The sequence below is a fragment of the Methylobacterium sp. Leaf466 genome (assembly GCF_001425565.1).
GTDB lineage: Bacteria > Pseudomonadota > Alphaproteobacteria > Rhizobiales > Beijerinckiaceae > Methylobacterium.
Map to the genome: position 1 here is coordinate 111,928 of NZ_LMRC01000036.1, position 55,823 is coordinate 167,750.

Here is a 55,823-nt window from a genome sequence, read left to right on the forward strand (position 1 = left end):
GGCACCACGGCGCCGCAGGCCCGCATCAGGTGGCGGTAGGCGAGAAGGCAGCCGTCGTGGCTCCAGTGGCTGTCGGTGCGATAGTACAGCGGGACCGGTCCGTCGCGGGCGGCTCGCATCGGCCCGAGTAGGTCGACCAAGGCCGCCTCGCCCGCCAGGCGCCGGGCGAGGCGGCGGGCCGGCGACTTGCCCGGATCGAACACGAGGCCATCCGTGCGGTCGTCGTAGACGGACAGTTTCTCCGGGACGACGATGTGGGCATAACGGATGCCGAGCGACCTGGCCCTGGCCGACCTTTGCCGGATCAGCTTCGCCCAGCCGCGCAGCAACTGCCACCACCGCCACGTCGACCGATACTGGTCGAGGACCCCGTTGGTCCCCCCGATCAGGAAGAGCCACCCCTCCCGGCCGACATGGACGATCTCCCGCTTGTGACGCTGCATGCCGGCTCCTTAACCGGCCGGCGGGCGGCTGAACAGGTCATCCCGTCGACGGGATTCCCTCGGCCATACCTCGGCGATCCCTCTTTGATCCCTTGGCCCGGCACGGTGCGTTCCCCACCTTGGTCCCGGCATGAACGCAATCCCGGCATGAACCCGTCTCCTTCCACAGCGGACCCGCTGATCCTGACGCTGGCGTTCGATCCCGGAACGGGAGAGCGTTTCGACGGGTTGCGCCGTCGTCACTTTCCGGAGGCGCTCAACCGGATTCCGGCGCATGCCACCCTGTTCCATCACCTCGACGGGCTGCAGGAGGCCGAGGTCGCGCAGGCGATCCGCGAGGCGACCCGCGACGAACCGATGCCGGAGGTCGCGGTGACGGGCCTGCGCTTCACCGGGCGCGGCGTCGCCTACGTGCTCGAATCCCCGGCTCTCTCGGCCGTCCGCGCAAGGCTGGCGGACCGGTTCGATGCCATGCTGACCAACCAGGACCGCCAGGGCTGGCGCCCGCACGTCACCGTCCAGAACAAGGTGGCGCCGCAGGTCGCGCGAGCGCTACACGAGCGGTTGAACGGGGACTTCGCGCCGTTCCGCTTCATAGCGCCCGGCCTCATTCTCTGGCGCTACCTCGGCGGACCCTGGTCGCACCGTGCCTCGTTTCCGTTCGGACAGCATTTGCCACACAAGACCCGATCCGCACCATGAAGCACGTTCCAAAGTTCCTGGCCGTCGACGGACGCGACACCGTCGTTGTCGGCCGCGCCACCGCCTTGTGGCGCCGGCTGCGCCTCAACGAGATCGGCCCCCTCGTTTCGCTGATGGCGGTGAGCCTGCTCGGCTACGGGTTCTTCTTCCTCGCCGACGAGGTCGGCGAGGGCTCGACCGCCGCCCTCGACCGCAAGGTCCTGCTCGCCCTGCGCAACCCGCTCGATCCGTCCGATCCTCTCGGGCCGCGCTGGCTCGAGGAGACCATGCGCGACATCACGGGGCTCGGCAGCATCTTCACGATCGTCTTCGTGACGGTCTCGATCGTCGTCTATCTCGCGCTGACCGGACGCCGCCGGATCGCGGCCTTCCTGGTGGCGGCGATCGGCGGCGGCGAGATCGCCTCGACGGTTCTCAAGCTGTTCTACCAGCGGCCCCGGCCGGACCTCGTGCCGCATGGGATGGAGGTGTTCACGGCGAGCTTCCCCAGTGGCCACGCGATGATGTCGGCCATCGCCTATCTCACCCTGGCGGGCCTGCTCGCACGGGTCGAGACGCAGCGCTCGATCAAGGTCCTGATCCTGACGCTCGGCGTGACTATGACGCTCCTGGTGGGCTTCAGCCGGGTCTATCTCGGGGTCCACTGGCCGAGCGACGTGGTCGCGGGCTGGTGCATGGGCGCCGCCTGGGCCGCCCTGTGCTGGTTCCTCGCCCTCCTGCTCCAGCGCAAGGGCGAGGTCGAGGCGCCGGACCCGGTGGACCCCCTTCGGTAGGGTGCCCTCTCGGCACCGGTCACGGAAGGGCGGACGCGACACGCGCGCGCCCGACCAGGGCCAACGCGACATCCGCCAGCGCGTCGACGAGCCGGTCGGCGGACCGGTCGCGCCGCTGCGGCGGAACGTGCAGGAACACCACCGGGCACCCCGCGTGCAGCGCGCGAAAGTAGGTGGCGTTGCACAGGTAGCGGCCGGCGTTGCGCGAGGCGATCGCGGCGACGCCCCGCTCCCGCAGGCGGCGCAGGACGAAGGCGGCCACCGGGCTCGTGCGCGCTGCCGGCCCCATGGGCTCGAGGCAGAGCCGCGCCGAGACCCGGCCCGAGGCATCGGGAAACAGCCGGCTCGCCCGGTTGACGGCGCGGCTCTCGACCCTCACCCGGCGTGCGCGGGCGGCGACGCCGATCATCAGGATCGCGCAGGGGCGAGCGGCCAGGGCCGGTTCGAGATGCGTCGCGATCGCCGCGTAGGTGGTGGGAAGGATGAGCGCGTGGGGCGAAACAGCGAGCCGGCGCAGGCGCGGATGCGCTGCCAGCCGCCGCGCGAGGATCGCGCTGGGATTGACCGGCATGCCGGGGAACGGCCCGAAGCCCGTCACCAGCAGATGGCCGGTCACAGGCCGATCAGGGTCGCGATCGCCTCCGCTCCGGCAGCCGGGGAGCGCGTCCCCGAGGACACCGACGCCTCGGCCTCTGCGGTCTTCACGCGCACCTCCGCGGAGCCGACCAGACGCTGGTGCAGCCGTTCGTGGACGAGCGCCCACATCCACTTCACGTCCTGGGCTCGGCGCTTCTTCTCGATCTCGCCGGTGGCAGTGAGTTTCGCGCGGTGGTCGACCACCTTCGCCCACATCCCGTCGAGGCCCTTGTTGGTCAGCCCGGAGATCGTCACCACCGGCGGCGACCAGGTCGAACTCGGCGCGCTCAGGATGTGGAGCGCGGCCCGGTACTCGGAAGCCGCGGCGCTCGCCCGGCGCTCGCCCTCGCCGTCGTCGGCCTTGTTGACCGCGATCATGTCGGCGAGCTCGAGGATGCCCTTCTTGATGCCCTGCAGCTCGTCGCCGGCCCCCGGCAGCATCAGCACGAGGAAGAAGTCGGTGAGGTCCGCCACCGCCGTCTCGGACTGGCCGACGCCGACGGTCTCCACCAGGATCACGTCGAAGCCCGCCGCCTCGCACAGGAGCATGGTCTCGCGGGTCTTGGCGGCGACCCCGCCCAGCGTCCCCGAGGACGGCGAGGGCCGGATGAAGGCGTTGGGGTCGAGCGCCAGGCGCGCCATCCGGGTCTTGTCGCCGAGGATCGACCCGCCGGTGCGGCTGGAACTCGGGTCCACCGCCAGCACCGCGACCTTGTGGCCGGCGGCGGTCAGATTGGCGCCCAGCGCATCGATGGTGGTCGACTTGCCGACGCCGGGAACCCCGGTGATGCCGACGCGGATCGCGGACCCGGTCTGGGGCAGGACGGCGTCGATGAGGTCGCGGGCAGTGGCGCGATGGTCCGCCCGACGCGATTCCGCGAGGGTGATCGCCCTGGCCAGGGCCGCGCGGTCACCGGCCAGAAGTCGCTCGCGAAGGGCATCGATATCGAGGGGAGGAGGCGCCATGGCGTCCTTCATGCCGGGACGACGGGCGTTCGTCGAGGGGGCGGGACCGATCTGTGCCGCATCGGCCACAGCCGAGCGGGCGACCGGTCCGTCACGGCGGTTAAGCGGGGCCGTGCCCTGCCACGGTCACGATCTTGTCCGACATGGCGTGAGCCGACCGAAGCCGTTCCCGGCATGCGATCCCCAGGGCTGACGTCATCCCATGCATCCCGCCATGCAACCCGACCTCCGGCCGACCCGACGGTCCCTGATCCGGCTGGCCGCGATCGCGACCTTGGCGCCGGGCCTCGCCGCCTGCGTCGCCGATGGGCTCGCCACCGGCACGGCGGGGGGGCCGGAGAAGTCCTCGGCCCTGGACGTGAGCCCCGTGTTGCTGGTGGCGACCACCCGCAAGCCCGTCGGCAATCCGCCCAAGGCGCCGTACTTCAGTTCCGACCGGGGGCGCGGCCTGAGTTTCGCCGAGGTCCGGCTCGCCTCGCCCGACCGCTCGCTGATCGGCAAGGTCTCGGCGGTGGTCACCGGCGACTGGGCCGTCAGCGCCGTGCCGCAGGTCCAGACCGGGCTCGGGGCGGCGGCCGCCTTCGCGGAGGCGGCGTTGGGGCGCGATCTCCTGATCTACGTCCACGGCTATCGCGAGAGCTTCGAATCGGCCGCCGTCAGCGCGGCGCGGCTCTCCGACGGCATCCGGTTCCGCGGCGCCTCGGCCCTGTTCACCTGGCCCTCGGCCGCGGCCACCTTCGACTACGGCTACGACCGCGAGAGCGCCCTGTGGTCGCGCGACGGATTCGGTGATCTGCTCAAGGCGCTGGTCGCCTCGCCCAGCGGCGGGCGCATCAACATCGTCGCCCACTCCATGGGCACTCTCCTGACCCTGGAGACCCTGCGCATGCTGCGCGCCGAGGCCGGCGAGGCGGCGATGGCGCGCATCGGCGCGGTGATCCTCGCGGCGCCCGACATCGACATCGACCTGTTCACCGCCAGCGCCGAGCGCCTCGGCTCGGACGTCAACAAGATCACCGTGATCTCGGCCACCAACGACCGGGCGCTGGAGCTCTCGGGCGCCATCGCCGGCGGCGTCGTCCGGGCCGGTGCCGCCGACCGGGCCCGCCTCGAGGCCCTCGGGGTGCGGGTGGCGGACGCCTCCGACTACGGCGGCGGTCTCATCAACCACGACCTGTTCCTGTCGAACCCGGAGGTCCAGGGGGTCGTGAAGCGCGCCATCGGCCGCGGCGGCGGTGGCGGCGCTTGACGCCGGCGAAATCGTTCGCCCCCGCGGCATGCGTGGCTCGCGGGACACCCGGGCCGATCGCGGGAGTTATTGCGGGAGCGACCCTGATTCCGGTTGGCGCCGGCAGGGTTCGCCCCTAAACGAGCGGCGGCTCATAGCCTCAGATGAAGGAATCGCGATGTTCACACTCGAAATCGACGGCGTCGCCATTGCGGTCATCAACGGCAGCGAGGAGGTCGCCCGCGACCTCTTCACCTGCGACGGCTTCAAGGACGACATCCAGACCATGAAGAGCGACGGCCGCGTGCTCTGGAACGGCAAGTCGGAACTCAAGATCCGCGCCGCCAACGAGGAAGAGATCGAGATCTTCGAGGACGCGCTGGCGGAAGACGACTCCGAGGAGGACGAGCCCTTCGAGCCGGATGCGCGCCACGCCAAGGCGCCCCACCCGGATTCGTCGCACGCCCAGGCCTCGAACGACGACGAGGAAGACGACGAGGACGAGGACGACGCCGACATCGTGTTCCTCGTGGACATCGACGAGGACGAGGGTCTGGATTCCTGAGGCGACACCGACGCGCCCTGCCGGGGCGCGTCGAGCCCATTCCCCCCTCATCCCCTGTGCGCTGCGGGTGTCCGACGCGGTATTGCCTGCGATGGAGGCATTCCGGTCAAAGAAATTCCGGGGGCTGCCCCCCCGGAACCGGTCGTTCAGGTGTGAAGCCCGCCGCAGGTCGAGCGCGGCTTGCCGCTCGTCAGCAGCTCAGGCGGCGGCCTTCCCGGCGACCGAAGGTCCGATAGTGCGTGGCTCCGGATTCCATCTGGCCGCGATTGACCGCGCGACGGACGTCGGGGTTGCAGCGCAGGTACTCGCCCTCGTCGAAGCCGGAGCGGCGGCGGTCGTAGCCGCGGTCACGGTCTCCGTAGCCGCGGTCGCGGTCGCCATACCCACGGTCGCGCTCGCCGTAGCTGCGCTCGCCGTAGTCCCGGCCGCCGTAGGGCTGCGCCGATACGGAAACGGCCGAGCCCATGAGGCTCAGACCGACGATGGTCATGACACAGAACGCCTTCATGTCGTGTATTCTCCCCTTCCAGATTTCTTCGTCGTGCCGCGAAGTGGATCGCGGACCGCTGGGAAAAATCGATACCCCCACCGGGCGTCTCAGCAGTCTTCCGCAGGCTATGCCGCGAGGTCACGCGTAGGAACGCCGGCGGAGGATTTTCGTTCGATCGTCCTCTCGACAGGGATGCACGATCGCCGTGTGCAGAGAAAGCCGCGACACCGCTTTTACTGTTCGCGGCGGCCCACCTCCGCGGGCGGTCGGACTACGCACCGCTCCCTGTTTCCTCCACGATCGCCGCGTGGCCCCCGGCTTCTCCGAGGTCCGCGGGATCGGCCTTCGGCAATGCCCTGGCGGAGGCCTCGAGCGCGTCGAACAGGCGCGCCAGCTCGGGGCCGGCGAGGCAGTGAAATCCCAGCGTCCGGGACAGCATCAGTCCGAGGGCGGCGAAGGTCAGCATCGCCCCGTCGCCCGGACTGGCGGAGGTCGTCTCCATCCGCGCCAGCTGCTGCTTCAGGAACGCGTTGAAGCCGGCGAAGGCATCCGGGTCGTCGGCGGAGGCGAGCAGGAGGGCCCGGGGGAACCCGTCCTCCCGGCAGTAGACCTGGCGGGCATGGGCGATGAGGCCCAGGGGGATCGCACTCGGCCCCGGCGCCTGCGCCGCCTCGTGGCGGGCGACGTCCTCCTTGATCTCGGCGAGCTTGCGTTCCGCCAGGGCGGTGATGAGGGCGTCCTTCGAGGAGAAGTGGTGCAGGACCCCGCCCTTGCTCAGCTCCGCCTCCAGCGCCACCGCGTCGATGGTGAGGGTGCGCGTGCCGGACCGACGGATCAGCCGCTCGGCGGCGTCGAGGATGATCGCCGGTCGATCCTCCCGACGGGTGCGCGCCTTCGTCATCGTGTTTCCCGCTAAAGACCGTCTGGACGGTTTGTAGCGTAGACGATAGGAATCCCCGGCGATAGACGATGCGACGAGGCGCGAACGCTGTGGCTGGTCCGATCTCGAGCCCGATGCGCAGGCTCATGCCATTTCCGGTTGATCGCTTCGTGATGCGGACATGGGCTTCGCTCAGACGCCGCGCGGGCTCGGTGATACGGTTCCCGCTCGATCCCAGCGGAAACCGTATCAGGCGCCGTTTTCTGATGGCCTTCGCGGCCTGTTGCATCGCCGGCCCGGCGGCGGCCGACGACGGCAGTCGCCGGACGGCTCCCCTGGTCCTCGTGCGCACGGTCAAGGCCGAGCGCACCACCATCTCGGCCGCCCTGATCTTCACGGGCGACATCCAGACCCAGTCCCAGGTCAGCGTCTCCTTTCGGACCAACGGCAAGATCGTCCAGCGCCTCGTCGAGGTGGGAGACCACGTCACGGCGGACCGGGTGCTCGCCCGCCTCGACCCCCAGCAGCTCAAGGCCGACCTCAACAACGCGCAGGCGGCCCTGACCTCCGCCGAGGCGCTGCTCACCCAGGCCAAGGTCAGCTTCAAGCGGCAGGAATCCCTGCTGGCCGGGGGCTTCACGACCCGCCCGAGCTACGACGATGCCGAACAGCAGCTGAGGGTGTCCCAGGCCTCGGTCGATTCGGCAAAGGCGGCCGTCGGGACGGCCCAGGAACAGCTGTCCTACACGGAGTTGCGGGCGGGGGTGGACGGCATCGTCCTCAGCCGCACCTTCGAGGTCGGGCAGGTCGTCCAGACCGGCCAGACGGTGCTCGCCCTCGCCCAGGACGGCCCGCGCGACGCCGTGTTCAACGTGTTCGAGGCGGTGCTCGCCGCCCCGCCCGAGAGCCCGAGGGTCGACGTGGCGCTCCAGGCCGACCCCACCGTCAGGACGGTGGGGACCGTCCGCGAGATCTCCCCCAGCGTCGATACCGCCTCCGGCACCGTCCGCGTCAAGGTCGGCCTGAAGGAGACGCCCCCGGCCATGACGCTCGGCGCCATCGTCGTCGGCACCGGCACCTTCCGCGCCCGCCAGGCTGTGATCCTGCCGTGGTCGGCGCTCTACCGCTGGGAGGGCGGACCTGCCGTCTGGGTGCGCGATCCGGGCACCGGAACGGTGGCGCCCCGCGCGGTCACGATCGATCATTTCGGCACCCAGACCATCGTGCTGTCCGGGGGCGTCGAACCGGGCGAAGAGGTGGTGGTCGCCGGCATCCAGCTCCTGCGGCCCGGCCAGTCCGTGGCCGTCGCCGCGGTGGTGGAGCCGCTCCGGTGAGGCGCCGGTGGATCCGCCCCGCCGGCCTATTCCTGGCCGGCCTCGCCGTGAGCGGCTGCAAGCCGACCGAGGCCGAAAAGCCGCCGGTCCGCCCGGTCCTCTACACCGTCGCCAAGCCGGTGCGGACCGTCGTCTTCGGCCCGTTCGCAGGCTTCGTCGAGCCGCGCTACCAATCCGAGATCGGCTTCCAGATCCCGGGGCGCGTGATCGCCCGCGAGGTCACGGTGGGCGACGTGGTCAAGAAGGGTCAGCTCATCGCCGCCCTCGACCCCGTGGTTACCCGCTTCGCGCTGAGCCGTGCCGAAGCGGAATTGGCCGATGCCAGGGCCCAGGCCGAGAACGCCAGCGCCACCGAGATCAGGCGCCGGCGCCTGCTGTCGGGCGGCAACGTCACCCAGGCCCAGTTCGACAGCGCGGTGGCGGGCCGCGACACCGCCCAGGCCCGCCTTCTGCAGGCCGAGGCGAGCTTGCAGAAGGCGCGCGACCAGATGGGCTACACCGAGCTGCACGCCGATTTCGACGGCGTCGTCACGGTGCGCAGCGCCGAGATCGGCCAGGTCCTCAGCGCCGGCCAGGCCGTCGTGACCCTGGCCCGCCCGGAGGAACGCGAGGCCGTGGTCGACATCCCCGAGGATCTGGTGGGCGCGATGCCGAGGGACGAGCTGTTCAAGGTCGCCCTCCAGAGCGCGCCGGAGATCACGGCCACCGGTAGGATCCGCGAGATCGCCCCCTTCGCGGATCAGGTGACGCGGACTCGGCGCATCCGCATGAGGCTGATCGACCCCTCGGAGGCGTTCCGCCTGGGCACCACCATCACCGTCGCGCTGTCGCGGCCGACCGTGCCCTACGTTCCGCTGCCCGCCACGGCGGTGGTCGAGGCCGATGGGCGCGCCTCCGTCTGGCTGGTTTCGGGCACCGGCGATTCCGTCGCCCGCCGCGCCGTGACGGTCGGCCAGCGCCAGGGCGACCGCGTGACGGTGACGGTGGGGCTCGCGGCCGGCGACCGGGTGGTCGTGGCCGGCGCCGCCAGCCTCGAGGAGGGCCAGGCCGTGCGGATCTCCGATACCCCGCAATAGACCTTGCACCCCGCAGTAGACCTTGCCGACGCGCTGCCCACTCCCCGGATAGGCGAGACCAGAGACCCGTGAAGAACTTCAACCTGTCGGAATGGGCTCTCGAGCACCGCTCCTTCGTCTGGTTCCTGATGCTGGTCTCGGTGGTGGCGGGGTTCCTCGCCTACGAGAAGCTCGGCCGCGAGGAGGATCCGCCCTTCGCGATCAAGACCATGATCGTCCAGGCCCGCTGGCCCGGCGCCACCATCGGCGACACCCTCGACCAGGTCACCGAGCGGATCGAGAAGGAGCTCCAGCAGATCGACGCGGTCGATTTCAGCCGCAGCTACACCACGCCGGGCCAGACCACGGTGTTCGTGCAGTTGCGCGAGACCACGCCGCCCAAGACCATCGCGGCGACCTTCTACCAGGTCCGCAAGCGCATCGGCGACATCCAGAACACGTTTCCGCAGGGGGTTCAGGGACCGTTCTTCAACGACGAGTTCGGCGACGTCTTCGGCAACGTCTACGCCTTCACCGCCGATGGGGTCACCCAACGCCAGCTGCGCGACTACGTCGAGCGGATCCGCGCGGAACTAAAGAAGGTCCCGAACGCCGGCAAGATGCAGCTCCTCGGCGCCCAGGACGAAGTCATCTACCTCGATTTCTCCACCCGCAAGCTCGCCGGCCTCGGCCTGAACGTGAACGCCGTCGTCGGCACCCTGCAGTCCCAGAACGCCATCACGCCCTCGGGCGTGATCCAGGCCGGCCCTGAACGGGTCTCGGTGCGGGTGGGCGGCCAGTTCCTGTCGGAGGAGAGCCTGCGGGCGATCAACCTCAGGGTGAACGACCGCTTCTTCCGCCTGTCGGACGTGGCCGAGATCTCGCGCGGCTTCACCGATCCGCCCACCGCCCTGTTCCGCTACAACGGCCAGCCGGCGATCGGCCTCGCCATCGCCATGCAGGCGAGCGGTAACCTCCTCACCTTCGGCGAGAATCTGAAGGAGCGCATGCGCAAGCTCGAGGGCGAGCTGCCGGTGGGGGTGGGCATCCACCTCGTGTCGGACCAGCCCAAGATCGTCGAGGAAGCTGTCGGCGGCTTCACCAAGGCGCTCATCGAGGCGGTGGTGATCGTGCTCGCCGTCAGCTTCATCAGCCTCGGCTGGCGGGCCGGGCTCGTGGTCTCGCTCTCGATCCCCCTGGTGCTCGCCATCGTCTTCGTGGTGATGCAGGTGATGGGCGTCACGCTCCAGCGCATTTCGCTGGGTGCCCTCATCATCGCGCTCGGCCTCCTCGTCGACGACGCGATGATCACCGTCGAGATGATGGTCGCCCGGCTCGAGGTCGGCGACAGCCTCAAGAAGGCGGCGACCTTCGCCTACACCTCCACCGCCTTCCCGATGCTGACGGGCACCCTGGTGACGGTCGCCGGCTTCCTGCCCATCGGCTTCAACGGCTCCTCGGCGGGCGAATACACCTACTCGCTGTTCGTGGTCATCGCCGCCTCGCTCATCGTCTCCTGGGTGGTGGCGGTGCTGTTTGCGCCCCTCATCGGGGTCAAGCTGCTGCCGGCGGTGATCAAGCACAAGCACCACGACCGCCCGAGCCGGCTCAACCGGGTGTTTCGGGCCATGCTGCTCGGTGCCATGCGCGGGCGCTGGCTCACGGTGATCGTCACGGTGGGCCTGCTCGGGTTCTCGATCTTCTGCATGCAGTTCGTGCAGCAGCAGTTCTTCCCGGCCTCCGACCGTCCCGAGCTCCTGGTCGACATGACCCTGCCCCAGAACGCCAGCATCGGCGAGACCAAGGCGCAGATGGACCGGTTCGAGGCGAAGCTGAAGGGCGATCCCGACATCAAGCTCTGGACTTCCTACGTCGGCCAGGGCGCGGTGCGCTTCTACCTGCCCCTCGACCAGCAGCTCGGCAACGCTTTCTTCGGCCAGATCGTGATCGAGACCGTCTCGCTCGAGGCCCGCGACGCACTGAAGGTGAAGCTCGACGCCTTCGCCCGCGAGCAGTTCGTCGGCACCGACGTCTTCGTCCACACCCTCGACCTCGGCCCGCCGGTGGGGCGGCCGGTGCAATACCGCCTGGGCGGTCCCGACCTCCAGAAGCTGCGCGCGCTCGCCCTCGACCTGAGCAACATCGTCGGGGCCAACCCGCACCTCGACGTGCCCACCCTCGACTGGAACGAGCCCGGCAAAGTGCTCAAGGTCGAGATCATCCAGGACAAGGCGCGCCAGCTCGGCGTGACCTCGGAGGACATCGCGGGCGTCCTCAACGGCGTCGTCGGCGGCCGCACGATCACGCAGGTGCGCGATTCCATCTACCTCGTGGATGTGATCGGGCGCGCCCAGGCCTCCGAGCGCCGGTCCATCGAGACGCTGCAATCGCTCCAGGTCGCCCTCGCCAACGGCAGCGTCGTGCCGATCCTGGCCTTCGCCACCATCTCCTACGAGCTCGAACAGCCCATCGTCTGGCGGCGCGACCGCATCCCGACCATCACCATCCGCGCGGCGATCGGCGACGCCACCCAGCCGCCGACGGTGGTGGCGCAGCTCGAACCGGCGATCGCCGCCTTCAAGGCCAAGCTGCCCGACGGCTACACCCTCGATACCGGCGGTGCGGTCGAGGAAGCCGGCAAGGGCCAGGGCCCCATCGCGGCGGTGGCGCCGGTGATGCTGCTCACCATGGCCTTCCTGCTGATGGTGCAGCTCCAGAGCTTCCAGAAGCTGTTCCTGGTGGCGAGCGTCGCGCCGCTGGGCCTGATCGGCGTGGTGGCGGCGCTGCTTCCCTTCGGCAAGCCGCTCGGCTTCGTCGCCATCCTCGGCGTCCTGGCGCTGATCGGCATCATCATCCGCAACTCGGTGATCCTGGTGACCCAGATCGACGAATACGAGCGCGACGGCATGAAGCCCTGGGACGCCGTGGTGGAGGCGACCTGCCACCGCATGCGCCCGATCCTGCTCACGGCGGCGGCGGCGAGCCTGGGGCTGATCCCGATCGCCCGCGAGGTGTTCTGGGGGCCGATGGCCTACGCGATGATCGGCGGCATCATCGCGGCGACCTTCCTCACCCTGTTCTTCCTGCCGGCGCTCTACGTCGGCTGGTACCGGATCAAGCGACCGCGGCGCTCGGAGGCACAGGCGCCCGCCGCCGCCTGAGGTCGCCGCGAAGCGCGGGCTATCGCCCGGGCGCCGCGACCGGGCCGGTGCGCGTCCCGGCGCGGTCGACCGTCGCCTCGGGCCGGGCATCGGTGGAGGCGAAATACGGCTTGATGTCGATGAGCGGCGTCCCGTCGCGGCAATCGAGGCCGTGGACGACGAGGCGGTCGCCGTCCCGGCGCTTCAGTTCGACCACGGAGAGCGCCACCGGATTGGGGCGGGCCGGCGAGCGCAGGGAGAACGTGCCGCGGCTGCCGTCTGCATGGCGCGGCTGCTGCAGCACCAGATCGCGGGCCGCCGCGTCCATCCAATAGAGGACGATGAGGTGGCTCGCCCCCTCGACGTTCTGGAGGGCGGGGGCGAAGAGCGGATCGACCTCGATGGTGCAAAGCTCCTGCGTCTGCAGGCCGTTGCGCGGGCAGTCCCGCCGGTGCGGCCAGGGCGTGCGGATGCGGCCGATGAAGTGGAGGCCGGCATCGAACCCCTCGGGCAGGGTGATCCGGGTCTCGCCCGGCCGGTGATCCGCCCCGTCGTCCATGAACTTCTCCTGCGTGACCGTGCAATCCGATAGGGTCCGCTTTCGGTGACGTGCGACGCGGGCGCAAGCCGCGTCCGGCGGAGCGGCGGTCGCACCCAAGGCCCGCGATGTGTAGGAGAGGGGCGCGTCGGACGAGTGCGAGAGGTTCGGGATGATCGCCAGCGAATTGCGGCCGATGGAATCCGTGGCCGACCCGGAGGTGGCGGTCGATCGTCTCGCCGTCCTGAACGAGGCGGCGATCCACGCCCTCAAGACCGCCCTGGCGCGCTACCTCGACGGCGGGCCGCCCCCCGACGCGACCGAGCGGCTCCAGTTCCGCTACCCCGAACTGCGGGTCACCTACCACCCGACCGGCCCGATCCCGCGCCTCAACCGCGCCACCGCCAAGTTCCAGGCGGCCGGCACCTATTCGACCACCGTGACGCAGGCCCGGCATTTCCGCGCGTACCTGCTCGAACAGCTCAAACCCCTGGTGGCCGATTACGGCGCCACCCTGGAAGTGGGCCTGAGCGCACAGGAGATTCCCTATCCCTATGTGGTCGAGCCGGGGGCGAGCCCGTCGCGCGCCACCGTCTCCTCCCTCGACCTCGCCACCTATTTCCCGGTGCCGCTGCTGTCCGTCGTGGGCGACGAGATCGCCGACGGCCTGTGGCGCGAGATCCCCGGCGAACCGCGCCCGCTCGCCCTGTTCGACGCGGTGCGGGTCGATTATTCCCTGCGCCGCCTCGTCCATTACACCGGCTGCGACTGGCGCGACGTCCAGCCCTGGATCCTCCTGACCAACTACCACCGCTACGTCGACGGCTTCGTCCGCCACGGCCTCGAACGCCTTCAGGCCGAGGGAAGCGGCATCACCCGCATGATCCTGCCCGGCGGCATCGGCGTCGACCGGGCCGAGGCGGCCTCCGTCGATCCCGCCGCCCTGATCGCGGCTTCGCCCTGGCACAAGTTCCAGATGCCGGCCTACCACCTCGTCGGGCACGGGCCGGACGGCAGCCCGCAGGGCACGACGCTGGTGAACATCGGCGTCGGTCCCTCGAACGCCAAGACGATCACCGACCATCTCGCGGTGCTGCGCCCGCACTGCTGGCTGATGGTCGGGCACTGCGGCGGCCTGCGCCAGTCCCAGACCATCGGCGACTACGTGCTCGCGCACGGCTACCTGCGCCGCGACCGCATCCTCGACGAACTGGTGCCGCCGGACGTGCCGGTCCCGGCGCTCGCCGAAGTCCAGCTCGCGCTCCAGGCCGCTGCCGCAGGCGTGACGGGCGAGCACAGCGACGCGCTCAAGCGGCGGCTGCGCACCGGCACCGTGGTGACCTACGACGACCGTAACTGGGAACTGCGCTTCAGCCAGGAGCGCCGGCGCATCAACCTGTCGCGTGCCATCGCGGTGGACATGGAGAGCGGCACCATCGCCGCCCAGGGTTACCGCCTGCGCGTTCCCTACGGCACCCTGCTGTGCGTGTCCGACAAGCCGCTCCACGGCGAGATCAAGCTGCCGGGCGCGGCCAACACCTTCTACGACCGGGCGGTGGCCGAGCATCTCCTGATCGGGCTCGCGGCCCTCGACAACCTGCGCGCCGACCGCCACGGCCTGCATTCGCGCAAGCTGCGCGCCTTCGACGAGCCACCGTTCCGGTGAGGCTCCGGCCGCCGTCGCACGCGGAAGAGGGCAACGCGACCACCCCGCTCGCGGCGAGAGCGTCGCGAGCGGGTCGAAACCGCAGGTCGGCGGCCGACATGCGGGATAAGCGAGCTTTAACCGAATATTATTCCCGACCCGCCAGCCTAATTCCGCAGCGCGTTACATGATCGTCGATCCTTAGTCGCGACAAATCGGAATAAAAGGCTTCTCCGTTCCATGGTATCAAAAGTCGTCGACCTCAAGATTGCCGTGAAGATCGGGCTGTCGCTCGCTGTGGTCGCACTCGTCGCCGTCGCGATGTCCGTCATCAACCTTCGGAATGTCGCCACCAGCGAGGACGCCGCCAAGTGGACCGATCATACGCACCAGGTGTTGTCGGCCGTGAATACGGTGGCATCGGCGATGGCGGACCAGGAAACCGGCCTGCGCGGCTACCTGATCACTGGCGGGGAACAGTTCCTGGCGCCCACGAAGGCCGGTGAAGCGGCCTACGAGACCGGCCTCTCGTCGGCGCGCCGGCTCACCGCGGACAACCCGGTGCAGCAGGAGCGTCTGACCGCGCTCGACGGCCTCGTCCGTGCATGGCGCACTGACGTCGCGGGACCGCAGCTGGCGCTGATGCGCGATCCGGCGACGCAGGGGGAGGCGCGGAACCTCGTGGCCTCCGGGATCGGCAAGGCCAGGATGGATGCCTTCCGCGCCAAGGCCAAGGAGATCGCCGATGCCGAGCGCGGCCTTCTCGTCGACCGCGAACGGACGGCGAAGGCCGCGGCCGAGACCTCCCGCACGACGGCGATGGTCGGCCTCGCCGTGATGACGTTGGCCGGCGTGCTCAGCCTCCTCGCGCTGCACGTCGGGATCGTCAGGCCGCTTCGGGCGATGACCGCGGCCATGTCGCGCCTGGCCTCGAACGACCTGACGGTGACGGTGCCGGGAATCGGTCGCCGCGACGAGGTCGGCGCCATGGCCGCGTCCGTCGAGGTCTTCAAGCAGGGCATGATCCGCAACCGCGCCCTGGAGCGGGACACGGAACTCGCCCGTGCCGACGCCGAAACGCAGCGCAAGGCGGCGATGCGGGACATGGCCGATTCCTTCGAGGGCGCGGTCGGCGGCATCGTCGCGGCCGTCTCGGCCGCCGCGACGGACCTTCAGTCCACCGCCACCACGATGACCCACACCGCCGCCGAGACCGCCGGCCAGTCGACCGCCGTCGCCGCGGCCGCGGAGGAAGCCGCCACCAACGTCACCATGGTCGCCTCGGCGGCGGAGGAACTGGGCTCGTCGGTGTCGGAGATCGGCCGTCAGGTCGACGGGTCCGCCACCCTCGCCAATGCCGCCGTGACCCAGGCCGCCGAGACCGCCGCCCTGGTCCAGGCCCTCAGCCACAGCGCCGCCAGGATCGGCGAGGTCGTCGGCCTCATCTCCAGCATCGCCGGCCAGACCAACCTGCTCGCCCTCAACGCCACCATCGAGGCGGCGCGGGCCGGAGAGGCCGGGCGTGGGTTCGCGGTGGTCGCCGCCGAGGTTAAGGAACTCGCCAACCAGACCGCGCGGGCCACCGACGAGATCGCCCGTCAGATCGGCGACATCCAGGGTGCGACCGGTCAGGCCGTGTCGGCCATCGACGGCATCACGGCGCGGGTGCGGGAGATGAGTCTCGTCGCCACCACCATCGCCGCCGCGGTGGAGCAGCAGGAGGCGGCGACGCAGGAGATCGTGCGCAACGTCTCGCAGGCCGCCGCCGGCACCAACGAGGTGACCGTCAACATCAGCGGCGTCGCCGACGCGGCGGCGAGCACGGGTACGGCGGCCGGCAGGGTCCTGACCTCGGCATCCGGCCTGTCGCAGCAGTCCGACCATCTCGGTGACGAGGTGAAGCGGTTCCTCGCCACCGTCCGCGCCGCCTGAGGCGGCGCCACTCCGAGGCGCTACGGCAGCGCCTCGGAGACCCGGATGACCCCCGGGACGGGGGCCGTACGACCGGCGGTCTCGCGGGGGGCGGCCGCTCCCAGGGCCGCGACCCCTTCGTACTGGTTGAGGCGGCGGTCGATCATGCCGTCGATGCGATGGCGCAGTTCGGCGACGGTGAGCCCGCGCCGGCCATTCCCCTCCTTCTGGGTGAACAGGCTGCGGTTGGCCTTCGCCGCCGACTTGAACACCGCCTTGGCGACCTGCGCCGGCTTCTCCTCGGTGAGGGTCAGGAAGCGCCCGGCGCTCGCCGTCCCCAGGAAGTGGGCGAGATACAGCTCCGACGTCTTGAGGTCTCGGCCGATCCGCTGGGCGATCCGGTCGCGGTCGCGCTTGATCAGCTCGCCGGCCATCAGCGCGGCGACGTAGGGGTCCTGGCGCAGGGCGAGGACGCGGGTGCGCATGGCATCGTCCGAGACGGTGATGCCCCGGCCTCGGCCGGTCACGGCAGCGGCCTCGGCGTCGAGCCCGTGGCGCCGCCCGAACTGGCGCACCACTTCGAGCCACGTGCCCGACAGGAATTGGAACAACCCCTCCGCCGATGAGGTCGACGCCTTCACCGTGGTGGAGAAGCTCGACTCCTTGTCGGCCAGCGCCATCATGTAGACGGGATCGACCCCGGTCTCCTCGGAGGCCCGCAGGATCGCTTCGACCAGGGGGCGCGGCACGGTCATGTCGCCGAAACGCAAGCTGTCGCCATCGCCGGGCTCGGCCGGTTGCGGCAGCGAGGCGAGGTCTGTCTCGATCAGTGCCAGGGTAGGCGGTTCCTGTTCGATGACGGGAACTCCGGACCAGGCACCGCGTTCTGTGAACGATTCGGTGTTCACCGCCGCCGTTGCGCGACGGACGTCGAAGTCGATCCGGTCGTGAGCCAGGGCGGCAGGAGCGAGGGCGCTCTGCGGTAGCCCGGTGGCCAGCAGGAAACCGGCGGCGAGGATCTTGGCCGTGCGGTGACGCAGGCCTTTGGTCTTCAGTGTCGGCCTCGGTCCGGGCCGGCGGAAAAGGATGGTCTCGTTGGGCACGAGACGGCTCACGTCGTCGGCGCAGAGCGCCGGCTCCGGGATAACCCCCATTGTCATTCCTTGCTCGTGCCGTGGCGTTCTTGGGCCCGGCTTCGGTCAGTTCAGCGAGCGGACGTCTCGCGGGAGGCTGTGACCAGAATGGGACAGCGACATGATCCAACCGTGGCACGCTTAACGAACGGTTAAGCCTGTTCGCGGACCCGCCCTTAACGATCCGTTCGGTCCGCATTCACCCTGGGCGCGGCAATAAGGCCCCATCGCCGGACTTGGAACGAACGGGGACTGTCCCAGTTTAGCCAGACCGAACGGACGAGCATGCGGCTCCGAGCCGCTGCCTCGTCGATCAGAGTAAGGAAGTCTCTTCCCCATGAGCATGCAGACCGCGCGCCGTGTCGGCGTTGCCTTCGTTGGCATGGGCGGCGCCGTCGCCACCACAGCCATCGCCGGTATCGAAATGATCAAGACCGGCTCGAACCACCTGGACGGGTTGCCTCTTGCGGGGATCTCGGTGGCCGGTCTGGCCGACTACAAGGACCTCGTCTTCGGCGGCTGGGACCTGAACGACGACGACCTCGCCTCCGCGGCCACCGGCCACGGCGTGCTCACCAAGCAGGACATCGAGAACGGTGCCCAGGTGCTCAAGGGCATCAAGCCTTGGCCGGCCGTCGGTAGCGCGAAGTTCTGCAAGAATATCGACGGCGCCAATCGCATCGTCGCCGCCGATCACCGCGAGGCGGTATCGGTGATCGCCAACGACCTCCGTCGGTTTCGGCTCGAGAGCAATCTCGACGAGGTCGTCGTGATCAACTTGGCCTCCACCGAGCGTTGGCCCGACCTCTCCGACCCAGTCCTGAACTCGACCGCCGCCTTCGAGAAGGGGCTCGACGCCAGCGACGAGGCGATCAGCCCGGCGATGCTCTACGCCTACGCGGCCATCAAGAGCGGCGTGCCCTACGCCAACTTCACGCCGAGCGTCGCCGCCGACGTACCCGCTCTTCTCGACCTCGCCCGCGAGATGAACGTCCCGGTCGCCGGCAAGGACGGCAAGACCGGCCAGACCATGATGAAGACCGTGCTCGCCCCCGCGCTGAAGGCGCGTGCGCTGCATGTCGACGGCTGGTTCTCCACCAACATCCTCGGCAATCGCGACGGCCTCGCCCTCAACGATCCGGCTTCGCTCCAGTCCAAGCTCAATACCAAGGGCACGGTGCTGGATTCGATCCTCGGCTATCCGGTCGAGGATCACTTGGTCCACATTCACTACTATCGGCCCCGCGGCGACGACAAGGAAGCCTGGGACAATATCGACGTGACCGGGTTCCTCGGTCAGCGCATGCAGATCAAGGTCAACTTCCTCTGCAAGGACTCCATCCTTGCCGCCCCGCTGGTGATCGAGATCGCCCGTGTTCTCGACCTCGCCAAGAAGCGTGGCGACGGCGGCGTGCAGGAGCAGCTGTCGAGCTTCTTCAAGGCGCCGATGGTGAAGAACGGCCACGGTCCGGAGCACGACTTCGGGAAGCAGCAGACGATGCTGCTGAACTGGCTCGGCGCGCATTGATGGCGACATCCGACGTGGGGGGGGCTTTCGCCCCCCTCGCACTGCGCGACCTCCTGGTCGAGCTCAACGACCTCAAGCGCGTCCATTCCAGCGGGCGTCTCGGCTCCATCGCCGAGCGCCTGTTCTTTCAGGGCTGGTCGGCGCTCACGGCCGGGGCCGATGCTGCGACGGTGGCGCTCGACATCACCGCCAAGGCCCTGGCGGCCGCTCGCCTCTGCGATCTCGACGATGCGTTCCTGTCATCCGCGGGTCTCTCCCGCGGCGAAGTGGGGGATGTCCTCGTCGCTGGCCTCGACGCCGTGGCGGCGAATGTCGACCCCGGGCTGTTGGAGGGTTTGCGGCTACGCCTGCGCCGTCGCGAGGCGATGCGGGCAGGCCCGATTCCCGGTTTCGTAGAGGCGCTCGCCGATCAGCCGCGTGCGGGGGTGACCTGTCCCGGCAAGGCGCGGATCCTGCTCGAACCGCCCGAGAACCATGCCGAACATTGCCTCGTCGTCGCTGTCTACGGCGTCGTGCTGAGTCCGTTCTATGGCGCGGACCCCACCACCGTGTTTCTCGCCGGGATGAGCCATCACTTCCATAACGCGATGATGCCTGACGCCGGGTTCACGGGCGAAATGCTGCTCGGGCCGCATCTCGCCACGATCATGGCACGGACGACCGATTTGGCCTTGAAGGAGATCGCGGCCCCGCTTCGCGCGCAGATCGAGGCGGCGAGAACCGTTCTTCCGGACGATTCCACGCCTGAGGGTCGGGCGTTCCATGCCGCCGATGCCATCGACCGGGTTCTCCAGATCGCGCAGCACCTGCGGTCGGCGTCGCTGACCATGGACACCGTGCTCACCGAGATGGAACTCGTGCACGCCGGTCCCGTGAAGGACTTCCACGACCGCGTCCTCAGGGATATGCGCATCCCGTGAGCGTCCCATTCGACGGCGCGGGGCGGTTGCGATGATTCCCTTCGAGCTTCTCTCCCCGGAAACCGGCCATCCCTTGCGGTCCGACACGCCGCATTCCTTGCGCGACGCCGTGACCGGGGACCGGTGGCCCTCGGTCGATGGCATCCCGTACCTGCGCACAGGGCGCGACGATCTCGTCGCACTGACGTTGAAGCTGCTCGATGCCGGCGAGATCGGCCTCGCCCTCGAAGGGTTACTCGCCGATCAGGACGACTGGTGGACCGGACCGGCGGCCGATCCGATCGACCTGCATGCCCTGGTGCGCGACCGCGAGACGATGAGCCTGCGCGATGCGGTCCGGCACCTCGGTTGGGGGCGGGTCGGCGATTACTTCCTGCACCGTTGGACCGATCCGACCTATCTCGCCGGCTTGACGCTCCTCGAAGCGCATTGGAACGACCCCTCCTGCATTTTCGAATTCGCCTGCGGCATCGGCCACTACCTGCGCGAATTCCAGTCCCGCGGCGCCAAGGTCGCCGGCGGCGATGTCGTCTTCGCCAAGCTCTGGGTCGCCCGCCACTGGCTCCTCGACGCCAAGGCGCAGCTCCTCTGTTTCGATGCCGGGTCGCCGCATTGGCCCATCGCCGGCTCTCCGGTCGATCTCGTGGTCTGCAACGATGCGTTCTACTTCCTCGACGACAAGGCGGCTGTCCTCGACAATCTGCGCCGCAACGCCGGCGACGATGGGTGGCTCGCCCTGAGCCACATCCACAACGCGGCCCGTCCCGGCTTCTCGGCCGGCAAGGCGGTGTCTGCGGCCGAGATCGACGAGCTGTTCCCCGACGGTCTCGTCTACGACGACGACGAACTCACCCGTGCCCTCGTCGCCGGTCGCGCTCCCGCGCCCAGAGCGCCGTCCGAGATGACGGGCGTGGAGGCCTTCTCGGTGGTGGCCGGGCCGGGGATGCGGCCCGCCCCCCGCACCGTGGTCGACGGCATCACCCTGCCGCGCGAGGGAACGCAGTTGCGCCTCAATCCACTCTATCGGCCGGACGGTTCAGGCCGGTATGGGATCGCCTGGCCCTCCGAACGTTACGAGGCGGAATACGCTGCCCGCGCCACCTACCCGCCGACCTCCGCCGGACCCGAAGTGCTCGACTGGGTCGGCGGAGAGACGACCCCGGCGGCCGAACGGGTGCGGCGGCGCGAGTTCGTCGACCTGCCGGAGAGGTGGTGATGGCGGACGACGTCGGCTGGGGCATCGTCGGCTACGGCTGGGTCGCCCGCGACTACATGGCCCCCGGCATCCACGAAGCCGGGCACCGGCTGGTGGCGGTTTGCGATCCGGGTGAGGCCTCCCGCGCCGCCGCCGAAGCCGACGGCGCGCGCGCCCACGCGACCCTCGATGGCCTCCTGTCCGAGCCGGACGTGGAGGCGGTTTATGTCGCCACGCCCAACCACCTCCATCGCGGCGCCGTCGAGGCCCTGGCGGCGTCGGGCAAGGCGATCCTGTGCGAAAAGCCTATGGCGGCCGGTCTCGCGGACGCCGAGGCCATGGCCGCCGCGATCGCCACGACCGGCGCGTTCTACGGCACCGCCTTCGACCAGCGCCACCACCCCGCCCACCGCACGATGCGCGAGGACATCCGCGCCGGCCGGATCGGTACGGTCACGACCATCCGAATCCTCTACGCCTGCTGGCTCGGCCGGGAGTGGACCTCCCGGGCCGACCTCGACAACTGGCGGATCGACCCAGCCAGGGCGGGTGGCGGCGCCCTCATGGATCTCGCGCCCCACGGGCTCGACCTCGTGGATTTCCTCCTCGACGAGCCCATCGTCGACATCGCCGCCCTGACGCAGAGCCGGGCACAGGATTACACCGTCGACGACGGTGCGCTGCTGATCGGGCGAAGCGCGGGCGGCGTCCTCGCCAACCTCCATGTCGCCTACAACTGCCCCGACGCCCTGCCGCGCCGGCGCCTCGAGGTGGTGGGAACACGGGGCCAGTTCACCGCGATCGACACGATGGGTCAGGTCGCCGGTGGGTCGCTGACGTTCACCGACGGTACAAGTGGGCTGGCCGAGGCTGTCGCCTTCGATGCGGCCGCCTCGCCGTTCCTGGAACAGGTCCGCGCCTTCGGCTCCGCCCTGCGGCGCCCCGGGGAACGGACGGCCTACAGCGCCGAACGCGACCTCCACACGATGCGGCTTCTGGCCCGCGCCTACGGCATGCCACCCGCCGCAGACGCCGCGGCGACGACGTGAGAGACAGGACGGACCCGACGTGAGCGAGAACGATCAGGACGGACGGGCCCGCAACGCCCGCGTGAAGGCTCCGCGCCCCTACCGCTACGGCACCGCCAGACGGATCGAGGGCCTGCCCTCCGCTCTGCCCGAGCCGGTCCGGGCCTATCTCGACATCCTGCCGCCGGGCCGGATCGTCGGCTTCTCCCTCGCGCCCCTCGACCGGACCGGCATTCCGGTGTGGTTCGTCTCGCTCTTCCTCGACGATCCGTTCTTCGTCGGCGCCATGCCGAGCGGGATCGGCTACGGCGCCACCGACGACGAGGCGCTGATCGGCGCGGTGGCCGAGATTGCCGAGAACCTGATGCCGTCGCTGGCGGTGATGCCGCGCAAGAAGGAGCGCGGCTCCTACCACGACCTCGTGCGTGTCTTCGGCGCCGGCGCGGTGGCCGATCCGCTCACCCTTTGCCTTCCCGCCGGCAGCCCTGTCGGGCGCGATACGGTGCTCGAATGGACCCCGGCGGTCCGGGCCCGCACGTCCGAGACCGTGCTGATGCCCCTCGACATCGCGGCCACGGACTATTTCGAACTGTCGGAGGGCTACACGCCCTTCACCAATCTCATCACCAACGGCCTCGGCGCCGGCCCGGACGTGGCGTTCGCCCTCGGCCACGGGCTCCTCGAACTGCTGCAGCGCGACGGCAACGGCCTTCTGTTCCGCGCCCTCGACCAGGGTGTGATGCTCGACGTCTCACAAGGGCTCGGCCCCGAGACGCAGGCGATGCTCGACCGCCTCGATGCCCTCGGCATCCGCGCCTTGCCGAAGTTCGCCACCGACCAGTTCGGGCTCACCAACGTCTACGTGGTCGGCTACGACCGCGATCTCGCCGACACGCCCGTTCCGATCGCGCTCTCGGCCTGCGGCGAGGCCTGTGATCCCGACCGCGAGCGGGCCCTGCGCAAGGCCCTGCTCGAATTCCAGGCCGCCCGTGTCCGCAAGGCCTTCGGCCACGGCCCCTTGAGCTTTGCCGAGCGCGTGACCCCGCCGGGCTATGTCGACGCTTTCATCCGTAAGGCCCTGCCGAGCCTCGACCTCGAAGAGGGCAGGGCGCTGCGCGCGATGCTCGACTGGATCGTGCTGCCGCCCGAGGCCCTGCGCGATGTCCTCGCCGACACGGTCTATTCCGAACGCACGGTGAAGCCCTTCACGGAGCTGCCGACGACCCCCGCCCCCGATGGCCACGCCAGGGGCCGCATCGCCCGCGAGCGGCTCGACGAGGCCGGGTTCGACGTCCTCTACGTCGATTGCTCGCCCCCCGGCTCCGGGGTCGGCATCGTCAAGGCGATCGTGCCGGGGCTCGAGGTCGAGACCATGAGCTATCACCGCATCGGCGAGCGCAACACACGCAAGCTGATCGAGCGCGACCATCCGCTGATCCGATTCGGGGAGGCGAGCGAGACCCTGCGGCCGGTGCGCCTGACGCCGGAGGCGATCGAGCGGTTCGGCGGCCAGCCGCTGTTCGATACGGCACTGGCCGACACCATCGTCGGACGGCACTACCCGCTCTACCGCGAGCCGGAATCGCACCACGCGCCGTTCCGCCTGCAGCAGCAGGGCCGGGCGGCGTGAAGGGGCTCGGACGGACGGTCTTGCCTCTCTCACAGACAGGAGAAGGCCAGACGTGGCGGTGCCGTGAGAGGATCGTCGCATGACGCTTCGTTTCGCCTACAACACCAACGGCGCGGCCAACCACCGCCTCGACGATGCCATCGACCTGATCGCGGACGCCGGCTACGACGGTGTCGCCATCACCCTGGACATCCATCACCTCGATCCGTTCGCGGAGGGCTGGGTGCAGGAGACCGAGCGGGTCTCGAGCCGGCTCCAGCGGCTCGGGCTCGCATCGGTGATCGAGACCGGCGCGCGCTTCCTCCTCGATCCGAAGGCCAAGCACGAGCCGACCCTGGTGACGGCCGACGCTTCCGCGCGGCTGCGGCGGATCGGGTTTCTCAAGCGGGCGATCGACATCGCCGCCATCCTCCGGTCCGAGGCGGTCTCGTTCTGGGCCGGCGTGCCGAAGGCCGGCGTCGATTCCGCGGACGCGATGGGCTGGCTGCGGGACGGCGTGGCGGATGTCGTCGCCTACGCCGAGGCGCAGGGCGTCGTGCCCTGCCTCGAACCGGAACCGGGCATGCTGATCGAGACCCTGGACGATTTCGCGCGCCTCGACATCGAGGGCCTGCGCCTCGCCCTCGATACCGGTCACTGCCTGGTGACGCAGGAGCGCGAGCCCGCTGCGGCGATCGCCGAGTTCGCCGAGCGCATCGGCACGGTGGCGATCGAGGACATGGCGAGGGGCGTCCACGTCCACCTGCCGTTCGGGGAGGGCGATATGGACGTCGGCGGCGTCCTCACCGCCCTGGAATCGAACTCCTTCGGCAAGCTGATCTGCGTCGAACTCTCGCGCGAGAGCCACCGCGCCGACGTGATGATCCCCCAGGCTTTGGCCTATCTGCGCGAAGCCCGGAGGCATGCATGACATCGGCGAATGGCGAATGGCGAATGGCTAGGAAACGGACGAGCAGGTGGGCGATCCATTCGCCATTCGCCATTCGCCATTCGTGCGCACCGCGGAGCGGTCGCGCATGAGGATCTGCTTCGTCAGCCGGCGCTATTTTCCCGCGATCTCGGGCATGAGCGTCTATGCGCAGAACCTGCTGCGCGAACTCGTGGGCGCCGGTCACGACGTGACGATGATCAGCCAGTACCGTGGCGACGCCTTCGGCACCCGCGTCTATGGCGGCGGCCCGCCGCCGGCGGTGCCCGGCGTGCGCGTCATCGGGCTCGAACAGATCGGCGAGCAGACCAACGGCGACTTCGAGCGCGACATCGCGACGATGGTCGAGACCATCGTGGCCGAGCATGCGCGCTCGCCCTTCGACGTCCTGCATGCGCAGTACGGCTACCCCACCGGCTGGGCGACCCTGATCGCGGCCAAGACAATCGGCCTCCCCACCGTCGTCTCGATCCAGGGCGGAGACGGCCATTGGGTCGGCTCCTGCTGCGAGACCCATCGGGTCGCCATGTGCGCGGTGCTCGCGCACGCTAACGCCCTGCTCATCGGCGGCGCCTCCTTCGTCGGGGAGGTCTGCGACCGGCTCGGTGCCGATCCGGATCGCTTCACGATTGTGCCCGGCGCGGTCGATACGGCCCGCTTCACCCCCGTCGAGACGCGCGCGCCCGGTCCGATCCGCCTGTTCTACCATGGACGGGTCGACCGTCGGAAAGGTGTGCTCGACTTCATCGAGGCGTTGGCGAGGATGCGCGACGCCGGTACGCCGTTCGAGGCGATCGTCTCGGGCATCGGGCCGGACGTTGAGGCCTCGAAGGACCTGGCCGCCGAGCGCGGCCTGGGAGAGGCCGAGATCCGCTTCACCGGCTACGCGGATTACGACACCGTGCCTGCCCTCTACGCGCAGGCCGATGTCTTCGTGTCGCCGACCTATGCGGAGGGTTTCTCCAACACCATCCTCGAGGCGATGGCAGCCGGGCTCGCCGTGGTCTCGACCCATTCGGTCGGGGTGTCGGACTGCCTGCGGGACGAGGAGAACGGTCTCCTGGTGCAGCCGGGCGACGTACCGGCCCTCGCCGCGGCCCTGACGCGGGTGGTGGTCGACGACGACCTGCGGCGGCGTCTCGCCACGGACGGCCTCTCCGAATGCCGTCGGGTCTACTCGTGGCACAGCGTCGGCCGCCGGATCATGGCGGTCTACGACGAGATCGCCGGCGAGCTTCCCGATCCTGCCTTCGAGGAGACATTGCCGCACGATCCGTCCTGCCGTTTCCGCGCCGAACCGCACCTGCTGTAGCGATGCCGACCGCGCTCGCCCTGTCCCCGCATCTCGACGATGCCGCCTTCTCCTGCGGCGGCACGCTCGCGACCCTCGCGGCGTCGGGCTGGACGGTCGTGATGGCGACGGTCTTCACCGGCTCGGTGGCCGATCCGAAGGGGTTCGCCCTGGCCTGCCAGACCGACAAGGGCCTCGGACCCGACGTCGACTACATGGCGCTCAGGCGAGCCGAGGACGAAGCGGCAGCCACGGTCCTCGGTGTCACGCGCCCGCTCCACCTCGGCTTTCGCGAGGCGCCGCACCGCGGTTACGGCAGTGCGCCGCAGCTCTTCGCCGGCCTGCGGGCCGACGATGCCATCGTCGACGACCTGCGCCCGGCCTTGGGCGACCTGATCGCCGAAACGGCTGCCGACCTCATCCTGGCGCCACAGGGCATCGGCGGGCATGTCGACCACCTTCAGGTGATCCTTGCCCTGCAGGCGAACGTCTCGCAGCGCGGAGCCGGCACACCGATCCTGTGGTGGCGCGACTTTCCCTATACCGTGCGTCATGAGGCGCCGAAGGAGCCGTTCGCCGAGAGCTTCTCACGACTGGAATCGGTGACGATCGGCTTTGCGCCCGAGGCCGAGGCGGCCAAGGAGAGCGCCTGTTCCGCCTATGCCAGTCAGCTCGGGTTTCAGTTCGGAGGACGCGCCGGCCTCGTGAAGCGATTGGCCGAGGAAAATGCACGCGAGGCGTTCCGCCTCTTGGGCGCCTTGCCTGCCACCTTGGCCGCGCTGGCTACCACCACCTGAAGGATGGCCGCTCAGGCCGGCTCGGGCCACGCCCGCATCGCGGAAGCGGCGATACGCTGGAGCTTGTCGCGCGCCGCGCCGTCGCGCGCGAGGGTCGACAACCCCTGGATGACGGCCATCACATGCCCCGCCAGGGCGTCCGCGTCCGTTTCCGGCGGCATCTCGCCCGCGTCCATCCCGTGCAGGATGCGCTCCCTCAGTTGGGCCTCGATGCGCTGGCGGATCGCCGTGAGCGCTCGCTGAACGTCGGCAGCCTCTGCCGAGCAACTGATCGTGGCGCTGGCGAGCAGGCAGCCGGGCGGCGTCTGCTTTCCCGTGAAGCCGATCACCGAGGCGTCGAGCAAGGCGAGTGCGGCTGCACGCGCGGAGCAAGCGCCTGCGATGATCGTCTCGGGCGTGACGGGGCCCGACAGGTAGCGGTCGACCGCGGCGAGGAACAAACCCTTCTTGTCGCCGAAGGCGGCGTAGATGCTGGGTGGCCTCACGCCCATGGCGGCGGTCAGCTCGCTGAGGGACGTCGCCTCGTAGCCATGCCGCCAGAACAGCAGCATCGCCTGGTGCAGGGCCGCATCGCGATCGAACGACAACGGCCGACCGGCCTTCCGACGCGGAGTGTCTTCATCAAATTCCATAGCGTTCAATATGAAACCCTGGACGCGGCGAGGCAAGGAGTGCTAGGGTTTCGTATCGATCGATAGGAAACACCTCAATGCCGTTGGACGATTATCGCACCCTCGGCCGGTCGGGCCTCGTCGTGAGCCCGATGGCCCTCGGGACCATGACGTTCGGAACCGCCCGCTGGGGGTCGGGCGAGACCGAATCGCGAGCGATCTTCGACGCCTACGTCGAGGCGGGCGGCAACGTCGTCGATACGGCGGACGTCTATGCGGATGGTCGCAGCGAGGAGATGATCGGGCGCTTCGTCGCCGAACGGGGATTGCGCGACCGCATCGTCCTGTCGACGAAGGCGGGCTTCGCCACCGGCAAGGGCCGGCTCGCGGGCGGCAGCGGCGCCAAGCACCTCCACGCGGCGCTCGACGGGTCCCTATCCCGCCTGAAGACCGACCATATCGATCTGTTCTGGCTGCATGTGTGGGATTCGGTCACGCCGGCCGAAGACGTGCTGGAGACCATGACCGGCTTCGTCCGGTCCGGACGGATCCGCCACTGGGGCCTCTCGAACACCCCGGCGTGGTTCGCGGCCAAACTCGCGACCCTGGCGGCCGTGCGGGGCGTGCCCGGTCCGATCGCGCTGCAGGGTTTCTACGCCCTGGTTAACCGCGATATCGAAGCCGAGCATGTGCCGATGGCCTCGGAGTTCGGAATGGGGATCATGCCCTGGAGCCCGCTCGCCTACGGCCTGCTCGCCGGCAAGTACGACCGCGCCGTCGTCGAGGCATCGCCTCCGAGGGCGGCCGGACTGCCGCGGGACGCGGCGACGTTCGGCCAAGGTCGCGATGACGGCGACAAGCGTCTCGACGGCGCGAACCCGTTCGGCGACAGCCTGTTCACCGATCGCAACTGGGCCATCGTCGAGGTCGTGCGCCGCATCGCCGACGAAATCGGCACGTCGGCCGCCCGTGTCGCCCTCGCCTGGGTGATGGGGCGGCCGGGTGTGACCTCGACCCTCATGGGCATCGGCCGCGTCGAGCAGATGGCCGACAACATCGCCGCCCTGGACCTCGTCCTCGCTCCGAAACACTGCGAGGCGCTGGAATCGGTGAGCGCGGGGCGACCGCGCATGCTCGACACCCTGTTCATGCCGGCCATGCGCCGTCAGGTCGTCTTCGGCGGCGACTCCGTGCGGGCTCGGCCGTCCTGACCGGCTCGACGATCCGCCGTTTTCACCGCCGGCTCGGCCGAGCCGCGAGTGGGCTCCCGACAGCTACAGGAGCCCCTGGCCATCAATCCTTGCGCATGATGATCCACAGGGCGTGAACCATCCCCGGGACGATGCCGAGGATCGTCAGCACGATGTTGAGGAAGAACTGCAGGCCGATGCCGGTGGTGATCAGCACGGCGACGGGCGGCAGGAAAATGGCGAGCAGGATGCGGATGATGGTGGACACGGGAACTCCGGACTTTCGAGCGACCGATCGCTCGGTGGCGCAAGTCGTGCGGGCCGGCTTTGGTTCCCAATACCATGTTGCACTGCCCACGACGGGATTGGCCCGGAGCGAATGGAGAGCCGGCGACAATACGTGCTCTGGCGCATCGATGTGCGTGAGGGTCTTTTAAACCTCCTTCCCGCAAGATCGCGGCTGGTCCGATGGTGGGTGCTGAGGGGACATGAATCATCCGCTCCTCGTGGATGTCGAACAGGCCGTCGCCGGCGGTGACGGGGCGGCGCGCCAGAGCATGCTCGATCGCGTGACCGATCTCTTCGTGGGCGTCGCCGACCGCATCGACGACGACCAGGTCGAGGCCTTCGACGTGGTCCTCCACCGCCTGATCGGGACGGTGGGGCCGCAGGCTCGCGCTTCCCTGTCGGATCGGCTGGCCGACATTCCGAACGCGCCGCGGTCCGTGGTACGCGACCTCGCCTACGATGCCGAGGTCAGCGTCGCCGCGCCGATCCTGTCGCGTTCGACCCGACTCGACGAGGACGATCTCGTGATCCTGGCCGCCGAACGCGGCCAGGATCACCTGCATGCCCTGGCCAAGCGCAAGAGCCTGAGCGAACGCGTCAGTGACGTCCTCGTCACCCGCGGCGACCGCTCCGTCGTCCACGCGGTGGCGGCCAACCAGGGGGCCCGCCTATCCGGAAAGGGGTTCGAGACGATCGTCGCGCGATCGCGGACGGACGACATCCTGCGCGATACGATCGGTCGGCGCAGCGATGTCCCGAAGGCGTGCTGGCCGGCTCTGCGCAAGCCACCCGCTCCCGTTCGATCGAACCCCGCTGCCGTTTGCGACGAAGACGAAAAGCGGATCGCCGCCTGGTTCGCAGAAGACCGCATCACCGAGTGCCTCGACGCCCTGGCCGGATTTTCGGGAACGTCGGTCGATCGGGTGAGGCAAGCCTACGAGGCCACGGCCTACGAGCCGCTGCTCTACCTCGTCCGCTCGGTCGGCTTCGGTTGGGGGATCTTCAAGCTGTTCCTCCTGTCGAAACCCGGGCCGCCTCCGTCGCCGGAGGACCTGCGCGGCGCCTTCGCGGCCTTCCAGGCGATGCCGGTGGCGACCGCCATGCGGGTGGTGACCGTCGGCGCCCACGGCGCGGCCCCCCGAACGCCGCGCTGAGGCGCCGCGGCGCGCCCGACATGCTGCTGGACTGGCTCGGCTCCCTGATCACGCCTGCGGCGAGAGACGTCCGCCGCCTCGGCTACGTGCGCGACAGCATCTGGCTCCTGTCGCGCTCGCGTCGCTGCCGCGCCGCCTGGCGGCCCCACCTCGACCTGTCGCGGGCCTTCGTCGTCGAGACCATCGGTGGCCTGCCTCGGCGTCACACGGCGGTGGTCCTCGGGTCGGGCCTCCTCGACGACGTTCCCCTCGAGGCCCTGGCCGAGGCCTTCCGGTCCGTCGTTCTGGTCGATCTCGTCCATCCCTGGCCGGCGCGGCGGCGGGCGCGGCGGTATCGGCACGTTCGATTGGTGGACGCCGACCTGAGCGGAAGCATCGACTGGCTGCTCGGACGCCGCAGCGACCTGGCGCCGGCGCTGCCGGATCTCTGTCGCTCCCCCGACGTCGATCTCGTGATCTCGGCCAACGTGCTGTCGCAACTGGCGATCCTGCCCCTCGACACCTTCGAGGCACGGGGCCGGGTTCCACCAGATCTCGGTGCCCGCATCGTCAGGGCCCATCTCGACGGACTCGCAGGCCTTGCCGCGCGGGTATGCCTCCTCACCGACGTCGAGCAGGTCGAGGAGGATCGCGGCGGGCAGGCGGTCGCGTGCGAGGACCTGTTGTTCGGGATCACCATGCCCGAACCGGACCGGCGATGGGACTGGACGCTGGCGCCATTCGGCGAGGCGTCGCGCAAGACCCGGCTCGTCCACCGCGTCCGCGCCTATCGCGACTGGACGGGATAATGCCCTCGGCCGCCGCCAGGATGCGGTGGACAACTGAATCTGCGAGGACGGAGAGACGAAAACGGCCGCCCGATCGGGGCGGCCGTGCGTGATCGGGTAAAGCCCGCTTATTCGGTGTCGCCGCCCTCGGTCGGGCCGGACCCGGCCTCGGCGCCGTCGACGCCCTCGAAGCGGGGGCGACGCCGGCGGCGGGGCTTGGCGGCGGCGCGCGGCGCCTCGTCGTCCCCGTCCGGTCCGGGCACCGGCTGCGGCTCGGGAGCGGCTTCCACCGGTGCCGGCGGACGCGGCGGCGTCATGAGGAAGGCAGGTAGAGCGGCGGCCTGATCCTCCAGAGGAAGCCGGCTGGCGGGCTCCTCCCGGCGGCGGCGGCTCCGTGTCGAGGTCTCCGGACGAACGGCATCGTTCCGAGGCTCGTCGCTGCGCGGAACCTCCTGCCGGACCGGCTCGTGACGGACGGGCTCCTGACGAACCGGTTCCTGGCGAACGGCCTCCTGCCGCGGCTGCTCCTGCTGTGCGGGATCGAAGCGCGGCACGTCCTGCCTCGGAGCATCCTGCCGGGGGCCATCTTGCCGGGCACCGTCTTGCCGGCCGCCGTCTTGCCGGGCGTAATCCTGGCGGGGCTGATCGTGGCGCGGGCGATCGTTGCGGACGTAGTCCGTCCGCTGGTCCTGACGGGCGCCGTCGCGGGGCTGATCGTTGCGCGGCCGGTCCTGACGGATGTAGTCGGCTCGCGGCTGATCCTGCCGGCCGTAGTCCTGGCGGGGGGCGTCGGTGCGCTGTCCGTCCCGCGGTCCGTTGTCGAAGCGCGGGGTGTCGAAGCGCTGCGGCCGGTCGTTGCGGTTCTGGAAGCGGTCGCGACGCTCGGGCCGGTCGTTGCGGTTCTGCCGATTGTCGGACGGCGCGTCCTGACGGTTCTCAGGACGCGTGTCGGGCCGCGCCTCCTGCCGGTTCTCTTGACGGTTCTCCTGCCGGCCCTCGTAGGGCTGGGGCTGGTCGCCGTAATCGTCGCCGTAGCCGTTGGCGGCGTAGCTGGCGGCGGCATAGCCCTGCGGGCTGCCGTTCTGGCCCTCGTCGTCACCGTCGTCGCCGTCGTCGTCGTAGGCGCCACGGGCATAGCCGCCGGCCTGTTGCCGGTTCTGCTCCTGGGCGCCGGAGATGATGCGGAAATAATGCTCGCCGTGCTGGAAATAGTTTTCTGCGGCGACCGGGTCGCCGCTCGCCTGCGCATCGCGCGCGAGCTGGGCGTATTTGTCGGCGATGTGCTGGGCGGTGCCCCGGATTTTGACGTCGGGCCCATTGGATTCATAGGACCGGGTGAGCGGGTTGGGACCCTTCGGGCGGTTGCGGCCGCGCATCCGTCTGTTCTGGTTTGGTCTCATCGGTCTCGATTGACCCTCGCTCATATCGAAGCGTCTGATGATGGGGCGGTTCCGGTCCGCAGCGACATCCCGATCCCAGGCCCGTCGCCGCCGTCGCATGGCCGAGGCCATCCGCGACCGATGTGTCGCCGTGCTTGCGGTCTGTCCGTCAACCGGGGCTTGGCTCGCGTACGGGTTTCCTTCGCAGGATCCCTTCGCGTGTCGGGTTGTAAGGGATCAAGCCCCTGTCGCATCCATGATGCGCGTCTGCCTGATCACGGGGAGATCGCCCAAGGCTGCTACGGACCACACCGCAGAAGTCTCTACATCGTGCCGGCTTAACAGCCCGCCCAACGATCTACCCCGAGACCCTAGCCGTTTGCCGTTCGGGCAACAAGCATTTTTTCCCCGCCGACCGTCCCGTCGTCCAAAACGGCCCGGCGACGGCGATTCCGCCGTGACGGGTGCTCCCTTCGTCCCCTTCACGTCCGCAACCCGGACAGGCTGACGACCCGCTCGTGCCCCGCCAGATCGCGAACGACGTGGACATGTTCGAACCCGGCCCGGCGCCCGAGATCGGCGACGGCCTGGGCCTGGTCGAAACCGATCTCGACATGGAGCGCGCCGTCGCCCGCGAGCAGGGACGCATCGCCCGCCGCGATGCCGTCGAGGATGCTGCGATAGGCGTCCAACCCGTCGACACCGCCGTCGAGGGCGAGCACCGGATCGTGATCCCGGACCGATGCGGACAGGGCCGGAATCACGGCGCTGGCGATATACGGCGGGTTTGACACGATGACGTCGAAGGGGCCGGTCAGCGGATCGGACCAGGAGGCGGCGACGAAGGCGCAGCGGTCGCCGACACCATTGGCCCGCGCGTTCGCCGAGGCGGTGACGAGGGCGTGCGCGGAGCGGTCGACGCCGATGCCGAAGGCGTGTCGGCACTCGCTCAGCAGCGCGATCAGGACGCAGCCCGAGCCGGTGCCGAGGTCGAGGATGCGTAAGGCGTGCCCGCGATCGGCGAGCCCCCTCAGGGCGGTCTCGACGAGAGTCTCGGTATCGGGCCGCGGCACCAGCGTCTCGAGCGACAGCAGGAACGGCAGTCCCCAGAACTCCCAGGCGCCCAGGATGCGCGCCACCGGCTCGCCGGACAGGCGCCGCTCCATCGCGCGCGCGAGGCGCGCGGCGCCCGCCTCGCCGATGGCGGCGTCCGGTGCGAGGCGAAGCTCGGTCTGCGTCAGCCCGAGGGCGTCGAGCACGAGAAAGCGGGCGTCTTCCGGTCCCGCATCGATCCCGTCCCGCTCGAGCAGGGACCGCGCGACCGACAGGGCGGCCTGGCGCGTGAGATGCGGATGGATGCCGCTCACGCCATGCCGTCTGCGGCCAGGAGTTCGGCCTGGTGCTCGGTGAGCAGGGCATCGACGAGTTCGTCGAGGGCTTCGCCGGCCAGAACCTCCTCGAGCTTGTAGAGCGTGAGGTTGATCCGGTGGTCGGTCACCCGCGCCTGGGGGAAGTTGTAGGTGCGGATGCGCTCGGAGCGGTCGCCCGATCCCACCTGCGACTTGCGGTCGGCGGCGCGCACGGCATCCTTGGCGGTACGCTCGGCGTCGTAGAGCCTGGCCCGCAGCAGCGACATCGCCCGGGCGCGGTTCTTGTGCTGCGAGCGCTCCTCCTGGACGAAGATCACGATCCCGCTCGGCAGGTGGGTGATGCGGATCGCCGATTCGGTCTTGTTCACGTGCTGGCCACCCGCGCCCTGCGACCGCATGGTGTCGATCTTCAGGTCGGCGTCGTTGACGACGATGTCGACCTCCTCCGCCTCCGGCAGCACCGCCACGGTGGCCGCGGAGGTGTGGATGCGCCCCTGGGTCTCGGTGTCGGGCACGCGCTGGACGCGGTGGGCGCCGCTCTCGAACTTGAGCTTGGCGAACACGCCCTTGCCCTTCACCTCGGCGATGACCTCGCGGTAGCCGCCGACGGTGCCCTCGTTCTCGGAGATGACCTCGACCTTCCAGCCCTTGATGTCGGCGTACTTGGCGTACATCCGGAAGAGGTCGCCGGCGAACAGGGCGGCCTCGTCGCCGCCGGTGCCGGCCCTGATCTCGAGGATCGCGCTCTTCTCGTCGGCGGCGTCCTTGGGCAGCAGCATGAGCTGCAGCGCCCGATGGGCCGCCTCGACGGCCTCTTCGGCCTCCGGCTTCTCGGCCGCCGCCAGCGACCGCATCTCGGCATCGCCGCCCGATTCGTCGATCAGCCCCTCGATCCCGGCGAGGTTGTCGGCGGCGGCGCGGTAGGCGTGGATGGCGGCGACCACGCCTTCCAACTCCGAGAGTTCGCGCGAGAGCTGCACGAAGGTCTCGGAATCGGCCGAGCCCGCGCTCAGCGTCGCGGTGACGATGTCGTACCGCGTCAGGATGGCATCGAGTCGGTCGGGAGGAATCGGCGTCATCGCCCTCTGGTTGCTCTTGATCCGGGGGAAAGGGAACGGGCCCGGCGGACGGTGCCGCAAGGTCCGCGCTGGCGGCCCGTCGACGGTGTCTAGATAGGCACGCCCTGTGCCTTGGCGAAGGCGGCGAGCGCCGGGCGCAGGGTGTGCCCGCCGGGGGCGCGGGTCATCTCCGCTTCGATCAGTGCCGCCACCGCGGCCGCGTCGATGGCCAGCACCATCGCCTTGACCGGACCGATCGCCGCCGGCGACATCGAGAGGTGCCGGAAGCCGAGGCCGATCAGGGCCATGGCCTCCAGCGGCCGCCCGCCGATCTCCCCGCAGACGGTGGCCGGGCAGCCCGCTGCCGCCGCGCGCTCGGCGACCAGGCGAAAAGCGCGCAGGGCCGGTACGCTCAGGGTGTCGAAGCGATCCGCGACGCGGCGGTTCTCGCGGTCCACGGCGAACAGGAATTGCATCAGGTCGTTCGAGCCCACCGACAGGAAGTCGGCGACCTGTGCGATCTCGTCGATCTGGAACAGCAGCGAAGGCACCTCGACCATGACGCCGAGCCGGCACTCGCTCGGCAGGGCATGGCCGTGCCGGCGCAGGTGCGCCTTCTCGCGATCGACGATGGCCTTGGCGCGGACGAACTCGTCGACCGTCGCCACCATCGGGAACATGATCTTCAGGGGGCGCCCGGCCGCAGCCTTGAGGAGGGCGCGCAGCTGCACCCGCAGCAGGGCCGGCCGATCGAGGCCGATGCGGATGGCGCGCCAGCCCAGCGCCGGGTTCTCCTCCTCGAGGGCGGGCATGTAGGGCAGGATCTTGTCGCCGCCGATGTCGAGGGTCCGCACCGTCACCGGCAGGTCGCCGGTGGCCGCGAAGACCGCCTCGTAGAGGGCCTGCTGCTCGGCCGCCGAGGGCATGCGCTGGGCGACCATGAACTGCAGTTCGGTGCGGAACAGGCCGATGCCGTCGGCCCCCGTCTCCTGCAGGTGCGAGAGGTCGATGAGGAGGCCCGCGTTGAGCTGCAACCCGACGGCGACCCCGTCTCGGGTAACCGCGGGGACGTCGCGCAGCGCCCGGTACTGCTCCTGCCGGCGGGCGCGCAGCCGCACCATCTCGGCATAGGCCGCCTCGATCTCGGGCCCGGGCCGGACCTGGATCTCGCCCAGGACGCCGTCGACGATGATGGCATCGCCCGAGTCGCACAGCGCCGTGGCGTTGGCGATCTCGCCCACCGCCGGGATGCCGAGCGCGCGCGCGACGATGGCGATATGGCTGGTCGGCCCGCCTTCCTCCAGCACCACGCCGCGCAGGGAGGAGCGCGCGTATTCGAGGAGGGCGGCCGGCCCCATCGAGCGCGCCACCAGGATGGCGTTCTCGGGCAGGACCCGCAGGGCGCCCGAGGCGTCGTCGCCGATCAGGGTGCGCAGCAGCCGGTTGGCGAGATCGTCGAGGTCGTGCAGGCGATCCCTCAGGTAGGGGTCGCTCTGGCGCATCATCCGGGCGCGGTTGTCGGATTGGACGCGCTCCACCGCCGCCTCGGCGGTGAGGCCGGAATGCACGGCCTCGCGCATCCGGCGCAGCCAGCCCTTGTCGTGGGCGAACATGCGCACGGTCTCGAGGACCTCGCGCGATTCGGCGGTGCCGATGCCGTCGCCGCGCTCCACGAGGTCGTCGATGGCCGAGCGGACCTCGCCGATGGCCTCCTCCAGCCGCTCGACCTCGCGCTCGACGTTCTCGGCGATGAGGGTCTTCACGACGATGCGCGGCTCGTGCAGCACCACGTGGCCGAGGCCGATGCCTTCGGCGAGCGCCACGCCGCGCTGGCTCACGGCGCGCCGGGCCGACGATCCGGCTCCCGGCGCCAGGGATTGCAGCTCGCCCGAGGCGATCATCTCCGAGAGCACCATGGCGGTGGTCTGGAGCGCCTCGATCTCCTCCTCGGAATACACGCGGTAGGTGCGGTTCTGCACCACCAGGACGCCGAGGGTATTGCCGGCGCGCAGCAGCGGGACGCCGAGGAAGGCGTGGTAGGCCTCCTCGCCCGTCTCGGGACGATAGGAAAACGAGGGGTGGGACTGGGCGTCGGAGAGGGACAGCGGTTCGGCGGTCTTGGCGATGAGGCCGACGAGGCCCTCATCGGACCGCATCCGGGTGAGGTGGACCGCCTCGCGGTTCAGCCCTTCGGTGGCGAAGAGTTCGAGCGTGCTGTCGTCGCTCAGCACGTAGACCGAGCAGACCTCGGCGATGACGTTGGCGGCGATCAGGGTGACGATGCGGTCCAGGCGAGCCTGGGGGCTGACCGGCTCCGCCATCGCTTCGCGGAGGCGGCGCAGCAGCAGGCGCGGGCCTCCGGGCGCAGCGGGCATGGTGTCGTCAATCCAGCTTCGGCGCCTGACGCCATTCCTGCAAAGGCAGCGCGCAAGCCCCGCGGGCGAATCCCCGAAGGCAAGTCCTGCGCGACGCGCCTGCGGGGCTCAGGCCTGATCGAGGCCGTATAGCGAGTGGAGCGTGCGAACGGCAAGCTCCGTATAGGCCGCATCGATCAGGACCGAGAACTTGATCTCGGACGTGGTGATCGCGCGGATGTTGATTCCCTTCTCGGCCAGCGCCCGGAACGCCTTGGCGGCCACGCCCGCATGGCTGCGCATGCCGACCCCAATGGCGGAGACCTTCACGACGTCGGTGGCACCCTCGATCTGCCCGAAGGCGATGGTGCCGCTCTGGCCGGCCAGGATGGTGCGGGCGCGGTCGTAGTCGGCGGCCGGCACGGTGAAGGTCATGTCGGTGGTGGCCTGGTCACCCGACACGGTCTGGATGATCATGTCGACGTTGATGTTGGCGTCCGCCAGCGGCCCGAAGATCGCCGCGGCGATGCCGGGACTGTCCTTGAGGTTGCGCAGGGTGATCTGCGCCTCGTCCTTCGAGAAGGCGATGCCGGTGATGATCTGCTGTTCCACGCTGTCGTCCTCGTCGCAGATGAGGGTGCCGGGGCGGGCGTTGTCGGGCGGGTCGAAGCTGGAGCGGACGGTGGTCGGGACCCGATGCACCATCGCGAGCTCGACGGAGCGGACCTGGAGCACCTTGGCCCCGAGGGAGGCCATCTCCAGCATCTCCTCGAAGGTCACGCGCTCCATGCGCCGGGCCTTGGGGACGACCCGCGGATCGGTCGTGTAGACGCCGTCGACGTCCGTGTAGATGTCGCAGCGCTCCGCCCCGATCGCCGCGGCGATAGCGACCGCGCTGGTGTCCGAGCCGCCCCGGCCGAGGGTGGTGAGCCGGCCGGTGGCCGCATGCATGCCCTGGAAGCCGGTGATCACCGCCACCTCGCCGCGCTTGAAGCCCTCGTCGAGGCGCGCGCCGTCGATGTCCTCGATGCGGGCCGAGCCGTGCGCGTCGGAGGTCAGGATCGGGACCTGCCAGCCCTGCCACGACCGGGCCCTGATCCCGTCCTTGCGCAGGGCGATGGCCAGGAGCCCGGAGGTCACCTGCTCGCCCGAGGCCACGACCGCGTCGTACTCGGCCTCGTCGTAGAGGGGATCGGCGTCCTTGACCCAGCCCACGAGCTCGTTGGTCTTGCCCGACATCGCCGAGACCACGACGGCGACCTCGTAGCCGGCGGCGACCTCGCGGGCGACGTGGCGGGCGACGTTTCGGATCCGGTCGAGGGTCGCGACGGAGGTGCCGCCGAATTTCATCACCAAACGGGGCATGTCGCGTCCGTGTCGTCTTTCTCTGGCAATCCGGCCGGTATCGACGTTTGCCTCGGCCGATCCGAAGGGATCGACGCGCCAGCCTGCCGCGGCCGTCGCGGCCGACATCGCATCAGGCAGGGCTTCACCGGGTGGGCGTCCGGCGGGTACAAGGGCGGCCCGAGCGTGTCAACAATCCGGCACGGTCGGACGAAGTGCCGCCCGGCGGCGGCATCCCGATCCGGCAGGTTTCATGAACGACCGCAGCGCCTCCTCCATCGACCGCGACGAGGTCGCCCGGTTCGAGGCCATCGCCGCGACCTGGTGGGACGAAGCCGGGCCGATGCGGGTGCTCCACCGCTTCAACCCGGTCCGCCTCGCCTACGTCCGCGACGCCGTCTGCCGCCACGCGGGCCGCGATCCGCGCGCGCCGTTTCCGCTCGAAGGCCTGACCCTCGTCGACATCGGCTGCGGCGGCGGCGTGCTGTCGGAGCCGCTGGCGCGGCTCGGAGCCACGGTCACCGGCCTCGACCCGGCCCCCACCAACGTCGCCGTGGCCCGCGCCCATGCGCAGGCGCAGGGCGTGCCGGTCGACTATCGTGAGGAGACCATCGAAGCCGTGGTCGCGGCGGGCGCGCGCTTCGACATCGTGCTCGCGATGGAGGTGGTCGAACACGTGGCCGACCGCAGCGCCTTCGTCGCCACCGCCTGCCGGGCGGTCAAGCCCGGCGGCCTCCTGTTCGCCGCCACCATCAACCGCACCCTGCGCTCCTATGCGCTGGCCATCGTCGGGGCGGAATACGTGCTCGGCTGGCTGCCGAAGGGCACGCACGACTGGGACAAGTTCGTGCGCCCCGACGAGTTGACCGCCGACATCGCCCGCGCCGGCCTGACGGTGACGGACGTCGCCGGCGTGGTCTACAACCCGATCGGCGATCGCTGGTCCCAGGCCCGCGGCACGGCCGTCAACTACATGCTCACCGCCACGCGGCCGGCCTGACGGATCCGGCTGATCCGAGGACCGACCCATGAAGGCCCTGCTGTGCTCCCGCCTCGGCGGACCGGACGATCTCGCCATCGCGACGCTGCCGGATCCCGTCCCCGGCCCGGGCGAGGCGGTGGTGCGGGTGAGGCTGGCGGCGCTCAACTTCTTCGACACGCTGATCATCGCCGGGCGCTACCAGGTGAAGCCGGAATTGCCGTTCTCGCCCGGCGGCGAGGCCTGCGGCGTGGTGGAGGCGCTGGGCGAGGGGGCGACGGGCGTGGCGGTGGGCGACCGGGTGATCGTGCACGCCAAGTTCGGCACCTGCGCCGAACGCATCGCGGTGCCGGCGGCCGGCCTCGCCAGGGTGCCGGATACGGTCACCGACGAACAGGCGGCCGGGCTGACGATCACCTACGGCACCACCCTGCACGCCCTGCGGGACCGGGCGAGACTCCGGCCCGGCGAGACCCTGGCGGTGCTCGGCGCCTCGGGCGGCGTCGGCCTTGCCGCGGTGGAACTCGGGGCGCTGATGGGCGCACGGGTGATCGCCTGCGCCTCCTCGGCCGAAAAACTCGCCCTCGCCAAGTCGCACGGCGCCCACGACCTCGTCGATTACGGCCGGGACAACCTGCGCGAAGCCCTGCGCACGCTGTCCGGCGGACGGGGGATCGATGTCGTCTACGATCCGATCGGCGGCGATTATGCCGAGCCGGCCCTGCGCTCCCTCGCCTGGAAGGGGCGCTACCTCGTGATCGGCTTTGCCGCCGGCGAGATCCCGCGCATCCCCCTCAACCTGGCGCTGGTCAAGGGCATCGACATCCAGGGCGTGCATTGGGGCGTGTTCGTGGAACGCGAGCCGGAGGCGCACCGGGCCAACCAAGTCCAGCTGCTCGACTGGGTGGCCCAGGGCCGCCTGACCGCCAAGGTCGACAGCGTGCATCCGCTGGAGGCCTATGTGGACGCGCTGGGCATCCTCCAGCGCCGCGAGGCGATGGGGAAGGTGCTGCTAAGACCCTGAGCGGAGGCTTCGACCTCATCCCAGGGCGGCGGTCACCTCGATCTCGACTTTCATCTCCGGCTTGAGCAGTGCAGCCACCACCACGATGGTGGCCGCCGGGCGGATTGTCGCAAGGACCTCGCCGCACACCGCGAGCACAGGCTCGGCATGGATCGGATCGGTAACATAGTATGTCGCGCGCACGATTCCGGCGAGGGAGCCGCCGGTATCGTCGAGCACCCGCGCGATCGTGCGCCAGCAGGCCCGGGCTTGATCGCCGGCACTCTCCGGCATGGTCATGGTGGTGTAATCGTACCCCGTGGTACCGGCCACGAAAACGAAGCCGCCCTGAACGACGGCCCTCGAATAGCCGTAGGCCTCCTCGAACGGCGAACCGCCCGAGATCAGTTTTCGCGTCACAGGATACCCTGGGCCTTGGCCAGGGCGACGAGGTCGCTCTGCGGGCGGGCGCCGATGTGCTGGATCACTTCGGCCGCCGCCAGGGCGCCGAGCTTGGCGCTGGCGACATGGTCGAGACCGCGGGCGTGGCCGGCGAGGAAGCCTGCCGCGAACAGGTCGCCCGCTCCGGTGCTGTCGACGAGTTCGCGGATCGGCGAGGCCGGCACCTGGCGGATCTCGCCGCCCTTGACCACCATCGCGCCCTCGGCCGAGCGCGTGACGACGCCGAGCAGGTGCATCCCGCGGATGTCGCGCTCGTCGCGCAGGGCCTTGAGGGCCACGTCCGGGTCGTCGGTCTGGTAGAGGCTCTGCAGCTCACCGATGTTGGCGAACAGGATGTCGACGCTGCCGTCGCGGAGCAGCCCGAGGAATTCCTCGCGGTAGCGGCCGACGCAGAAGGCGTCCGACAGGGTCAGCGCGACGGCGTTGCCGGCGGTGTGGGCGACCTTGGCCGCCTTGCGGAACGCATCCTTGGCGGCGGGCGGATCCCACAGGTAGCCCTCGAGGTAGACGACGCGGGCACTCGCCACGAGGGCCTCGTCGACGTCGGCCGGGCTCAGGCCCTGGCAGGCACCAAGGTAGGTGTTCATGGTGCGCTCGCCGTCCGGCGTCACGAGGACGAAGCAGCGCGCGGTGGCCGGCCCGTCGCCGGCGGGCGGCACCGCGAACGTGACGCCGGTCGCCTTGAGGTCGTGGGCGAACAGGCCGCCGAGCTCGTCGTTGCGGACCTTGCCGACGAATCCGGTCCTGGTGCCCAGGAGGGCGGCGCCGACGGCGGTGTTGGCGCCCGAGCCGCCGGACACGATCGTGGCCGGTCCCATCGATGCGAACAGGGTTTCGGCCCGCTCCTCGTCGATCAGCTGCATCGCCCCCTTGGTCACCCCCTGTGCGGCGAGGAATGCGTCGTCGGTCCGGGCGATGACGTCGACGATGGCGTTGCCGAGGACGAGGAGATCGAGGGGTGCGGACATGCGGGAGGCCTCGCGAGCGCGATTGATCACTGGGGGCGGCTGTCGCACCACCTCCGGCACGGGTCAAGCCGCGGCACCCGCAGCGGGACGGCCGCGCTCAGCCCGCCTCGAACACCTCGGCGACCGCCAATGCGAGGCCGGGAGGCGTGAGGTCGAGGGTCGTCCCCATGGCGGCGATCCGGGTTTCCATCAGCTCGTCGGTGGCGCGCCGATGGTGGACGATCAGGCGGCGCTTCGGGTCGACGATGAGGGAGTGCATCACGCTCGGCGCGCGGAAGTAGCCGTTGAGCTTATGTCCGGTATCGAGGCCGTGGGTACTGGGCGACAACACCTCGACCACGATGACGGGGGCCGGCACCTCGACAGCGTCTGCGTCCAGGCGATCTCCGCAGTAGACAAGGGCGTCTGGCTCGAAGGCCGTCGCGTCGTCGATCCTTACGGTCAATCCATCCGGCAAACTCCGGCAGGGCGAGCCGGCTGCGTGCAAGGCGGCGCGGAGCGCGAGCTGGACGGCCAACGTCACTTCCGCGTGCCGCACCCGCTGGGGCGACATCCCGAAGACCTCGCCGCCCAGGAGTTCGTAACGGCCCGGCCGGTCCTCGGACCAGGCCAGGAACTCGTCCACCGTCAGGCGCGGTTTGGGCGGCTCGCTCACCACATCATGTTACCACCACGACGACGCCCGAAGCGGATCGCTGCCCTATTGCAGCGCCTTCACCTCGCATTGCGCGTAATCGGCGCTGGCCTTCACATAGCCGTTGAGCGCCTTCACGTAGCCCTCCGCCAGGGGGCGATAGGCTTCGAGCTGGAGGTTGTAGGCCTTCACCGCATCGTTGAAGCTGTAGGCCTCCCAGCCGGGGCAGCCGCCCTTGGCATCGAGGCAGGCGGGCTTTGCCGGTACGGCGGGCTTGGCCGGCCTCTGCTCGACGGGAGGCGGCACCGGTGCCGTACAGGCCGCCGACGCGGCGGTGGCAAGGGTCAGGGCGGAAAGGCAGCCCAGAACAGACCAGCGGACCATGACGTTGCTCCCTACGCGACCCGAATCGTCCGGGCCGGTTGTGGGCGTCCGCTCCGGCGAGGGCAAGGTGGCCGGACTACTCCGCGGCCACCGGCCGTCCGCCGACCGACCGGTCGACCGTCGTCGGCCTGGGCTTGGCCGTGTCCGTCAGCGTCCGCACGAGGTTCACGAGCGGCAGGAGCAGGCCGTAGCCGAGCACCCACCAGGCCGGCCGGATGCTGTAGGAGAAGTCGAGGTTGGCACCGAGCACCGCGCTCGCCGGAACGCCGCTCTTGAGGCCGTACCAGGCCGCCTCGACCAGCGCGGTGAGCAGCGCCGATGCGACCGCCAGACCGACGAGGGTCGCCGGATTGGACGCGATCCTGAAGCGCTGCATGGCGCGCCAGCCCATCAGCACGATGAACAGGCCTGTCCAGAACACCGGGTTCGAGACGTCGATCTTGGTCTGCAGGAAGTAGTGGAACAGGCCGAGCGCCGCGATCGCGTAGACGACCTTGTGCAGCCGCGGCCACGCTTTCCCCAGGCGCCGGATCATGCCGTCGGTGGAGGTTACGCCGAGCACGGTCAGACCGAGCAGCGCGACGAACCCGATGGTGAGATAGAATCTCTGCACGATCTCGGAGGCGACCTTGGACAGGATGAAGTTCTGGTCGACCACGTAGAGGCCGAGGTGCAGGAGGGCATAGGCGAGGACCGTCAGGCCGAGCATCCGCCGCACCAGGATGAACCTGGGATAGTTCGCGATCCGTCGCAGCGGCGTCACCGCGAGCGAGAGCAGCAGGAAACGCACCGCCCAGTCGCCGGTGCCGTGGATCAGCGCGGTGATCGGTTTCGGCCCGAGGGCGTCGAGGCCGTACGATCCGGCGAGCCAGAGGCCGGGCGCCAGCGCGAACAGGAAGGTCGCGAGCTTCAGGCCGGAGAGGCGGCCGGCGCGATCGCGCCAGGGCGCGGCGAGGGCGGTGGTGGCGGGCATGCGTGTCCTGACATCCTGACGTCGGCGGCGCCTGGCGGTGCGATGGGCACACCGGCGACCCGACGTCGACTTTCGCCGGCGAGGGGCCGCGGTTACGGCGCGCCTGTGCTGCAACGCACCTGCGCGATGTCGGTGCCGAAGACCGATGCGGCAAGCCCGGTGCTCCCTCGGGGATTCGGGGATGCTATGAGGGCGGCCCCGGCCCTCTCGCAGATCATCCCATGACCGCAGACGTAACCGACCCACGAACGCCGGAAACGGCGCGTGCCGAGCATGCCGCCCTCTCGGCCGAGATCGCCGAGGCCGACCGGCTCTATCACGGCGAGGATGCGCCGATCCTGACGGATGCGGAATACGACGCCCTGCGCCGGAGCCTCGAACGGCTCGAGACGGCGTTTCCGGAGCTCGCGGGCACGGGGGCGGCGAGCGCGTCCGTGGGTGCCAAGCCCTCGGAGAAGTTCGCCAAGGTCCGGCATGCGGTGCCGATGCTCTCCCTCGGCAACGCCTTCGCCGACGCGGAGGTGGACGAGTTCGTGGCGCGCGTGCGCCGCTTCCTGGCGCTGCCGGAGACGGCGGCCCTCGCCTTCACCGCCGAGCCGAAGATCGACGGCCTCTCGCTGTCGCTGCGCTACGAGGGCGGACGCCTCGTCACGGCCGCCACCCGCGGCGACGGCGAGGTCGGCGAGGACGTCACCGCCAACGCCCGCACCGTGGCGGGCATCCCGGAGACGCTGGAGGGAGACGGCTGGCCGGAGATCTGCGAGGTGCGCGGCGAGGTCTACCTGTCGCACGCCGATTTCGCCGCCATCAACGCGCGCCAGGACGCCGCCGGCAAGGCTCTCTTCGCCAACCCGCGCAACGCGGCGGCCGGATCGCTGCGCCAGCTCGATCCGACCGTCACGGCATCGCGGCCATTGAAATTCTTCGGCTACGCCTGGGGCGAGATGTCCGCCATGGCCGCCGGGACGCAGCACGGGATGATCGAGGCGTTCCGCCGCTGGGGCATCGCCGTCAACGACCGCACGGCCCTGTGCGGGGACGCCGCCGGCATGGTGGCCCACTACCGCGCCATCGAGGCCGACCGGGCCGATCTCGGCTACGACATCGACGGCGTGGTCTACAAGGTCGACGACCTGTCCCTGCAGCGCCGCCTCGGCTTCGTTTCGCGCAGCCCGCGCTGGGCGCTCGCCCACAAGTTCGCGGCCCAGCAGGCGCTGACGATCGTCGAGGGCATCGAGATCAACGTCGGCCGCACCGGCTCCCTCAACCCGCTGGCCAAGCTCCGGCCGGTGACGGTGGGCGGCGTCGTCGTCTCGAACGCCACCCTCCACAACGAGGGCTACGTCCAGGGCGTCGGCGGCGACGGCGAGCCGATCCGCGAGGGTCGCGACATCCGCGTCGGCGATACCGTTGTGGTGCAGCGGGCCGGCGACGTCATCCCGAAGGTCATGGACGTGGTCCTCGACAAGCGCCCGTCCGAAGCGACGCCCTTCGCCTTCCCGACGACGTGTCCGGCCTGCGGCAGCCGCGCGGTGCGCGCCGTGAACCCGCGCACCGGCCAGACCGACGCGGTGCGCCGCTGCACCGGCGGGTTGATCTGCCCCGCCCAGGGCGTCGAGCGGCTCAAGCACTTCGTCTCGCGCAACGCCTTCGACATCGAGGGCTTCGGCGAGACCTACATCGAGGTCCTGTTCGAGGCCGGCGTGGTCAAGCAGCCCGCCGACCTGTTCCGGTTGCGGTTCGACGACCTCAAGCGGGCGGTGGTGGCCCGACGCGAGGCGCTGTCGGCGGCGCGGCGTGCCGAGGGCGAGCCGGCACCGAAGAAACCCACCAAGAAGAAGGGCGAGGACGAGGACAAGGCGATCAAGAACCTCGTGGCGGCGGTGGAGGAGCGCCGCCGGCTCCCCCTCCACCGCTTCGTCTTCGCGCTGGGTATCCCGCAGATCGGCGAATCCACCGCCAAGGCCCTGGCCAAGCGCTTTGCCGACATGCCCGCTCTCATGGAGGCCGTCGCCCGCGCCGCCGCCGCCCAGGCCGGCCCGGACTGGCTCGCGCTCGCCGCGATCCCGCGGATCGGACCGACGACCCGCGACCGGCTGGTGGAGGCGGGTTTTCCCGACGACCGGCCGCCGGAGGAGGAGGAGCCCGCCACCGCCGAGGCGCCGACGGGCCGGCGCCTGACGGCGGCGCAACGCGAGAACCTGATCGCCCACTACGGCAGCGGGGAGGCCATCCGCGCCGCCTTGTCCCGCGCCGCCGAGCAACGCCCCGGCGACGCCTATCGCCTGTTTGCCGACGACGGCGAGATCGGCCCGGTCGCTACCGATTCGCTGATCCAGTTCTTTTCCGAGCCGCACAACGATTCCGCGGTGCGCGCGCTCCTCGACGAGGTGACGACGGAAGCGCCCGCGGCCGCCACCCAGTCGGCCGCCTTCTCCGGCAAGACCGTGGTTTTCACGGGATCGCTCGAGAGGATGACCCGCAGCGAGGCCAAGGCAACGGCCGAGCGGCTTGGTGCGAAGGTCTCCGGTTCGGTCTCGGCCCGCACCGACCTCGTGGTCGCCGGGCCGGGGGCCGGCTCGAAGCTCAAGGACGCCGAGAAGCACGGCGTGAAGGTCATCAGCGAGGACGATTGGCTCGCCCTGGTGGCGGCCGCGTGAGCCGACCGGTCGTCGCCCTCGATTTCGAGACCGCCAACGAGCGCCGCGACAGCGCCTGCGCGGTCGGCCTCGCCTGGATCGCGGGCGGCGCCGTCGTCCGGCGGGAATCGCGGCTGATCCGCCCGCGCGACCTGCGGTTCTCCCCGGGCAACATCCGGGTCCACGGCATCCTGCCGGCCGACGTCCGCCACGCCCCCGAGTTTCCCGACGCCATGGCGGAGTTCCTGCCGGACCTCGCGTCCGGGCTGATCCTCGCCCACAACGCCCCGTTCGACCTCGGCGTGCTGCGCGCTTCGCTCGCCGCCTACGGGCTATCGGTGCCGCCGTTGGCGTCGCTGTGCACGGTGCAGGTCGCGCGCAGGGTCTTTCCGGACCCGGCCGGCTGCGGCCTCGGCAAGGTCGCGGGTCGCCTCGGCATCCGGTTCGCGCATCACGATGCCGGCGAGGACGCCTATGCTTGTGCCCAAATCGCCCTGGCGGCCGCCCGCGAGCGTGGTGCCGCCGATATCGTCGGCCTCGCGCAGATGCTGGGGCTGCCCATCGCGCCCCGCACCGGCGAACCGGAGGGGACACGCCGTCCGCTGGCGCGCGAGGCCGCCCGGACGGCGCCAGCCCTGCGCTTCGGTGTGCGCGGGCGCACCGGCAAACGCTACGAAGTCACCGCGGAATCGCGCCCCGCGGGCTTGAGCCTGCGCTGCACCTGCGCTGCCGGGCGCTACGCCATACGCTGCCGCCACGTCACCGCCCTCGTGGATGGCGACGTCACCGACCTCCTCACGGAAAACCACGACGACGTCGTGGTCCTCGGCCGCCTCCTGTCCGCGAAAGGCTGAATGGGCCTTCCCGGATTCAGCCGCGCGAGCGCAGCACGCGCTGAACGGGCACGGCCTGTTCCGGCCAGGTCGGTCGCGGGTCGACCTCGCCCGGAGCGAGGGTGCGCGGCGCGACGCTGTCGCAGACCTCGCGCTGGCGGATGATCACCGGCCGGCCGAACTCGTCGCGGCGCCGGACGTGGCCTCCGTCGCGGCAGAAGCCGGCGATCTCGGCCGAACTGCCGGCACGGCGCCCGCCCGGCGTGCGCGCGACCGGACGATGCTCGATGACGAGGGGACCGTCCCGGTTGAGGGAGCGCTCGATGTAGGTGGTCTCTCCCACCGGCAGCGGCTCCGCCCGGGCGGGGGCGGCCGCCGCGAGGATCAGGGGGATGAGGATCGCGCTGTGCCGCATGGAAAAGTCCGCATATCGAGGAAGCCGTCTTGCTCCACGACTAAAGCCTGCGGGCGCGGCGCGATAGTCCGCAGGGCCGTGTACCTCTGCTTCGCTCGACAGGGCATGTTCGCTTGACAGGGCATGTCCCGGCATGGTCGGAACACCTCGCTTTCGACGAGGCCCCGCCGCCGGCGGGGCGAGGATGAGGAACGCCGCGTGGAGTTGCGTGAATTGCGGCATCGCGCATCGGGCGCCTTCCGACGTGCCTTGCGATCGTCGTCGGCTCTTGGCGTGGCCGTGGCGTCCGTGGCTCTCTTGCTGGCGGCGGCGGGTGAGCCGAGGGCGCAGGGCCTCGTGCGCAACACCTACGGCGACTGGCAATTGCGCTGCGAGACGCCGGCCGGCGCCAAGGCCGAGCAATGCGCCCTGGTGCAATATCTCGCTGCCGAGGACCGGCCGAACCTCACGCTCGTGGTGATCGTGCTGAAGACCGCCGACAACCGCGGCTACCTCCTGCGGGTGGTGGCGCCGCTCGGCATCCTGCTGCCGTCGGGCCTGGGCCTCAAGATCGACCAGACCGATGTCGGGCGCGCGGGTTTCGTGCGTTGCCTGACCACGGGATGCGTCGCCGAGGTCGTGATGGACGACGGCCTCGTCAAGCAGTTCAGCAACGGCGCGCAGGCCACTTTCATCGTCTTCCAGACCCCGGAGGAGGGCGTCGGCATCCCGCTCTCGATGAAGGGGTTCGGCCAGGGCTTCCAGAGCCTGAAGTGAACGGGCCCGACAGGGGCACGAGGTGAGATGGACCACAGCAGACGAGTTCGGGCCCGGTGCGTGATGGCGGCCCTCGCCATCGGCCTCACCACCGCCGGCGGGGCGGTGGCGGAGGAAGGCAACTTCCTGACGAACATGTTCAAGTACGGCGGCCCGACGGTGCCGCCGTCCCAGCCCAAGGATCTCGGCGAGCCGTATTGCCCCCAGGTCGACGTGCCCGAGGGAGGTGCCGCGATCCGCAGCTTCGGCGGCAAGGGCGGCGACAATGCCTCCCTGCGCAACCAGGTCACGCTCGGGCGGATCGCCCGCGAATGCAACCGCCTCGCCGACGGCGGCCTGAGCGTGAAGGTCGGTGTGGCCGGGCAGGTGCTGCTCGGGCCCGCCGGGGCGCCGGGTCGGTTCGAGGCCCCGTTGCAGATCTCGATCAAGTACGGCGACAAGGTGGTGGCCACGCGGGCGCGCCGGGTCGCGGTGTCGGTAGCGCCGGGGGAGGCCCAGGGCCTGTTCACGGTCGTGGAGGATGGCCTGATCGTGCCCCCGGCCATGGCGGAGGATTACGAGATCGTCGTGACCCTGGGTGGATCGCCGGCCAAGCCGGCACCGCGCAAGAGGAAGCCGGCGGCACCGCCCGCCGAGGCAGCGGGCGCCGCCCAGTGAGGACGCGCCAGGACATCGGCGCCGCGGCGGCGGGGCACGAAAGATCGATCCCCTGACCGACGCGTCCTGGACAGGTCCGCGCGTGCTACGGCGCGGCCGGCCGGCGGCTTTCGCCCTCGAGCCGGTGGACGATCCCCCGTTCGACCGGCGGCTCGTGGTGACGCCGCGCCCGCGCAACGGCTGGATCGTCCTGCAGTATCGCAGCCGCGCCCGCGTCCGGCCGCTGCGGCCGATGGTGCGGATGCTCCGGACCGGCGGCATCGTGCAGGATTTCGTCCTGCCGGGCGGGGCCGAGGGCCGTGGCGTCTGGCTCGGCTACGTCGCTCCCGATGTGAGCGAGATCCGGCTGGCGATCGAGCCCGACAGCGGGTTCGTCCTGGAACACGTCGGCTTGCGCACGAACGCCGGACTGTTCGCCGAATGCCTGATCCGGCGCCCCTCGCGCGCCGGGCCGGTCCTCTATCACTATGCCCGGGGCGACGAGCGCCGGTTTCGCGACATCCTGCGCGGCAGCTGCGCGGTGACGCCGCTCGCGGACTTCGCGGGGTGGCAGGCGCTTCGCAGCGTGCCGGAGGCAGCCGCCGGGCCGGGACCGACCGTCGCCCTGGTCCTGCCGGCCGCGGAGGAGGCGCCCGATCGCATCCGCGCGACGGTGGATGCGCTGATCTCCCAGAGCCATTCCGACTGGCGGTTGACGATTCTCTCGTCGGGCGCCATCGCCCTGCCGGCGGACGAACGCATCCGAATCGTGCCCGGGGCGGCTACGGTGCGCGATCTCATCGGCGACGCCGGGATCGCCGGCATCCTGATGCCGGGGGACCGTTTGCGTCCCGACGCCCTGGCGATCCTGGTCGCGGCGCTTGGTTCGCACCCTTGCGCCGACATGGTCTACGCCGACGAGATCCGGTCTGGTCCGGGAGCGTCCCACGTCCGGCTGAAGCCGGATTGGAGCCCCGACCTTGCCCTGGTGGCGGATCATCCCGGAGCGCCGGCGCTGTACCGGGGCGATCTGCTGGCACGCCTCGCAGGACGGGCGGTGGATGTTTCTTCGGATCTCGCACGCGACCTCGCCTTGGCAGCCGCTCTGAGCGCGCGTGACGCCATCCACGTTCCCCGCGTCCTCTGCCGCAGCGTCGAGCGAAGTACGGTGGGCGAGGCCGCGCCCCTCGAACGCCATCTGCGCGAAACCGGTTCGCGCGCGACGGTAATGCGCCGCGACGGCGTCGTCGATCTGCTGTGGCCGCTGCCGGACCCGCCCCCGCTCGCCACCGTCGTGATCCCGTCCCGCGACCGGCTCGATCTGATCGCGCGGGCGACGCGGGGCGTCCTGCACGAGACCGCCTATCCGGCCATCCGCCTCGTCATCGTCGACAACGGCTCCACCGATCCTGGCGTGCTCGCGCATTACGACACCCTGCGCGACGACCCGCGGGTACGGATCGTCCCCTTCCCGCAGGCCTTCAACTTCTCCGCCATGGTCAATGCCGGGGTGGCGGCGGCCGAGGACGGGATCGTGGTCCTGTTCAACAACGACGTGGCGGTGCTGGAGCCCGGTTGGCTCGACGCCATGGTCCGCCAGGCCTGTCGGCCGGGGGTCGGCGCCGTGGGCGCCAAGCTCCTCTATGGCGACGGGCGGCTGCAGCATGCCGGCGTCGTGGTCGGCCTCGGCGGCCGGGCCGGGCACATCCTGCGTCGCAGGGCGGGCGACACGCCCGGGCATCTCGGACGGCTGCGGGTGGCGCACGAGGTTTCCGCGGTGACCGCAGCCTGTCTGGCCGTCCGCAAGCAACTCTACGACGCCGTCGGCGGCTTCGACGCGAAGGCGTTTCCCATCGACTTCAACGACGTCGATTTCTGCCTGCGGGTGGCGGCGACCGGCCACGCCTGCATCTGGACCCCGCACGCGACGCTGTCGCATCTCGAATCGGTGAGCCGCGGTCCGCCGGTGGGCGAGGAGCGCCGCCGCTTCGAAGCGGAGGGAGACCGTTTCGCCGCGCGCTGGCGCGACCGGGTCCGGCACGACCCGTTCTACCATCCGTCGCTGAGCCTCACGACCTTCGGCGAGGAGCTCGAGTAGGGTGGTGCGCAGGCCGAGGCTCCCGCCCCGCATCGACCTCTCCGACGAGAGCCTCGACCCGCTGCGCTTCGCGCTGCTGCCGGCACCGAGCGCCTGGGCGCGATGGATGACGGCCCTTGCCATCCTGGCTCGACACCCGAACCGGCTCGGCGCGATCCTGTGGGCGCGGCTGCGCGGGAAACGGTTGCGGGCTCGCCAGGCCCTCGCTTCCCTGATCGGCCTCGATCATCGCCGTCTCTGGCTTGCGAACGCCACGTCCGAGGACGAGACGCCCGCCCCTTCTTTTTGGGGGGAGAGAACGCAGGGAGGAACGGCCGTCCCGGTCGTGATGGCGGGCGGGCCTGCCGGCCCCATTACCGGCATCCTTCCTCACCGGGACGGAGAGTCGCGGGATCTCGATCGACCCGCGTTTCGTCTTCATCTCGCCCCGGGTCATACCCCGGCGGCGGGTGCCGAGGCTCGCATCGAAGCCGCTTTCGCTGCCGAGCCAGGAATCCAGGCGGTGTATGGCGATGCCTTGGCCGAGATCGGCGGGTCGCCCCTGCCGGTGCTGAGGCCGGCCTTCGATCCCGACTACCTTCTGGCGGTGGACTACATCGGCCCGGTCGTCGCCTTGCGGTCGAGCGCCCTGGCCGCCATCGAGCGGCCCGACGCGTCATCCCCCACCTACGCCGCCGCGTGCCTTCTCATGATCGCCGACCGCTTCGGCACGGGCGCGATCCGCCACCTGCCGCAGGTTCTTTCGCATTGGCGGCCGGACCCGAGAGGGGAGGGGGGGGCGGGCCACCGCAGCGCCCGCCTCGATCTCCTGCGCCGCCGCGGCCTCACCGGCCGCATCGACGAGCACGGGGTCGTCACCGTGTCGAGGCCGCTGCCCGAGGACCGCCCCCTGGTGAGCCTCATCGTGCCGACCCGCGACCGCCTCGACCTGCTGCGGCCCTGTCTCGACAGCCTGCGCCACCAGACCGACTGGCCGGCCTGCGAGATCCTGATCTGCGACAACGACAGTCGCGAGCCGCAGACGCATGCCTACTTCCGCGATCTGACGGAAAGCGGCCAGGCCCGGGTCATCGCCTGTCCCGGCCCCTTCAACTTCGCGGCCATGAACAACGCCGCGGCGCGGGCCGCAGGGGGGCGGCTCCTGGCCTTCGTCAACAACGACGTCGAGGCGTTCTCTCCCGACTGGCTGGAACGGATGTGCCGCGAGGCCCTGCGCCTCGAGGTCGGAGCGGTCGGCGCCCGGCTCCTCGACGGGGAGGGCCGTATCCAGCACGGCGGTATCGTGCTCGGCACCGGCGGTCTCGTCACGCACGGACACCGTCACTGTCCGGGCGACGCCCTGGGCTATCTTTCCGCCCTGCGGGTGACGCGCAGCGTCAGCGCGGTGACGGCGGCCTGCCTCGTCGTCGAAGCGGACAAGTTCCGGCGGGTCGGGGGGTTCGACGCCGAGACCTTCGCGGTGGACTTCAACGACGTCGACCTGTGCCTGCGCCTCGCCCGGACGGGCTGGCGCACGCTCTACGTCGGCGGCGCCGTCCTCCACCACCGCGAGGCGGCGAGCCGGCGCCGGACACCGGAGTCGCAAGACCGCCACCGGCGCGAGGTCGAGGCCTTCAAAAAGCGATGGGGGCCGCTGCTGGCGCAGGACCCCCATTATCACCCGGGGTTCGATCCGAACCTCGGCACCCATGTGCGGCTGGCCCGGACCTGGTCGGGCGGGCCGCCGCGTTAGGTCGGGCTTATTGCACCAGCCGGGGGCCGCCGGTCTGCACCTTCTCGTTCTCGGACATGATGCCGAGCCGCTTGGCGACTTCGGTGTAGGCTTCGATGAGGCCGCCGAGATCCTTGCGGAAGCGGTCCTTGTCGAGCTTGTCCGAGGACTTGATGTCCCACAGCCGGCAGGAGTCCGGCGAGATCTCGTCGGCCACGACGATGCGCATCATGTCGCCTTCCCACAGGCGGCCGGTCTCGATCTTGAAGTCGACGAGGCGGATGCCGACTCCGAGGAAGAGGCCCGACAGGAAATCGTTGACCCGGATGGCCAGCGCCATGATGTCGTCGATCTCCTGGGGCGTCGCCCAGCCGAAGGCCGTGATGTGCTCTTCCGACACCATCGGATCGTTGAGCGCGTCGTTCTTGTAGTAGAACTCGATGATCGAGCGCGGCAGCTGCGTGCCTTCCTCGAGGCCGAGGCGAGTCGCGAGCGAGCCGGCGGCGACGTTGCGGACCACCACCTCGAGCGGGATGATCTCGACTTCGCGGATCAGCTGTTCGCGCATGTTGAGGCGACGGATGAAATGGGTCGGCACGCCGATGTCGTTGAGGTGCTGGAACACGAACTCGGAGATCCGGTTGTTCAGCACGCCCTTGCCGTCGATGACCTCGTGCTTCTGCGCGTTGAAGGCAGTGGCATCATCCTTGAAGTGCTGGATGAGCGTTCCGGGCTCGGGCCCCTCGTAGAGGACCTTCGCCTTGCCCTCGTAGATGCGACGGCGGCGGTTCATAGGCGTATACCGTGGTTTGAGGAAATCCATGGCCGTGGCTCCTTCGGACGCAAACGATGGTGTGGGATCCGCGGCGGCAACCGCTGTGCGGTCGGGCCGTGAAGACACGTCGCTTGTCGAAAGCCCCGACGACCGCGTCGCAAACTACCCGAAGCGGGTTGGCAGCACAACGCGTTAGCCGGACGGCGGGGCCACGCCCTGGGGACCGCACGGCCGCACGGCCGACGATCCCCCGCTAGATCGCGGCGGCAGGGGAGGGGGGCAGGGCCACGGTCTTGGCCGGATAGCGGCAGAGATCCGCGAGCGGGCAGGTCGGGCACTCCGGCCGGCGTGCCTTGCAGACGTAGCGTCCGAACAGGATCAGCCAGTGGTGGGCGTCGTGCAGGTAGGCTTCGGGCACGGTCGCCTCCAGTCCGGCCTGGACCTTGTCGGGCGTGGTGGCGACCACGAGGGGCAGCCGGTTGGCGACGCGGAAGATATGCGTGTCGACGGCGATGGTGGGTACGCCGAAGGCGACGTTGAGGACGACGCTCGCGGTCTTGCGTCCGACCCCGGGCAGCACTTCGAGGGCCTCCCGCTCCCGCGGGACCTCGCCGCCGTGGCGTTCGACCAGGATGCGCGACAGGGCGACGACGTTCCTGGCCTTGGTGTTGAACAGGCCGATGGTGCGGATGAAACCGCGCACCCGCTCCTCGCCGAGACGCAGCATCGCCTCGGGCGAATCCGCGGCGGCGAACAATGGCGCCGTGGCGATGTTGACGCTGCGATCGGTGGCCTGGGCGGAAAGGACCACGGCCACGAGCAGCGTGAACGGGTTGTGGTAATCGAGCTCCGGCCGCGGTTCAGGGTTGGCGGCGGCCAGCCTCGAGAACACTTCCGCGACCAGTTTGCGTGGCAGCGGCGCGGGGCCGCTCTTCCCGCCTGCGACGATCGGTTCGGCCGAAGCGGCGGAGATCGACGGCTTCTTGAGCGCGCGCGGCTGTCGGGTTTTCATGGTCGCGTTATATTGCGCGCATGACGATGCGCAGCAACCACGCCCACCCCGATGGCCTCGACCCGGAGGCGATGGATCATCCGCTGTTCCAGGCGACGATCCGACCGCATCAATCCTTGAGCCGCGAAGGCTTCCGCATGGTGATGTGGGCGTGCTGCCTCGTCTCCGCGGTCGTCTCCGTGAAGATGATGCAGGCCGGTTTCTGGCCGGTGGCGGGGTTCTTCGGCCTCGACATGCTGGCGCTTTTCATCGCGCTCAAGGTGAGCTTCCGGCGCGGCCGATCCTTCGAAGAGGTGATGATCTCGCCCATCGCCGTGCTTCTCACCCGGGTCACGCATCGCGGCGAGCGCCACGAATGGCGGTCCAACCCGATCTGGACCAAGCTCACCCGGGTCGAGGACGAGGAATACGGCCTTCAGACGCTCACCCTGGTGTCGCGGCGCGAGCAGGTGGTGGTGGCCCGCGATGCCTCGCCGCCCGAGCGCGCGGTCATCGCGGACGGGCTCACCCGTGCTTTGGAACGCGCCAAGAAGGGATACTGAGGCGTGGCCCGGATGGCTCACGTCGCCGCGCGGATCATCCTCGCTATGGGCGCAGTGGCGGCCGTCACGCTGCCGACCGCCGCGACGGCAGAGGTCGTGGTTCGGTTCATCGCGCCGGACCGATTCACGGATGCGCAGGACCGGTTCGGGTCAGGCCTGTCGCTGCGCGTGACGCTGGCCGAGGTCGGCCGGATTATGGAGCGATACGGACGAGAGGCCCTGCCCCCCGGCGAGACACTGACGGTCGACGTGCTCGATATCGATCTGGCCGGGTTCGAACAGCCGGGGGCGAATTTCCCCTACGGCCTGAGGGTCGTCCGGGACATCACCCCGCCACGGTTCGGCCTGCGATACGTCCTGTCCCATGGAAAACGAAGCATCCTGTCGGGCGAGGAGGTCGTGACGGACCAGTCTTTCCTGATGCGTTCGTCCCGCCTGTCGCAGGGGAGCTTTTCCCATGAACGCGAGCTTCTGCGCGATTGGTTCAGGATCCGTATCGCCGAGCGCCGTCCGCAACGGAACTGAGTGCCCCGGCAGCGGGTGTCGGGGCCGATCCGCCCTCTGTGCACCGGCTTCGTGATTTTTCCTTCATCGTCGGTGTTGACGGTTTGGTCTTGTTGGCTCATAAGGCTGTCCATCGGCGGCGGCGCCGGGGTGCGGTTTCGCTTCCTGGCGGTGTTGTTGTTTTCACCTTTTGGATTGGCTGGCTGGTGCTGAGCTGTAATGGCTTGG

52 protein-coding genes (1 of these 52 running past the window's edge) are annotated in these 55,823 nt (G+C 70.0%); 30 read left to right on the forward strand and 22 right to left on the reverse strand.

Translation table 11 applies throughout. The annotated features are described in order from the left end of the window. On the reverse strand, window positions 1-443 hold the 5' end (the start) of the coding sequence (locus tag ASG59_RS19320) for a hypothetical protein (RefSeq protein WP_055889633.1). It extends 511 nt beyond the left edge of the window; the window shows 443 of its 954 coding nt (coding positions 1-443); its start codon is at window positions 441-443; its stop codon lies beyond the left edge, outside the window. Between the two features lie 147 nt (window positions 444-590). Between ASG59_RS19320 and ASG59_RS19325 the strand changes: the two genes are divergently transcribed. Both ASG59_RS19325 and ASG59_RS19330 read left to right on the forward strand, forming a co-directional pair. After that, window positions 591-1,145 carry a 2'-5' RNA ligase family protein gene (locus ASG59_RS19325; protein WP_056410936.1) on the forward strand — a complete coding sequence of 185 codons (555 nt, stop codon included), beginning with the start codon at window positions 591-593 and terminating at the stop codon, window positions 1,143-1,145. Beyond that, window positions 1,142-1,918, forward strand: coding sequence for a phosphatase PAP2 family protein (locus tag ASG59_RS19330; protein ID WP_055889629.1), 777 nt, complete (start codon window positions 1,142-1,144; stop codon window positions 1,916-1,918). The genes ASG59_RS19325 and ASG59_RS19330 overlap by 4 nt, the downstream gene beginning before the upstream one ends. Window positions 1,919-1,937: 19 nt before the next feature. On the opposite strand, the gene ASG59_RS19335 is transcribed toward ASG59_RS19330, so the two are convergent. Both ASG59_RS19335 and meaB read right to left on the reverse strand, forming a co-directional pair. Continuing rightward, entirely contained in the window at window positions 1,938-2,534 is a 597-nt protein-coding gene (locus tag ASG59_RS19335) for a peptidase C15 (protein WP_277996127.1), read from the reverse strand. Further along, window positions 2,531-3,532 carry a methylmalonyl Co-A mutase-associated GTPase MeaB gene (gene meaB / locus ASG59_RS19340; RefSeq protein WP_156387828.1) on the reverse strand — a complete coding sequence of 334 codons (1,002 nt, stop codon included), beginning with the start codon at window positions 3,530-3,532 and terminating at the stop codon, window positions 2,531-2,533. Before meaB ends, ASG59_RS19335 begins: the two co-directional genes overlap by 4 nt. Before the next feature lie 202 nt (window positions 3,533-3,734). Between meaB and ASG59_RS19345 the strand changes: the two genes are divergently transcribed. Both ASG59_RS19345 and ASG59_RS19350 read left to right on the forward strand, forming a co-directional pair. Then, window positions 3,735-4,769, forward strand: coding sequence for an alpha/beta hydrolase (locus ASG59_RS19345; RefSeq protein WP_056411075.1), 1,035 nt, complete (start codon window positions 3,735-3,737; stop codon window positions 4,767-4,769). A gap of 157 nt (window positions 4,770-4,926) precedes the next feature. After that, a complete protein-coding gene (locus tag ASG59_RS19350; protein ID WP_055889627.1) occupies window positions 4,927-5,313 on the forward strand; it encodes a hypothetical protein in 387 nt (128 codons plus the stop codon). A 190-nt stretch (window positions 5,314-5,503) separates the two neighbouring features. Here the strand turns inward: ASG59_RS19350 and ASG59_RS19355 are convergent, their stop codons facing one another. Then, a complete protein-coding gene (locus ASG59_RS19355; protein ID WP_056286599.1) occupies window positions 5,504-5,821 on the reverse strand; it encodes a hypothetical protein in 318 nt (105 codons plus the stop codon). A gap of 253 nt (window positions 5,822-6,074) precedes the next feature. Next, window positions 6,075-6,704, reverse strand: a complete 630-nt coding sequence (locus ASG59_RS19360) for a TetR/AcrR family transcriptional regulator (protein ID WP_082528861.1) — start codon at window positions 6,702-6,704, stop codon at window positions 6,075-6,077. Between the two features lie 245 nt (window positions 6,705-6,949). On the opposite strand from ASG59_RS19360, the gene ASG59_RS19365 reads away from it, so the two are divergent. The 3 genes from ASG59_RS19365 (at window position 6,950) to ASG59_RS19375 (ending at window position 12,233) form a co-directional block, all read left to right on the forward strand. Further along, a complete protein-coding gene (locus tag ASG59_RS19365; protein WP_082528862.1) occupies window positions 6,950-8,017 on the forward strand; it encodes an efflux RND transporter periplasmic adaptor subunit in 1,068 nt (355 codons plus the stop codon). Between the two features lie 32 nt (window positions 8,018-8,049). Beyond that, window positions 8,050-9,093 carry an efflux RND transporter periplasmic adaptor subunit gene (locus tag ASG59_RS19370; protein WP_244475772.1) on the forward strand — a complete coding sequence of 348 codons (1,044 nt, stop codon included), beginning with the start codon at window positions 8,050-8,052 and terminating at the stop codon, window positions 9,091-9,093. A gap of 68 nt (window positions 9,094-9,161) precedes the next feature. Continuing rightward, window positions 9,162-12,233 carry an efflux RND transporter permease subunit gene (locus ASG59_RS19375; protein WP_056286591.1) on the forward strand — a complete coding sequence of 1,024 codons (3,072 nt, stop codon included), beginning with the start codon at window positions 9,162-9,164 and terminating at the stop codon, window positions 12,231-12,233. Window positions 12,234-12,252: 19 nt separating this feature from the next. On the opposite strand, the gene tsaA is transcribed toward ASG59_RS19375, so the two are convergent. Then, window positions 12,253-12,771, reverse strand: a complete 519-nt coding sequence (tsaA, locus tag ASG59_RS19380) for a tRNA (N6-threonylcarbamoyladenosine(37)-N6)-methyltransferase TrmO (protein ID WP_056410938.1) — start codon at window positions 12,769-12,771, stop codon at window positions 12,253-12,255. Between the two features lie 151 nt (window positions 12,772-12,922). Here tsaA and ASG59_RS19385 point away from each other — a divergent pair, with 151 nt between their 5' ends. Both ASG59_RS19385 and ASG59_RS19390 read left to right on the forward strand, forming a co-directional pair. Then, the gene (locus ASG59_RS19385) at window positions 12,923-14,416 is read left to right on the forward strand and encodes an AMP nucleosidase (protein WP_056410941.1); all 1,494 of its coding nucleotides are present in this window, start codon (window positions 12,923-12,925) and stop codon (window positions 14,414-14,416) included. Between the two features lie 219 nt (window positions 14,417-14,635). Beyond that, window positions 14,636-16,327: a CHASE3 domain-containing protein gene (locus ASG59_RS19390; protein WP_056410944.1), complete on the forward strand. Its 1,692-nt coding sequence runs from the start codon at window positions 14,636-14,638 to the stop codon at window positions 16,325-16,327. A gap of 20 nt (window positions 16,328-16,347) precedes the next feature. Here ASG59_RS19390 and ASG59_RS19395 read toward each other — a convergent pair whose 3' ends face one another. Next, window positions 16,348-17,466, reverse strand: a complete 1,119-nt coding sequence (locus ASG59_RS19395) for a transglycosylase SLT domain-containing protein (protein WP_347379720.1) — start codon at window positions 17,464-17,466, stop codon at window positions 16,348-16,350. 310 nt (window positions 17,467-17,776) lie between these two features. On the opposite strand from ASG59_RS19395, the gene ASG59_RS19400 reads away from it, so the two are divergent. The 8 genes from ASG59_RS19400 to ASG59_RS19435 all read left to right on the forward strand — a co-directional run bounded on the left by ASG59_RS19400 (window position 17,777) and on the right by ASG59_RS19435 (window position 26,756). Then, window positions 17,777-18,967 carry an inositol-3-phosphate synthase gene (locus ASG59_RS19400; RefSeq protein WP_056410951.1) on the forward strand — a complete coding sequence of 397 codons (1,191 nt, stop codon included), beginning with the start codon at window positions 17,777-17,779 and terminating at the stop codon, window positions 18,965-18,967. Further along, window positions 18,967-19,887 carry a hypothetical protein gene (locus tag ASG59_RS19405; RefSeq protein WP_056410954.1) on the forward strand — a complete coding sequence of 307 codons (921 nt, stop codon included), beginning with the start codon at window positions 18,967-18,969 and terminating at the stop codon, window positions 19,885-19,887. The genes ASG59_RS19400 and ASG59_RS19405 overlap by 1 nt, the downstream gene beginning before the upstream one ends. Before the next feature lie 31 nt (window positions 19,888-19,918). Beyond that, on the forward strand, window positions 19,919-21,103 hold the full coding sequence (locus ASG59_RS19410; protein ID WP_056410956.1) for a methyltransferase domain-containing protein: 1,185 nt from the start codon (window positions 19,919-19,921) through the stop codon (window positions 21,101-21,103). Further along, window positions 21,103-22,131, forward strand: a complete 1,029-nt coding sequence (locus ASG59_RS19415; RefSeq protein WP_056410960.1) for a Gfo/Idh/MocA family oxidoreductase — start codon at window positions 21,103-21,105, stop codon at window positions 22,129-22,131. Before ASG59_RS19410 ends, ASG59_RS19415 begins: the two co-directional genes overlap by 1 nt. Window positions 22,132-22,150: 19 nt before the next feature. Then, window positions 22,151-23,740 carry a YcaO-like family protein gene (locus tag ASG59_RS19420; protein WP_056410963.1) on the forward strand — a complete coding sequence of 530 codons (1,590 nt, stop codon included), beginning with the start codon at window positions 22,151-22,153 and terminating at the stop codon, window positions 23,738-23,740. A 79-nt stretch (window positions 23,741-23,819) separates the two neighbouring features. Then, window positions 23,820-24,650 carry a sugar phosphate isomerase/epimerase family protein gene (locus tag ASG59_RS19425; RefSeq protein ID WP_056410966.1) on the forward strand — a complete coding sequence of 277 codons (831 nt, stop codon included), beginning with the start codon at window positions 23,820-23,822 and terminating at the stop codon, window positions 24,648-24,650. A 106-nt stretch (window positions 24,651-24,756) separates the two neighbouring features. Continuing rightward, complete coding sequence (locus tag ASG59_RS19430; protein ID WP_056411085.1) at window positions 24,757-25,980, forward strand: glycosyltransferase family 4 protein; 1,224 nt, start codon at window positions 24,757-24,759, stop codon at window positions 25,978-25,980. 2 nt (window positions 25,981-25,982) lie between these two features. Beyond that, on the forward strand, window positions 25,983-26,756 hold the full coding sequence (locus tag ASG59_RS19435) for a PIG-L family deacetylase (protein ID WP_056410969.1): 774 nt from the start codon (window positions 25,983-25,985) through the stop codon (window positions 26,754-26,756). Window positions 26,757-26,767: 11 nt separating this feature from the next. On the opposite strand, the gene ASG59_RS19440 is transcribed toward ASG59_RS19435, so the two are convergent. Continuing rightward, entirely contained in the window at window positions 26,768-27,307 is a 540-nt protein-coding gene (locus tag ASG59_RS19440; protein ID WP_200945982.1) for a TetR/AcrR family transcriptional regulator, read from the reverse strand. Window positions 27,308-27,465: 158 nt separating this feature from the next. On the opposite strand from ASG59_RS19440, the gene ASG59_RS19445 reads away from it, so the two are divergent. Next, complete coding sequence (locus ASG59_RS19445; protein ID WP_056410975.1) at window positions 27,466-28,578, forward strand: aldo/keto reductase; 1,113 nt, start codon at window positions 27,466-27,468, stop codon at window positions 28,576-28,578. Between the two features lie 82 nt (window positions 28,579-28,660). Here ASG59_RS19445 and ASG59_RS20165 read toward each other — a convergent pair whose 3' ends face one another. Then, complete coding sequence (locus tag ASG59_RS20165) at window positions 28,661-28,825, reverse strand: YqaE/Pmp3 family membrane protein (RefSeq protein ID WP_082494664.1); 165 nt, start codon at window positions 28,823-28,825, stop codon at window positions 28,661-28,663. A gap of 220 nt (window positions 28,826-29,045) precedes the next feature. On the opposite strand from ASG59_RS20165, the gene ASG59_RS19450 reads away from it, so the two are divergent. Together ASG59_RS19450 and ASG59_RS19455 are read left to right on the forward strand one after the other, a co-directional pair. Then, a complete protein-coding gene (locus tag ASG59_RS19450; protein ID WP_056410978.1) occupies window positions 29,046-29,999 on the forward strand; it encodes a DUF2336 domain-containing protein in 954 nt (317 codons plus the stop codon). 20 nt (window positions 30,000-30,019) lie between these two features. Then, entirely contained in the window at window positions 30,020-30,787 is a 768-nt protein-coding gene (locus tag ASG59_RS19455; protein WP_056410980.1) for a hypothetical protein, read from the forward strand. Window positions 30,788-30,894: 107 nt separating this feature from the next. On the opposite strand, the gene ASG59_RS19460 is transcribed toward ASG59_RS19455, so the two are convergent. The 5 genes from ASG59_RS19460 to ASG59_RS19480 all read right to left on the reverse strand — a co-directional run bounded on the left by ASG59_RS19460 (window position 30,895) and on the right by ASG59_RS19480 (window position 38,292). Next, window positions 30,895-32,142: a DUF4167 domain-containing protein gene (locus ASG59_RS19460; protein WP_056410983.1), complete on the reverse strand. Its 1,248-nt coding sequence runs from the start codon at window positions 32,140-32,142 to the stop codon at window positions 30,895-30,897. Between the two features lie 485 nt (window positions 32,143-32,627). Continuing rightward, window positions 32,628-33,473 (reverse strand): peptide chain release factor N(5)-glutamine methyltransferase, encoded by an 846-nt coding sequence (gene prmC, locus ASG59_RS19465; protein WP_244475773.1) that lies wholly within the window; start codon window positions 33,471-33,473, stop codon window positions 32,628-32,630. Window positions 33,474-33,508: 35 nt separating this feature from the next. Then, the gene (prfA, locus tag ASG59_RS19470) at window positions 33,509-34,594 is read right to left on the reverse strand and encodes a peptide chain release factor 1 (RefSeq protein ID WP_055889565.1); all 1,086 of its coding nucleotides are present in this window, start codon (window positions 34,592-34,594) and stop codon (window positions 33,509-33,511) included. An 89-nt stretch (window positions 34,595-34,683) separates the two neighbouring features. Beyond that, entirely contained in the window at window positions 34,684-36,948 is a 2,265-nt protein-coding gene (gene ptsP / locus ASG59_RS19475) for a phosphoenolpyruvate--protein phosphotransferase (protein WP_056410989.1), read from the reverse strand. Between the two features lie 108 nt (window positions 36,949-37,056). Beyond that, window positions 37,057-38,292 (reverse strand): aspartate kinase, encoded by a 1,236-nt coding sequence (locus ASG59_RS19480; RefSeq protein ID WP_056410992.1) that lies wholly within the window; start codon window positions 38,290-38,292, stop codon window positions 37,057-37,059. A 232-nt stretch (window positions 38,293-38,524) separates the two neighbouring features. On the opposite strand from ASG59_RS19480, the gene ubiG reads away from it, so the two are divergent. Continuing rightward, on the forward strand, window positions 38,525-39,271 hold the full coding sequence (gene ubiG, locus ASG59_RS19485; protein ID WP_056410995.1) for a bifunctional 2-polyprenyl-6-hydroxyphenol methylase/3-demethylubiquinol 3-O-methyltransferase UbiG: 747 nt from the start codon (window positions 38,525-38,527) through the stop codon (window positions 39,269-39,271). A 28-nt stretch (window positions 39,272-39,299) separates the two neighbouring features. Continuing rightward, window positions 39,300-40,274, forward strand: coding sequence for an NADPH:quinone oxidoreductase family protein (locus tag ASG59_RS19490; protein ID WP_056410998.1), 975 nt, complete (start codon window positions 39,300-39,302; stop codon window positions 40,272-40,274). A gap of 15 nt (window positions 40,275-40,289) precedes the next feature. On the opposite strand, the gene ASG59_RS19495 is transcribed toward ASG59_RS19490, so the two are convergent. The 5 genes from ASG59_RS19495 to ASG59_RS19515 form a co-directional block, all read right to left on the reverse strand. Beyond that, a complete protein-coding gene (locus tag ASG59_RS19495) occupies window positions 40,290-40,673 on the reverse strand; it encodes a RidA family protein (RefSeq protein WP_056411001.1) in 384 nt (127 codons plus the stop codon). After that, window positions 40,670-41,683: an adenosine kinase gene (locus tag ASG59_RS19500; RefSeq protein ID WP_056411088.1), complete on the reverse strand. Its 1,014-nt coding sequence runs from the start codon at window positions 41,681-41,683 to the stop codon at window positions 40,670-40,672. Before ASG59_RS19500 ends, ASG59_RS19495 begins: the two co-directional genes overlap by 4 nt. A gap of 97 nt (window positions 41,684-41,780) precedes the next feature. Then, the gene (locus ASG59_RS19505; RefSeq protein WP_056411091.1) at window positions 41,781-42,338 is read right to left on the reverse strand and encodes a Uma2 family endonuclease; all 558 of its coding nucleotides are present in this window, start codon (window positions 42,336-42,338) and stop codon (window positions 41,781-41,783) included. Between the two features lie 45 nt (window positions 42,339-42,383). Beyond that, complete coding sequence (locus ASG59_RS19510; protein WP_056286519.1) at window positions 42,384-42,701, reverse strand: hypothetical protein; 318 nt, start codon at window positions 42,699-42,701, stop codon at window positions 42,384-42,386. 76 nt (window positions 42,702-42,777) lie between these two features. Further along, window positions 42,778-43,674: a protein-methionine-sulfoxide reductase heme-binding subunit MsrQ gene (locus ASG59_RS19515; RefSeq protein ID WP_056411004.1), complete on the reverse strand. Its 897-nt coding sequence runs from the start codon at window positions 43,672-43,674 to the stop codon at window positions 42,778-42,780. Window positions 43,675-43,895: 221 nt separating this feature from the next. Here ASG59_RS19515 and ligA point away from each other — a divergent pair, with 221 nt between their 5' ends. Further along, window positions 43,896-46,334, forward strand: a complete 2,439-nt coding sequence (gene ligA / locus ASG59_RS19520) for an NAD-dependent DNA ligase LigA (RefSeq protein ID WP_056411006.1) — start codon at window positions 43,896-43,898, stop codon at window positions 46,332-46,334. Beyond that, on the forward strand, window positions 46,331-47,167 hold the full coding sequence (locus ASG59_RS19525) for a 3'-5' exonuclease (RefSeq protein WP_056411009.1): 837 nt from the start codon (window positions 46,331-46,333) through the stop codon (window positions 47,165-47,167). Before ligA ends, ASG59_RS19525 begins: the two co-directional genes overlap by 4 nt. A 16-nt stretch (window positions 47,168-47,183) precedes the next feature. Here the strand turns inward: ASG59_RS19525 and ASG59_RS19530 are convergent, their stop codons facing one another. Continuing rightward, a complete protein-coding gene (locus tag ASG59_RS19530; protein ID WP_055889534.1) occupies window positions 47,184-47,561 on the reverse strand; it encodes a hypothetical protein in 378 nt (125 codons plus the stop codon). Window positions 47,562-47,840: 279 nt separating this feature from the next. Between ASG59_RS19530 and ASG59_RS19535 the strand changes: the two genes are divergently transcribed. The 4 genes from ASG59_RS19535 (at window position 47,841) to ASG59_RS19550 (ending at window position 52,783) form a co-directional block, all read left to right on the forward strand. Beyond that, window positions 47,841-48,317, forward strand: a complete 477-nt coding sequence (locus ASG59_RS19535; protein ID WP_338011794.1) for an invasion associated locus B family protein — start codon at window positions 47,841-47,843, stop codon at window positions 48,315-48,317. A 63-nt stretch (window positions 48,318-48,380) separates the two neighbouring features. Then, window positions 48,381-48,974 (forward strand): hypothetical protein, encoded by a 594-nt coding sequence (locus tag ASG59_RS19540; protein WP_056411014.1) that lies wholly within the window; start codon window positions 48,381-48,383, stop codon window positions 48,972-48,974. 82 nt (window positions 48,975-49,056) lie between these two features. Further along, window positions 49,057-51,051 (forward strand): glycosyltransferase, encoded by a 1,995-nt coding sequence (locus ASG59_RS19545; protein WP_056411017.1) that lies wholly within the window; start codon window positions 49,057-49,059, stop codon window positions 51,049-51,051. Between the two features lie 106 nt (window positions 51,052-51,157). Further along, window positions 51,158-52,783 carry a glycosyltransferase gene (locus tag ASG59_RS19550; protein ID WP_082494674.1) on the forward strand — a complete coding sequence of 542 codons (1,626 nt, stop codon included), beginning with the start codon at window positions 51,158-51,160 and terminating at the stop codon, window positions 52,781-52,783. A gap of 7 nt (window positions 52,784-52,790) precedes the next feature. Here ASG59_RS19550 and purC read toward each other — a convergent pair whose 3' ends face one another. Both purC and nth read right to left on the reverse strand, forming a co-directional pair. Next, a complete protein-coding gene (purC, locus tag ASG59_RS19555) occupies window positions 52,791-53,585 on the reverse strand; it encodes a phosphoribosylaminoimidazolesuccinocarboxamide synthase (RefSeq protein WP_082494662.1) in 795 nt (264 codons plus the stop codon). A 205-nt stretch (window positions 53,586-53,790) separates the two neighbouring features. Further along, window positions 53,791-54,549, reverse strand: a complete 759-nt coding sequence (nth, locus tag ASG59_RS19560) for an endonuclease III (RefSeq protein ID WP_082528864.1) — start codon at window positions 54,547-54,549, stop codon at window positions 53,791-53,793. A 20-nt stretch (window positions 54,550-54,569) separates the two neighbouring features. On the opposite strand from nth, the gene ASG59_RS19565 reads away from it, so the two are divergent. Both ASG59_RS19565 and ASG59_RS19570 read left to right on the forward strand, forming a co-directional pair. Next, entirely contained in the window at window positions 54,570-55,091 is a 522-nt protein-coding gene (locus ASG59_RS19565; protein WP_056411020.1) for a DUF2244 domain-containing protein, read from the forward strand. A 12-nt stretch (window positions 55,092-55,103) separates the two neighbouring features. After that, complete coding sequence (locus tag ASG59_RS19570) at window positions 55,104-55,616, forward strand: DUF3016 domain-containing protein (RefSeq protein ID WP_056411022.1); 513 nt, start codon at window positions 55,104-55,106, stop codon at window positions 55,614-55,616. Window positions 55,617-55,823: the final 207 nt, after the last annotated feature.

What these genes read in the sequence shown, in the direction of transcription:
- ASG59_RS19515 (WP_056411004.1), bottom strand. Translation starts at nt 43,674, where the DNA reads ATGCCCGCCACCACCGCCCTCGCCGCGCCCTGGCGCGATCGCGCCGGC.
- ASG59_RS19325 (WP_056410936.1), top strand. Translation starts at nt 591, where the DNA reads ATGAACCCGTCTCCTTCCACAGCGGACCCGCTGATCCTGACGCTGGCG.
- ASG59_RS19410 (WP_056410956.1), top strand. Translation starts at nt 19,919, where the DNA reads ATGATTCCCTTCGAGCTTCTCTCCCCGGAAACCGGCCATCCCTTGCGG.
- ASG59_RS19550 (WP_082494674.1), top strand. Translation starts at nt 51,158, where the DNA reads ATGACGGCCCTTGCCATCCTGGCTCGACACCCGAACCGGCTCGGCGCG.
- ASG59_RS19430 (WP_056411085.1), top strand. Translation starts at nt 24,757, where the DNA reads ATGAGGATCTGCTTCGTCAGCCGGCGCTATTTTCCCGCGATCTCGGGC.
- ASG59_RS19360 (WP_082528861.1), bottom strand. Translation starts at nt 6,704, where the DNA reads ATGACGAAGGCGCGCACCCGTCGGGAGGATCGACCGGCGATCATCCTC.
- ASG59_RS19350 (WP_055889627.1), top strand. Translation starts at nt 4,927, where the DNA reads ATGTTCACACTCGAAATCGACGGCGTCGCCATTGCGGTCATCAACGGC.
- ASG59_RS19530 (WP_055889534.1), bottom strand. Translation starts at nt 47,561, where the DNA reads ATGCGGCACAGCGCGATCCTCATCCCCCTGATCCTCGCGGCGGCCGCC.
- ASG59_RS19500 (WP_056411088.1), bottom strand. Translation starts at nt 41,683, where the DNA reads ATGTCCGCACCCCTCGATCTCCTCGTCCTCGGCAACGCCATCGTCGAC.
- ASG59_RS19490 (WP_056410998.1), top strand. Translation starts at nt 39,300, where the DNA reads ATGAAGGCCCTGCTGTGCTCCCGCCTCGGCGGACCGGACGATCTCGCC.
- ASG59_RS19365 (WP_082528862.1), top strand. Translation starts at nt 6,950, where the DNA reads ATGGCCTTCGCGGCCTGTTGCATCGCCGGCCCGGCGGCGGCCGACGAC.
- prfA (WP_055889565.1), bottom strand. Translation starts at nt 34,594, where the DNA reads ATGACGCCGATTCCTCCCGACCGACTCGATGCCATCCTGACGCGGTAC.
- ubiG (WP_056410995.1), top strand. Translation starts at nt 38,525, where the DNA reads ATGAACGACCGCAGCGCCTCCTCCATCGACCGCGACGAGGTCGCCCGG.
- ASG59_RS19405 (WP_056410954.1), top strand. Translation starts at nt 18,967, where the DNA reads ATGGCGACATCCGACGTGGGGGGGGCTTTCGCCCCCCTCGCACTGCGC.
- meaB (WP_156387828.1), bottom strand. Translation starts at nt 3,532, where the DNA reads ATGAAGGACGCCATGGCGCCTCCTCCCCTCGATATCGATGCCCTTCGC.
- ASG59_RS19460 (WP_056410983.1), bottom strand. Translation starts at nt 32,142, where the DNA reads ATGCGCGGCCGCAACCGCCCGAAGGGTCCCAACCCGCTCACCCGGTCC.
- ASG59_RS19435 (WP_056410969.1), top strand. Translation starts at nt 25,983, where the DNA reads ATGCCGACCGCGCTCGCCCTGTCCCCGCATCTCGACGATGCCGCCTTC.
- ASG59_RS19570 (WP_056411022.1), top strand. Translation starts at nt 55,104, where the DNA reads ATGGCTCACGTCGCCGCGCGGATCATCCTCGCTATGGGCGCAGTGGCG.
- ligA (WP_056411006.1), top strand. Translation starts at nt 43,896, where the DNA reads ATGACCGCAGACGTAACCGACCCACGAACGCCGGAAACGGCGCGTGCC.
- ASG59_RS19415 (WP_056410960.1), top strand. Translation starts at nt 21,103, where the DNA reads ATGGCGGACGACGTCGGCTGGGGCATCGTCGGCTACGGCTGGGTCGCC.
- ASG59_RS19565 (WP_056411020.1), top strand. Translation starts at nt 54,570, where the DNA reads ATGACGATGCGCAGCAACCACGCCCACCCCGATGGCCTCGACCCGGAG.
- tsaA (WP_056410938.1), bottom strand. Translation starts at nt 12,771, where the DNA reads ATGGACGACGGGGCGGATCACCGGCCGGGCGAGACCCGGATCACCCTG.
- ASG59_RS19330 (WP_055889629.1), top strand. Translation starts at nt 1,142, where the DNA reads ATGAAGCACGTTCCAAAGTTCCTGGCCGTCGACGGACGCGACACCGTC.
- ASG59_RS19480 (WP_056410992.1), bottom strand. Translation starts at nt 38,292, where the DNA reads ATGCCCCGTTTGGTGATGAAATTCGGCGGCACCTCCGTCGCGACCCTC.
- ASG59_RS19345 (WP_056411075.1), top strand. Translation starts at nt 3,735, where the DNA reads ATGCAACCCGACCTCCGGCCGACCCGACGGTCCCTGATCCGGCTGGCC.
- ASG59_RS19455 (WP_056410980.1), top strand. Translation starts at nt 30,020, where the DNA reads ATGCTGCTGGACTGGCTCGGCTCCCTGATCACGCCTGCGGCGAGAGAC.
- ASG59_RS19400 (WP_056410951.1), top strand. Translation starts at nt 17,777, where the DNA reads ATGAGCATGCAGACCGCGCGCCGTGTCGGCGTTGCCTTCGTTGGCATG.
- ASG59_RS19355 (WP_056286599.1), bottom strand. Translation starts at nt 5,821, where the DNA reads ATGAAGGCGTTCTGTGTCATGACCATCGTCGGTCTGAGCCTCATGGGC.
- purC (WP_082494662.1), bottom strand. Translation starts at nt 53,585, where the DNA reads ATGGATTTCCTCAAACCACGGTATACGCCTATGAACCGCCGCCGTCGC.
- ASG59_RS19395 (WP_347379720.1), bottom strand. Translation starts at nt 17,466, where the DNA reads ATGACAATGGGGGTTATCCCGGAGCCGGCGCTCTGCGCCGACGACGTG.
- ASG59_RS19510 (WP_056286519.1), bottom strand. Translation starts at nt 42,701, where the DNA reads ATGGTCCGCTGGTCTGTTCTGGGCTGCCTTTCCGCCCTGACCCTTGCC.
- ASG59_RS19445 (WP_056410975.1), top strand. Translation starts at nt 27,466, where the DNA reads ATGCCGTTGGACGATTATCGCACCCTCGGCCGGTCGGGCCTCGTCGTG.
- ASG59_RS19390 (WP_056410944.1), top strand. Translation starts at nt 14,636, where the DNA reads ATGGTATCAAAAGTCGTCGACCTCAAGATTGCCGTGAAGATCGGGCTG.
- ASG59_RS19425 (WP_056410966.1), top strand. Translation starts at nt 23,820, where the DNA reads ATGACGCTTCGTTTCGCCTACAACACCAACGGCGCGGCCAACCACCGC.
- ASG59_RS19385 (WP_056410941.1), top strand. Translation starts at nt 12,923, where the DNA reads ATGATCGCCAGCGAATTGCGGCCGATGGAATCCGTGGCCGACCCGGAG.
- ASG59_RS19540 (WP_056411014.1), top strand. Translation starts at nt 48,381, where the DNA reads ATGGCGGCCCTCGCCATCGGCCTCACCACCGCCGGCGGGGCGGTGGCG.
- ASG59_RS19440 (WP_200945982.1), bottom strand. Translation starts at nt 27,307, where the DNA reads ATGCTGCTGTTCTGGCGGCATGGCTACGAGGCGACGTCCCTCAGCGAG.
- ASG59_RS19450 (WP_056410978.1), top strand. Translation starts at nt 29,046, where the DNA reads ATGAATCATCCGCTCCTCGTGGATGTCGAACAGGCCGTCGCCGGCGGT.
- ptsP (WP_056410989.1), bottom strand. Translation starts at nt 36,948, where the DNA reads ATGCCCGCTGCGCCCGGAGGCCCGCGCCTGCTGCTGCGCCGCCTCCGC.
- nth (WP_082528864.1), bottom strand. Translation starts at nt 54,549, where the DNA reads ATGAAAACCCGACAGCCGCGCGCGCTCAAGAAGCCGTCGATCTCCGCC.